The following is a 57,671-nucleotide window of genomic DNA, read 5'->3' as shown; positions in this document are numbered from 1 at the left end:
CCAGTTAAAGAAACCTAGTGAAGCACCTGTCATTTCTTGGTTTACTTTTGATGCACCAAAAATACCAAGGTTCACACCTGTCGTGGTTTGCGTCTCAGACATACCAACAACTGCAAGGTCGACACCTTTAAGGTCATTGACTTGCCCGTGAAGCAGAGCCAGACGTACACCGCCAACCGCATCTGAATCCGGAGCGTTGAAACCATTGATCGTTGAAAACATAACAGGCGAAGAAGCAAATGCTGCCGGTGCCATTACCGCTGCAGATACAGCAAGTACTGAAAGTAATTTTTTCATTGGGGAGTCTCCACTGACTTATTGTTGACTTGATTAATCTATATTAAATCAAGTATTTATTGTCCTTCACTCAACAGCTATCCATGTTAAATCAATGTCATAACTGTACCATTGAATATAAGACCCTAAATCATAAAGAGCAATATTGAGCAGAGGATATCATGAGAGGCAAGAGTAAACATCGGCAGTCAGGTTTCTATAACTAGACGATAAAGATTCCCTATCACGCTCGTGCCTCGCTGTCGGGAGTGACGATTTCAAAGCATAAAAAAACGGAGACCGAAGTCTCCGTTTTCTAAAGCTTATGTATGACTTTCTCTATTACGAGAAAGGGGGATGATTACATCATGCCACCCATACCGCCCATGCCACCCATATCAGGCATTGCAGGGCCAGAATCTTGAGGCTTGTCAGTGATCATCGCTTCTGTTGTGATCATAAGACCAGCAACGGATGCTGCGAACTGAAGTGCAGAACGAGTTACCTTAGTTGGATCTAGGATACCCATTGCAATCATGTCGCCGTATTCGCCAGTAGCCGCGTTGTAACCGTAGTTACCTTCGCCAGCACGAACATTGTTAGCAACGACAGACTCTTCATCACCTGCGTTCTTAGTGATTTGACGAATAGGCGCTTCCATTGCACGTAGTGCAACACGGATACCTACGTTTTGCTCTTCGTTGTCGCCTTCAAGGCCAGCAACTTTAGATGCAGCGCGGATAAGTGCAACACCACCACCAGCAACCACACCTTCTTCAACAGCAGCGCGAGTTGCGTGAAGTGCATCTTCTACGCGGTCTTTCTTCTCTTTCATCTCAACTTCAGTTGCAGCGCCTACTTTGATTACTGCAACACCGCCAGCTAGCTTAGCTACGCGCTCTTGAAGTTTTTCTTTATCGTAGTCAGACGTTGCATCTTCGATTTGTTGACGAATTTGAGAAACGCGACCTTTGATCATCACTTCATCGCCCGCACCATCAATGATGGTTGAGTTTTCTTTAGTGATCGTAATGCGCTTAGCTTGACCTAGGTCTTCTAGCGTTACTTTTTCAAGGTCTAGGCCGATCTCTTCAGAGATAACCGTGCCGCCCGTTAGGATAGCGATGTCTTGCAGCATAGATTTACGACGGTCGCCGAAACCAGGTGCTTTAACCGCAGCCACTTTAACGATGCCACGCATGTTGTTCACAACAAGAGTTGCTAGCGCTTCGCCTTCGACATCTTCAGCTATGATAAGAAGTGGACGAGATGCCTTAGCAACTGCTTCTAGAGTCGGAAGAAGTTCACGGATGTTCGAAACTTTCTTGTCGATTAGAAGAATAAATGGGCTTTCTAGATCAACTGAACCGGCTTCTTGGTTATTGATGAAGTAAGGAGATAGGTAACCGCGGTCGAACTGCATGCCTTCAACTACGTCTAGCTCATCTTGCAGAGCCTGACCTTCTTCAACCGTGATAACACCATCACGACCTACTTTTTCCATCGCTTCAGCAATGATGTTACCCACTGTCGAATCAGAGTTCGCAGAGATAGTACCTACTTGAGCGATAGCTTTAGTGTCTGAACAAGGAACAGAAAGGTTCTTCAGCTCTTCAACAGCCGCGATAACCGCTTTGTCGATACCGCGCTTAAGATCCATTGGGTTCATGCCCGCAGCAACCGCTTTTAGGCCTTCAGCGATAATAGACTGAGCCAATACTGTTGCTGTCGTTGTTCCGTCGCCTGCCGCGTCATTCGCTTGCGAAGCCACTTCTTTAACCATTTGTGCGCCCATGTTTTGGAACTTGTCTTCAAGTTCGATTTCACGTGCAACTGAAACACCATCTTTAGTGATCGTTGGTGCGCCAAATGATTTGTCTAGAACAACGTTACGGCCCTTAGGGCCCAGCGTTACTTTTACTGCGTCAGCCAGAACGTTTACACCTTCTAGCATTTTAATACGTGCGTCGTTACCAAATTTAACGTCTTTAGCAGCCATCTTAATTTCCTTTAAAATTCTTTATTTAGTCAGTTCAGTTTGATGGGTCGGATTACTCAACGATCGCCATGATGTCGTTTTCAGACATGATCAGAACTTCTTTGCCGTCGATCTTTTCAGTTTTAGTGCCGTAGCCTTCAGAGAAGATAACGGTATCGCCAACTTTAACGTCCAATGGTTGTACTGAACCATTTTCTAAAATGCGGCCTTTGCCAACAGCTAGAATAGTACCGCGCGTTGATTTTTCAGCGGCAGAACCAGTTAGAACGATGCCACCAGCAGATTTAGATTCAACTTCTTGGCGCTCAACGATAACTCGGTCGTGTAGAGGACGGATATTCATCGGTCGTATCTCCTGATAATTTCCATTTAATTTGATAGTTGCCACGATTGGCATGGGGTTACCCAATATGTTGGGGCGAAGTGAAAGATCCCAAGGGGGGAAATAAAAAATTGTGATCGAAAGAGCAGATTCTCACCCCTCATCTTTCCTTGCTTTTCGTTTACTCGTATCCCACATCTGTTTATCCTACGGTTTTAGTTCCAACGGCGTTTTACATGCAAGATAAGCATGGGCTTCTCACGGCCCCGATAGCACAGACTCTACGCACCATGACCATACCGACTATCTTCGGCATGGTGGCGATCTTGATGTTTAACCTTGTCGATACTTTCTTTATCTCATTGCTCGGCACACAAGCACTCGCAGCGGTGAGCTTTACCTTCCCAGTCACCTTCGCCATAAACTGCATTACCATGGGCATAGGCATTGGCTTGTCGACATGTATTGGAAGATTACTTGGCCAAGGTTGCGCGCAAAATGCAGCTCGCTTTACTTGTCACGGTTTATTACTTGCGGTGCTTCTTGTTGGTTTTGCATCAACTCTGGGGCTTGTAACACTTGAACCCATGTTTGCCTTATTGGGGGCAGAACCCGAGTTACTGCCACTGATATCCGAGTACATGTCGGTTTGGTATTTAGCGATACCGCTGCTTGTTATTCCTATGGCAGGCAACAGCGCAATACGAGCCAGTGGCGACACCAAAACACCCGCCAAGATTATGATGCTGGCCGGCCTTATTAACGGCATTCTCGACCCGCTGCTGATCTTCGGTTACGGTCCTTTCCCAGAGCTAGGGATTCAGGGCGCAGCCATTGCCAGTGGCTTCAGTTGGTTTGGTGCGTTATGTGGTTCACTGTATGTGTTAACCATACGAGCAAAACTGCTTGCTCCGCCCAAACTAAAAAGCATCATCGATGACTGGAAACAGATCTTAACCATCGGCACACCCGCTGCTCTTTCTAATGCTCTGAACCCACTTGCTGGCGCCATAATCATGATGATGTTAGCCAAACAAGGAACAGAAGCAGTGGCAGCTTACGGAGCTGCCCAGCGTATTGAATCAATTTTGATCATCGTGTTGATGTCTTTAACTTCTGCCCTCACGCCTTTCATGGCACAGAACTTTGGCGCTGATAATCCACAGCGTAGTTTCAAAGCTCTGTTCTTAAGCATGCGCTTTGCGGTGATGTTCCAAGGTTTGATTTTCTTAATGATGGTGCCATTGAGCATCCCTTTAGCCGCCCTCTTTTCTCAAGAAGAGTCTGTGCGAGGCATCTTGTGGCATTACTTGTTAGTTGTCCCCTTTAGCTATGGATTCCAAGGCATTGTAATGATGCTGATCAGCGCGATGAATGCCATGCATCAACCACTCAAAGCCTTTCAATGGAGCTTCATGCGCCTGTTCGTATTTACATTGCCGTTTGCTTGGATAGGCAGCCAAATTGATGGCGTCGAAGGGTTGTTTATCGGCTTAGCATTAGGGAACATCATGGGGGGCATTTCAGGGTATTTGTTTGCGCTTCGTGTGAGAGCTCAAGCTAGCAAATAACTCTCTGTTATTGCCTACAGCGAGGGACGAGCGTGATAGGGAATCTCTCTTTATGTATGACAAGCTATACTAAACATAAGATTCCAGATATTTCGTTCCTCAATTCTGGAATGACGGGATAAGAAGGTAACGAGTAAACGATAATCTATTCCTCAAACTCCAGATACAAAAAAACGGCTACACTCACGCGCAGCCGTTCTAGTATTCAATGAAAGTTAAAACTATTTATCTAAAACAGTAACTACTTAACGATCACGTCACCTGACATTTCAACTGGGATATCAATACCAGACAGAGAAAGCATCGTTGGTGCAAGATCAGACAGTTTACCGCCTTCTTTGAACTCAACGTCTTTACTACCTACGTAGATAAGTGGCACTGGTAGGTTAGTGTGTGCAGTGTGGATGCCGCCCGTTTCTGGGTTTACCATCATTTCCGCGTTACCGTGGTCAGCGGTGATAAGCAGTTGGCCATCGGCTTCTTTGATTGCTTCAACCACTTTGCCAAGACATTCGTCTAGCGACTCTACCGCTTTAACCGCTGCATCGTAAACGCCAGTGTGGCCAACCATGTCACAGTTAGGGAAGTTACACACGATAGCGTCGTATTTGCCGCCTTTGATTGCTGCAACTAGCTTTTCAGTTAGCTCTGGCGCGCTCATTTCTGGTTGCAGGTTGTACGTTGCTACTTTTGGAGAAGCAACAAGCTGACGCTCTTCGCCTTCAAACTCGTCTTCTTTGCCGCCGTTGAAGAAGAACGTCACGTGCGCGTATTTCTCTGTTTCAGAGATACGTAGCTGCGTTTTGCCTTCTTTCGATAGCCATTCACCGTAGGTGTTCTCTAGAGAAGCCGGTGGGAATGCACATAGAAGAGGAATATCTGCTGCGTATTGAGTTAGCATCACGAAATCGATCGCTGGGAATACGTTACGAGCAAAACCATCGAAATCAGGAACGAATGCACGTGTGATTTCACGAGCACGGTCAGCACGGTAGTTCATGAAGATAACCGCATCGCCATCAACGATAGCGGCAGACTCTTCGCCTTCCGCTTTAATTTCAGTCGCTTTCACGAACTCATCGTTTTCGTCACGAGCGTAAGCCGCTTCTAGGCCAGCTACTGCAGTGTCGAATGTGAACTCTGCTTTTGCTTGAGTCAGCAGGTCGTAAGATTCTTGAACGCGATCCCAGTTGTTATCACGGTCCATTGCGTAGTAACGACCAATAAGCGAAGCAACACGACCTTTACCTAGCTTAGCGAATAGCTCTTGGAAACGTGCAAGTGTGTTTTCTGCGCTACGTGGCGGTGTATCACGACCGTCTAGGAATGCGTGTAGGTAAATTTTCTCTGCGCCACGCTCAGCTGCCATTTCAACAGCTGCATAGATGTGATCTTCATGAGAGTGAACGCCACCTGGAGACATAAGGCCCATGATGTGCACTGCTTTATCAGCTTTCACCGCTTTATCAACCGCATTCACTAGCGCTTCAGTTTGGCCGAACTCTCCATCTGAAATTGACTTAGTAATACGAGTAAGATCTTGATATACCACACGACCCGCACCGATGTTGGTGTGACCCACTTCAGAGTTACCCATTTGGCCATCAGGTAGGCCTACATCTAAGCCAGAAGCCGAGATTAGCGTGTTAGGTTGGTTAGCAATAAGACCGTCTAATACAGGTGTATTAGCGTTCGCGATAGCGTTGTCTTGGTTGTCTTCACGGTAACCGTAACCGTCAAGGATCACTAGAGCCATTGGCTTCTTAGCTGACATAGGACTGACCTCGTTCAATTCAAAATAAATCGGTATAAAAACAAATTAGCGTAATTTTACTACAGTTTACAGTCAAAACTGTAGCGGAAGATCAAGAAACGTCGCAGGTAGGATGATCGGATATGAAAAAAAGCGTCACTTAATGAATAAAGTCAGCGACATGATATCGCTGATAACTTACAGGTGCAGTGCAATTAAGGCACGAATCTAGATTACTAATAGGTTGAAATCACACCACAAGTGATACGTCACACCCTATCTCCGCACCTTTGCCTAAGAACATAATGACCAAGTACTGTGCGATACTGCAGCCTGATGAGGTTAGATCTCTGCACACCCCCACTCTGGGAAGTGCTTGCGCACGTAGGTATTCAAGTCTTTTTCTGATGAAGAGTAGACACGGCCTTCTTCTTTTTCATCCGATACCGATTCAACCATACCCGCACCTACTGTCACATTATTATGACGGTCAATCACAATGAATGACCCAGTTTGTGGCAGTGTTTGGTAAGTATCAACAGCAATTTTGTCCGTCAATACAATCTCAGACAAAGCAATCTCGTTAAGGTCTAACGTTTCACTCTCTTTGGCGTGCTGTTTTAATGTATTGACATCAATTTTATGAGGGATGCCAGTCACTTTACCAACACAAGATTTGGTCGCAAACTTAAAGATGTACTCTTTATGCGTACGCATTGGGTTCTCACCCATCCATACGATATGAGCATTGACCTTATTGGTGACTTTTGGCTCATGACCGTTGTGCACCAGCATATCACCCCGTGACACATCAATCTCATCTTCAAGAATTAACGTGATCGCTTGACCAGGACGTGCGGTATCCAGATCACCATCAAAGGTATAAATCGACTTTACTCGAGAGCTCTTACCTGATGGCAGCGCTGTCACTTCATCGCCCACTTGCACCAAACCAGACGCAAGCGTGCCACAGAAACCACGGAAGTTTAGATTAGGGCGATTCACGTATTGCACTGGAAAGCGCATATGTTCGAGGTCTTTATCTTGGTCAATTTTGACGGTTTCAAGCAGCTTCATCAGCGTTGCACCTGGATACCAATCCATCACCTCACTTGATTTCACCACGTTGTCTCCGTTCAGGGCTGAAATCGGCACAAAACGGATATCATCGATGTTGAAGTTCTTTGCCATTTCACGGTAATCAGCCTTGATCTTCTGATACACCTCTTGACTATAGTCCATCAAGTCCATTTTATTGACAGCGACAATGATGTGCTTAATACCCAACAAGCTACAGATATAGCTGTGACGGCGGGTTTGTGTCTGAATACCGTAACGAGCATCAACCATTACAATCGCTAACTCACAAGTAGAAGCGCCCGTCACCATATTACGCGTGTACTGCTCGTGTCCTGGAGTATCAGCGATGATGAACTTGCGCTTATCCGTTGAAAAGTAGCGGTATGCTACATCAATCGTAATACCTTGCTCTCGTTCTGACTGCAGACCATCCACCAAAAGCGCCAGATCAAAATCACCATCGGTGGTGTTAAATTTCTGAGAGTCTTTCTCAATCGCTGCCATTTGGTCTTCGTAAATCAACTTTGAATCATAAAGCAGACGACCAATCAATGTCGACTTACCATCATCAACGTTACCGCAAGTGAGGAAGCGCAATAAATCTTTGTTTTCATGAACTTTCAGATATGCTTCGATATCCGTTGCGATAAGCTCTGAGCTGTGAGACATATCGTTCTCCTAATCTTCTTTTCAGGCTTCAATGCCCTGTATAATTGGGTTGTCTACTCGAATGCTTTGCACTCTAGAGTATGGGAGCCTTAGCTCCACATCGCAGAAAGTGACTGTGTACCTTCTGCAATTACATTTCATTTAATGAGCGTAATACGCTGACAACGTGTTGATGAAATTTTGCTTGTCATCGAGCGTTAACGCGTTAATGCCTGCGGCTGCTTTACGGCCACCACCTGTGGCAAACGACGAGCAGATATCATCGGCCCCAACACGGTGGTTTAATGGTGCACGTACGCTCACCGTGTAATCTTGCTCGCTCGCGTTTAGCGTTAATACTGCATGCGCTAAGTCAGGGCTTTGATTTGCAAGCTCGTTTCCAAACACACCACTAATGCGCCTTGCCCAAGCTTCACACGGTAGCTCAAACACTTTACATTGGGTATCCGAGTAAGTTGGCGTGATGCTCAACACTTGGTTACGGTCTAGCTCGTAGCCTTTCTTCAGTGTGTGATACGGCGAGTTATCGTCATCGAGTAGCGATAGCGGATCGACGTAGCCAATGAGTTGCAAATAGAGCGCTGCTGGCTCTATGTGTAAATCGCTCAGCGTTGCACCATAACCGTTATAGTTAATCAAAGTACCTAACTCTTTTAAGAACTCGATCTCTGATTCGCTCAGGCCAATCTCTTGTGCCAACTTCTGGGCAGAAGAAAATAGGTTATCACCAAATGCCGCAGCCACAGCCCACTTAGCGTGTTTACCGCCTAGCCGTTGGTTAATCAATAAACTGGTGCAGATTTCCGCATCAAGATTGATTAATACGTCAAGGTTTTCAGATTTTGGGATATCGCCACTACGGTGATGGTCGCAGTAGAAAACTTTGACGTTGTTGCGTAGCAGTGCTGCAAGATCTGGTAAATTCTTCTCCATGGATATATCCAGCACCGTCACTGATCTGGCGTTGTCGATATCCACTTGTTTTAACAATTTGATGTCGCGCTTCACACCGGTAGTCAAAGTGGACTCTTTTGGCTCAGCGAATCGCAATTGCAGTAGTGCAATGATTCCATCTGCATCACCATTAAATACGTCATAATGCATTAATACTGCCCTCCTAGCTGCAAGTAACCTTTTTTCTCAAGTTCAGCTACGACAAAATCCGCGCAAGCTTCAATAGATAGCTCTGCAGTATGCAGATGGATTTCAGGATTCACCGGTGCTTGGTATTCTGAGTCGATGCCTGTGAAGTGTTTAATCTCACCGGCACGTGCTTTCTTGTAGAGCCCTTTAGGGTCGCGTGCTTCACACACCTCTAGCGGGGTATCGACAAACACTTCAAGAAATTCACCTTCAGTTACCAATTCACGCACTTGTTGGCGATCAGAAATAAACGGTGAGATAAACGCAGTTAACACAATATTGCCCGCATCAACAAACAGCTTAGCTACCTCACCGATGCGGCGGATATTTTCAATGCGGTCTGTATCTGAAAAACCTAAATCTTGATTGAGGCCATGACGCACATTATCGCCATCAAGCAGATAACTGTGCTTGCCCATTTGCAGCAGTTTACTTTCAACGGCATTTGCGACGGTGGATTTACCAGAACCACTTAAACCTGTGAACCAAAGTATGACTGGATTTTGCCCTTTTTGAGCCACACGATCTTGATGGGTCACTGTTGAGTTATGCCACACGACATCGTCACTCACCGAGTCATTATTTTCACGTTGGTATGGAGTCGTCATAACAGTTTAAAAATACCCTTCGCGTTTCTTCTTCTCCATTGAGCCAGAAGAATCATGATCAATAGCACGGCCTTGGCGTTCAGACGTTGTGGTGAGTAGCATCTCTTGGATAATTTCTGGCAGCGTTGCGGCTTCAGACTCTACCGCACCCGTCAACGGGTAACAGCCAAGTGTGCGGAAACGAACCATCTTTTCTTCAATCACCTCACCTTCTTTGAGCTCCATCCGCTCATCGTCTTTCATTATGAGCATACCGTCACGCTTAATCACTGGACGTTTTGCCGCTAGGTATAATCCTGGGATTTCAATATTCTCAAGGTAGATGTATTGCCAGATATCCAGCTCAGTCCAGTTTGATAAAGGGAACACACGAATGCTCTCGCCTTTATTTACTTTACCGTTATACACATTCCATAGCTCAGGACGTTGATTTTTCGGGTCCCAGCGGTGATGTTCATCGCGGAAAGAATATACACGCTCTTTGGCGCGAGATTTTTCTTCATCACGCCGTGCGCCTCCAAATGCAGCATCAAAACCATGCTTGTCCAGAGCTTGCTTCAAGCCTTGGGTTTTCATGATATCAGTATGTACAGAGCTGCCATGGACAAATGGGCTGATGTCCATCTCTACCCCTTCAGGGTTTTGATGCACAATCAACTTCATACCCACTTTTTCCGCCATATAGTCACGAAACTGAATCATTTCTTTAAACTTCCACGTGGTATCTACGTGCATTAACGGGAACGGAGGCGTCGCTGGCGCAAATGCTTTTTGTGCTAGGTGGAGCATCACCGAAGAATCTTTACCGACAGAATATAGCATTACCGGGTTATCAAACTCAGCGGCAACCTCACGCATGATATGAATAGACTCAGCTTCTAATTGCTTTAGATGAGTCATACGCTCTGAAGAAATATTCATTTCAAAGAAGTCCTTAAATTACAATCCAATAAAGGCAGGTATTGCGATTAACACAATCAAGCCATAAAGCAGGCACATCGGTACGCCTACTTTCACAAAATCTTGCAGCTTATACTGTCCCGCATTAAACACCATCAAGTTAGTTTGGTAACCATATGGGCTAATAAAACTGGCGCTAGCACCAAACGCGACTGCAAGTATATACGCTTGAGGGTTTGCAGATAAACTCGAAGCCAATTCGATTCCAATAGGAAGTACGAGTGCAGCCGCCGCATTGTTAGTGACCAACTCTGTCATTAACCACGCCAACAAATAAACAACAATCAAGCCCGTCAGTGGAGTAAACAAATAATCATATGAATGAACCATTGTTTCTAGCCCACCCAAAGCACCACTATTTGTTAAAGCCTGAGACAAGAGCAGGGCGGAGGATATAATTAACCAAACATTTTTAGGTAAACGCTGCAGAACCTCATTAGCCGTTAAACACCCAGACAACAAAAGTGCACCTAATAATATCAACATCACTTTAAAAAGAGACACAACACCTAACGCCGCCAACAAGATAGAACCGAGAAACCCAACAACAGTCAGCTTTTCTCTCCACCCACTTAAGCACTGATCCGTTTCAACTTCGCTCAATAAATAAAAATTCTTACGGATATTATTTCTTGAATAGTGATCGTTTCCCACTGCAAGCACTAAGTAGTCACCAGCCTCAAGCGTCACTTCACCAAGCTTACCCGACAACGCCACCCCATCGCGTTTAATCGCAACGACAGCAGCATCAAACAAAGCACGAAAGCCTGAATGTTTAAGTGTTTTTCCGACCAAGTTACTTTCCGGTTTAATAACCACTTCGGAGAGATTATCAAGGGGTAAGCCACTATTACTCGCAAACAAAGAAAGCCCATTGAATTCCCTTAGTATCGTGATCTTCTTAACGTCACCACTAAACAACAAGCGATCATTGGGTGCAATAACCTCTTGAGGAGTCACAGGCGATATCAAGCGCCCCTCTCTCAATATTTCGACCAAAAATAACGACTCTAAATGTCGAAGACCATTTTGCTCTACAGACTTTCCGATTAGCTCTGAATCTGAAGCGACTTCAGTATCGATAATATAATCACGGATCTGAACTTGGTTCTTGTCGTACTCTGGCAATAATGGGCTTAATGCAAACAAAAGCACCCCACAACCCACAACCAAACATAAGCCCACCACGGTAAAGTCGAAAAACCTCAAACTGGGCAAACCTGAGTCGATAACCAAACTATTGACGATTAAGTTAGTGGACGTTCCAACTAAGGTTAAGGTTCCACCCAGTATGGCAGCATAAGAAAGAGGGATAAGTAGTTTACTGGCTTTGTGATGCGGGTTGTTGCGGATCGGTGCCAACATAGTGGAAACGACCGCAGTATTGTTCAATATCGCTGAAGAAAAAGTGGTTAAGCTGAATAACCTGAGCAAGGTGAAACGATAGTTAGGTCCAATAACATAGTTGGTAACTACTCTTAGTAGCTTCGTTTTCTCTAATGCTACAGAGCAAATAACCAACAGCATCAAAGTTAATAAACCCATATTTGAAAAGCTTTGGATAACCTGTTCTGTCGTAACAAGAGAGCTGGTAAAAAGCACTAACAACAATACACCAAACACTCTATCAGACTGAGATTGAAAGCGTATCAAGCCGCAAATTGTTGCAACGAATAAGCCAAGTACCTGAACAGCAGGATTAATTAACCAATCAAGCAAAACCAATGCTCCAAATAAACGAATTAAGGTATGAGAATACAAACACCAAAGAGAACAGCCTATCATGGTGACGTTATAGGCTTAAGTATAGTGACACCATAAAACAGGGAAATACAAGTGTCAGTTCATGGCTCTCGTCAACACTAAAATTCACTAACGAACACTGACTTCGCTACTTAAAGTTGTGCTTATCATTCAATAACCTACGATCTAAACAGCCACATTCACTACAGGTTTAGCCCCTTGCCTAAGCCTCTTACAATACAAGACTGATTCTAAAAAACGTCAAAGATACGTAAGAAAGCAAGAGAAAAATTAAACGCGGTCGCCCGAGCCTTTACCTAATACTGTTTGAATAATGTATTGGAAGTAAAACTTAGTATTCAACGTGTTAATCATGCGTTGATCCCACTCCGCTAATTTTTTCGGTGTCGACATGTCGATATCATTGATTTGAGCCAATCCCGTCACACCAGGCCTAACCGACAATACTCCTCTCGACTCTCTCTCATCAATCAACTCTTGTTGGTTAAACAGACATGGTCTTGGGCCAACTAAACTCATTTCACCTTTAAGCACGTTGTATAGCTGAGGCAGTTCATCAAGCTTGGTTTTACGCAGGAATCCACCGAGCTTGGTCACTGAACTCGCTCCAACTAAATGAGTCGCGACAGATTTTGTTTCGACAGGCATTGTGCGGAATTTAACCAAGGTGAAAGGTTTTTTGTTACGACCTACACGCGTTTGAAAAAAGACAGGCGACCTTGTATCAAAGTAACCAAGGATACAAATAAGGAGAAATACTGGCCACAGGAACAACAGACCAAAGAGAGCAAAAAAGAAATCCAATAAACGAATCAAAATATAAGTCCTATTAAATTTGAATTAAAAACTGGGGCGATATAAGTACTACTAATTAATCAAAAACACCTGAAGAACTTATGGATAAGAAAGTAACAAGCTATCTAAAACACATCAATGCGACTTCAAGTACGCTTCTACTGTTCTTTTGATTCCTTGCTTAAAGGTCACGGGAGGTGTCCACCCCAGAATTTCCTTCGTCAAACAAATATCAACTTGGAGGTTGCCACATACTCTTTGTGCGACTTGTTGTTTTTTTAACACTGAAGCACTCAGCTCTATCCAAGACATAGGAACGGGTATAAGCCTCGGTGTTTTTCCCATAGATAGAGCAATTGTTCGCATTAATTGAGTTGTCGATACATCATGGTCATCAGAAGCCAAAAATGTATGCCCTGGAGCCAAAGGGTGTTCACAGCACACCAGTATCAAACTGGATAGATTATCCAGATACACCAAGCTTCGACGGTTCTTTATGGCACCAAACGGTAATGGAATACCCTTGTCAATCAAACGCATCATAGATAAGAAATTCGCTTTTACGCCAGGTCCATAAACTAATGGCGGCCTGATAATAACCACTTCTAACCCTGTATCTTTTGAGAGCTTAGCCACCTCAACTTCAGCTTCATACTTACTCAAACTGTAAGGGTCTTGAGGAGTATTATTTAAATTCGGCCCAAAGGGTAAATTGGGCTCGCTAAACTCACCGTTTACTTTGATCGAACTAACAAAGACAAATCTCTTAACGCCCGCATCAGCTGCCTGCTTCGCTAAGTTCAATGTACCCAGTGTATTAATATCTCGATAGGCTATCACTGCATCTTGCTCGACCTCATTCATTTGATGAACACGAGCTGCACAGTGAACAACACAATCGACACCTTCGAATGAACCCGACCAATCAGTAGATGCGCCAATAGAAGGAACAACCAAGCTATTAGTTAGTGGACCTATTTGCTTACGCACAACCGGAGTGACTGCCCAGTCACGCTCTCTAGCCAACTCAACAACTCTAGAGCCGACAAAACCAGTGCTGCCTGTGACTACAATTCTCATAATGCAAAAAGCCTAAAAGTAGAACAAATAACAAACAATATTAACAGTAAACGTACCGAGTGACACATAACAATCAATTACAACTAGCTTACCGCACTCAACGACATTAAAATACATTCTAAAAACTATAACTATCAAACTTAAGAAGCTCAGTGGCTCGCTAAGGAACACCATGATCAGACCAATACATATATTGCTTAATGCCAAACGTAAGAACAAGCGTTTCATCAGTATTGGCTATGATATTTTCGCTATCGTGATTTCACTCTATTTAGCCATTGCCTTAAGGCTTGGAAATGCATTTTTTTCAGTCGAAATAGAGGAGCTAATAACTCTTTTTATTACTGTTTCAATCACAATTTATAGCTTCGTTAAATTAGGAATGTACCGAGCGGTTCTACGCTATATGATGCTACCAGCCGTTGGCAACATCTTCTTTGGGGTTATAATATCGACCCTAGCTTTAATAATGAGCGGATTTTTTTTCCAGTCGTTCATCCCTAGAAGTGTCCCATTTATATATGCTGGCTTAGCTACCCTGACGCTAGGTGGCCCCAGAATACTTATCCGTTCAATTTATTATCACTGGTTTAAGCGCCAAAAGCCCAATGTGTTTATTTATGGCGCAGGGGCTACGGGCCGTGACTTAACATATGCTCTGATTCAGGGTGATGAGTACAACCCAGTAGTTTTACTTGATGATGACCTAACAAAATCAGGTCAAATTTTGTTTGGGCTAAAGGTCCACCATCCAAGTGAATTTGAACATCTTCAATCACTTTACCAACCCGTAAAGCTCCTGTTAGCAATTAATGGCATTAATAAAGGTGAGCGTTTAAGGTTGGTTGAAAAGTTGTCACACTGGCCAATCGCAGTGCAATCTGTACCATCCGTGGAAGATATAGCAGCGGGTAAAGCAACTGCAACTGACGTGAAAGATCTTGATGTTGCAGATCTACTTGGAAGAGCAGCTGTTGACCCGGACAAAGAACTTTTAGCACAAAACATTTTTAATAAGAATGTGATGGTTACTGGCGCCGGAGGGTCTATCGGTTCTGAGCTATGTCGTCAGATAATGTCACAGAAACCAAAAACACTTGTGTTGTTTGAGCTAAATGAATACAACCTCTATAAAATCGACCAAGAACTAAATTTGACAAAAACAAACTTAAAAAGCGAGACTCGAATCGTCGCAGCTCTTGGCTCAGTTCAGAGACAAAACCGCTTAGAAAAACTTATGGCAGCACATGGAATTGAATCCGTTTATCATGCTGCAGCTTATAAGCATGTCCCTTTAGTTGAAGACAATATTGTTGAAGGCGTACGTAACAATGTGTTTGGCACACTGGCTTGCGCAGAAGCCTCAATCCAAACAGGGGTAAAAAACTTCACTCTCATCTCAACAGATAAAGCAGTAAGACCAACTAACGTGATGGGCGCAACCAAGCGCATGGCTGAGCTGGTTCTTCAAGCATTGGCCGATAAGCAAAACACCACCAATTTCACAATGGTACGCTTTGGCAATGTCCTAGGATCCTCAGGTTCGGTTGTTCCATTATTTAAAAAGCAAATTAAATGTGGCGGTCCTGTAACAGTCACTCACCCTGACATCATTCGGTACTTCATGTTGATACCAGAAGCGGCACAATTAGTTATCCAAGCGGGAGCTATGGGGCACAATGGCCAAGTTTTTGTGCTTGATATGGGGGAGCCAGTCAAAATACTTGACCTAGCAAAACGCATGATTCATTTGATGGGTATGCAAGAGAATGTAGAAGGCGACTCTCAAGAAGGCGATATCTCTATAAAATTCACAGGTTTACGCCCAGGAGAAAAGCTCTATGAAGAGCTTTTGATTGGGGATAATGTGGAAGGCAGCGGCCATCAAAAAATAATGACAGCCAGAGAACTAATGTTGAATTGGAGTGAAATGCAGCCACTTTTGGAACAACTCGATGGATGTTGCCATAACTTTGATGAAGAATGCATTATGAGGATTCTATTGGATGCACCAACTGGGTATAAACCCAATACTAACGAATAACACCAAGTTCATCGTAAACTCTTAGAGTTTTTTCAAATACCATTTCTTGAGAAAACTCTGTTTCAACTTTCTGACGCCCCTTAATGCCAAATTCAAGAATTTTTTCATCACTCTCAAGCAATGCCCGTAAACAGTTAGCAAGTGAAATTGCATCTTCAGGTTGCGCCAGTAAACCGTTAACATTATGAGATACGATTTCACGACAACCAACGACATCGGTTGTGATTATCGCTCTTTGGCAAGAGGCCGCCTCGATTAAGATTCGAGGGACACCTTCACCATATGTAGTAGGCAAACATACTATATCGTTTTCTTTTATTAGCTTAGGCATATTTTGCACGTTACCTAACCAATTAATATCACCAGAGCTTGCCCAAGCCTCTACCTGGTAAAGAGGAATAGCAGAAGCAACGTCGCTATCAATAATTCCCGCAACATTAAGCGTAAATTCAACACCTTGGTTTTCTAAAATCTGCTTTGCTTCGACTAAGCAGGCCAACCCTTTTTCGTTCAAAAGTCTAGCTCCGAATAATACATTCTTATTTAGAGGTGACATTGAAGGACAAAAGCGATCTAGATCAATTCCAGCACCTTTGATAACTCGACCATTTTCGAATTTTAACACACCAATTTCATCAAATAATTTATAATCTTCACCATTTTCAAAAATGAAACGTGATTTAGAAATAGATATACACTTATAGAGTGTAGTGATGATGTGTTTCAATAGATTAAATTTAATCGAGTTAGAACTAAAAACTGCACCTAACCCCGTCACACTATATATTATCGGTTTATGAAAAAATACTCTATTTAACAATCCCGTATATATGTTAGGCTTAATTGTTACACAATGTATTAATTCAGGTTGAATATCATCTAATATTTTCTTAAGATTATAAACGCTAAAAACCTCTCGAAAAAAATTAACACTTTTTCTTTTGACCGACAATTGATGGCAAATAAATCCCCTAGAAACCAATTCATGTTTAATATCGTCATTTGAAAAGTTGCTAACAATATGTATCTCAAACCCCAAAGATTTGAAGTACTCTGCACGTTCCAACCAATGGAGACGAAAATACCAATCAACATTTATTACGTAAACGATCTTTTTACTCATACTTGCCACTTCGATTAGTTAGACCGTGAAAAACCCCTTTTATAATACATCTAAATTGCATAAACCTAGGTTTGAGAAATACACAAAAAATGAGTGCTTGTAAGCTTGATCTTATAAGAGTGTAAACTTTCCAACTCAATGGTATGTATGCCCTTTGTAGCAAACGGCAAAAATTACGATAATAGTAATAATGACGTACTGGGGAATGAGTTGTAAGGCTTTGACCTAAAACTTTCAACGGAGCACCGCCAACCTTATGATACATTTTCGCATTAAATGCAGCGATACAAACATAATTTTTACTCTTCGCTCTAAATCCCCATTCAATATCAACACAATCAATGAATAGCCCCTCTTCCATATAACCAATATCATCAAGCGTAGCCTTTGAAATAAGGCAACCAGAAGCTATCAGAAAGTCACATGGAGAAAAGGTATTTTCACTTCTATCACTCGACAAGAACCTATTGACACTATACCTAGATGTACGAATAAACAAACATTCAGAAAATGTATCTTGATCTATATGAACAGGACCAACGGCTGCAACTCTTTGACCTTCAAATTGAGCTGCTTGTCGAGCTATAAACAACTCTTTTACCATTGATTCAGATGGAACACTGTCTTGATCAAACAAAATAAAGTCAATAAAACCCTCACTTAATGCCTTGTTAATACCAATATTTTGAGCATATGCAATCCCCATGTTGTCCGATAAAAATGTCACTTCGACTTGTTCAGAGTCATCTATATCTATTGGCACAGAGGAATTATTATCAATTATATAAATTTTCGAAACTTGTAGCTTCAATTTGTCGACTAATAACTTAAGTTCTTCTTGGACGGGATTGAACGTAATAATTATCGCAGAAACTTCTTTTTTGTTTTCAAGCATAAATTTATCATCATTTAATTTTAAACACTGATTATAACCACAACTAATAACAACCGAAAAATAAAATGACGACAATTTCTCAATTAAGGAGTGGGTTAAAAATTATATAATTCAACCCAACCAGATCATTTATTATTAAAGGTATGATTTGTATATTCCATCAAGATTATCTACTTGATCACTAAAATATGCGATTGAATCTTTAGGCAAGTCAATATCATCTCCAAGCTTCAGCTTCTCATAATGGGTGATAACATTATTTATTGCATTCTCTAACTTCTTTGAATCAGAAGAAAATGGAATAACATTCCCATTTTCTCCTTCAATAATACACTCTGTAACACCACCGGAATCAGTAGTAATAACCCAAACATTTCTAGCAATAGCCTCCCTGACGGTAAGACCAAAGCTTTCTTTACATCTTGAGGGGAATAACAACACATCGATAGATTCAAAAAAATCATCAATATTATTTTGGTTATACCCAGGAACTATAGTGCAGTTATTTATGCTAGATACAACATGATCCGGATAAGACTTATGTCCTAAATTTATCATATTATCAACTATTTTCAAAAAAGCTTTAGAATTATTAACATTAGAGAAAGCTTTTAATACCAAGTCGCTGCCTTTAATAGGAGTATTTCCGCCGACATAACCAAAAGTTATACTACCGTCAAATTTTTTAACTATTGATGCTTTAGGCATAAGAATACCATTTCTATCAACGGTTAAAGGCTTAGGGTGCATATTATTGAGATCATGAAGCTCTGCAGTATAACTACTCGGAGCTAAAACTTCACATGCATTTTTGAGATAGTGCCTGAGTTCAGCATCTCGAAGTGAAGGCGTTTTTTGATTATCTGTACAGTTCTTACACTTGCTTAAATCAATTTTATCTTGACCACAGAACTCACCTTTTGAATCGATCATAAACTGCTTATAACATAACCACCAAGCATCATGAACAGTAACAATATAGTTTATATTTTTATCAATGCAACTTTGAAGAGCACCGATTCCCAGTCCTTGCAAGCAATGTGCATGAGCCAGATCAGGCTTAACCACCTCTAATATTTTTGCTACTGGCTTTACAATTGATTTGTTATTGTAAAGTTCCATATCCTCATTTGGTACAGGTACACCGAATACAGTTACACCTTCTACCTCATAACGAACAGGCTCGTAAGCTCGTAAAGCATCATCAACAGGAAGAGTAGTAACCACATACACTTCATAGCCTTTATGTTTTTGTAAAAGCTTATTTATTTGCTCTGTGACAATCGTAGCACCACCAAAAGACCTCGGAGAATAAAAAACGTTGAATACAACTATTCTTGGTTTGGTCTTAATACAACTATAGTCTCTTACAATTGGCATTAGCTGAGTGTTTGCTATCGATTCTGTATTATAGCGGGCCAAGACTGTAGTATTTGCATTAATCGCCATGTCTTGTCGCGTTTGCTCACAACAAACAAGCTTTGTCAGCTTGTCAAACCACTCAACCTGATCACTAGCTATATAACCATTTACCCCATCGTCGATGACATCGATAAAGGCACTCAAAGGAGACGATACTGAAGGAAGTTTTACTATAGATGCTTCGATATATTTAATATTACTTTTAGCTTCATTAAATATATATTTCTCTAAGGGTGCAATACTGATATCGCACTCAGATAGCAAGCGTAAATACTCAGAGTAGCTACAAAGTTCAAAGCGTTCTACTTGAGCATCAAGGCCATCAAAGCTGGATGGTAGCTCCAGTAAACCTATGATTCTAAAAATTACCTGAGAGTTTTCTCTCAGTACTTTCGCAATAGACGAAGCGGCTTCTTCGAAATCAATATTATGAGTTGATGTGCCTGACCCATATACTATCCTAATCTTATTATCTATTTTCTGTTTCTTTTCCGAACTCTTTAATATCTCATTAGCTAGCTGAAGAGTTTCTGAATCTAAGCAATTTTCAAGTATGAAAACATTTTCAACTCCTTCAGCATTCATAGACTCAGCTAAACCAGAGGTCGAAGAAATTGCCATATCACACGCAAGAAGTGCTTGCTTATAAGAATTAGCGCCTTCCAAAACTTGAGTTCTAACTTCACTCGAGAGATCACTAACAGTTTTACTTTCTGCTAGTATAGCTTCGTTAAAGATAAGGTCATCGACTTCCCAAAAAGTTTTTACATTGAGGCGTTTACACTCTTCAATCAAAGCCAATACAGTATCAGTGCTCGGAACCCGATAAAAAATAACTACTGACGAATGGGATATACTCGTTCTCGACTGATAGTAATCAGTCCAAGAAACCACTTCGCACTTAAAACCTAGTAGCTCCAGCATTTCCTTTTTCTGTGTAACTCTGTATTTAGTACACTGTTGTATACTTAACTCAGCGATGATTGTTACTGAGTTTAGACAAACGCCATGAGCTAATACTGAAGGTTTGTTGATAAAGTCTCTCTCAGTCAAACTATGGACATGTCCTCTCGCTGAATTATTTAAAGCTGTGCGTACTAGAGTGCGTAACCCACCTGACTTAAATACTTGAAAAGCATAATTTAAGGTATTTCTGAGACCTTTCTGATGAATAATTCGAGGCAGATAAAGAACGAGCTCCTTCACTCTCTTTATTTTTGAAAGTACGGCTATAATTGGCTGTACAGCTCTCCAAGTGTTAGAGCTTTCAATAGCCCTTAAACGGTTAACCGTGCTATCAAGAGCATTGACTTGCTCTTCTAACAATTCAACTTTATGACTTAATGAGTTATTTTCATCTGTCAAAATACTTACTTCATCTAAAACTTTGCTTCTGAAGAAGTCAGATCTTGAGTATAAGTCAAAGAAGTTATGGTATTTGTCAGAAGGAAAATTTATGTCGACACCAATGCGAGTATAGAACTCGTCGAGTATTGCCTTAGCCGATGCAAATTTACCGATACTAATTAGGTAATCATGTAACTTATGATATTTAGAAGAATCAGAGCATTCAGAACGTACGACATATGACAAGAATTCTAGGTCAAAATCCAAAAAGTGACGTTCAACACGAAACTGTTCATACTCACTTCGGAAAAACTTTGAGTCGTTGATAGCCAAACTCAAATTCTCACCGTCTCCTCTCACCCGATACGCAGACAATTTATGGTTAAGTAATGTAATATCTTCAGTAGAAGATAACCTTAACCACATGTCATAGTCTTGAAGTTGAAGTAACCTTTCATCGAAATAACCATACTCCTCAAAGATGCCTCTATGTAACATCGCTGAAGTCGCACACAACATATTTCCACAATCAATGAAATGTTTTTTTATCTCTAAACTATTAAAATCCTTATTAAATATTTTAGATAATTCGTGACCACATATATTTTTTTCATCATCAATTGTGTCGACCCAAGTGAAAGAAAAACGAGCCCCACTCTCAAGCATCAACTTCAATTGCATTGCTAGTTTGTTATTGTAATAAAGGTCATCACCTGAAAGTAAAGTAATATAAACCCCCTTTGCAGATCTAATTGCCAAGTTAGATGCATGTGAAGGGAAGGTATTATTATCCAGAGCAATTAATTTAATTTTATTGCTTTCAGATTTATACTTGTTTACTACTTCAACTGTACCATCTGTAGAGTTATTATCGACAATAATTAGCTCAAAGTTTTTATAAGTTTGAGATAAACAACTTTCAATAGAATCTGAAATGTAATTTTCATGATTATAAGTAACCATGCATATTGAAATTAGAGGAAGGCTCGATTCGTTCATAATTAATTAGACCAGTTATTGATCAGGTTCACTACATGCTTTTGTTCTGACTCAGTCAAAATAGGGCTTATCGGTAGACTTAAAATATCATCACAAATAGCTCTAACTTCATTTTTATGATCTATTTCAGCGTATGCTACCTGTTCATTGACAAATTTAGGATAGTGTTTTTGAGTTTGAACACCATTTTCTAACAAGTATTCACTCAACTTTTCTCGTTCCGATGTCTTAATAACAAACAAATGAAAAACATGGCTTTCTTCATATTCCCATTCAGGGAGTTTTACTAAATCATTATTAATATTGTCAATGTAATAACGTGCAACCCTTTGACGATCTTCAATATCTTCATCAATGTACTTAAGCTTAACTCTTAAAATAGCCGCTTGTATTTCATCCAACCTACTGTTCACACCTTTGTAAATGTGCTCATATTTTATGTGAGAGCCATAGCTTCTTAATGCAGAAACTATTTCCTTTAGCTTCTCGTCACTTGTTGTAATTGCACCGGCATCACCTAGAGCCCCTAAGTTTTTCCCTGGATAGAAACTGAAGGCACCAGCATGACCCCAAGATCCCGCTTTTTTCCCATCAATCATAGCTCCATGTGCTTGTGCGCAATCTTCTAGCACCAACAAGTCATAATCTTCAGCTAGCTTACAAATTTCTTTCATTGGAGCTAATTGACCGTACAGATGTACCGGAAGTATGACTTTGGTCTTTGATGTGATTTTTTGAGCGATTTTGGAAACATCGATGTTAAAGTTATTTGGGTCTGCGTCAACTAATACAGGAGTCAAATTACACTCGGAAATAGCAAGCACCGATGCAATAAAAGTGTTAGAAGGGACAATAACTTCATCACCATCATCGATTAACCCCATAATTTTCCATGCTTTCAAAGTAAGCGTTAGAGCATCTAGCCCATTGCCGACACCAATACAAAACTTCGTTTGGCAATAAGTTGAAAACTCTCTTTCAAACTGCTCGAGCTCATTTCCCATGATATACCAACCAGAGTCAATAACCTTGTCAAAGGAAGCCTTAATTTCGTCTTTGTATCTTTCGTTAATTTTTTTTAAGTCTAAAAATGGAATCATCATAATTACTCTGGAATGTATATTTCTGCTTGGCCGGTTATAACTTTTTGCTTGCCCACTTTACAATACGTATCAAAATAAACGCGACGTTTATTTATATCAATTTCGCTTACAACTACAGTAGCAACAACCGTATCATCAATGTAAACGGGCTTCCTAAACTTCAAGGATTGAGATACATAGACACAGCCTTCACCTGGCAGCTTAGTTCCAAACAGCGCGGAAAAAAAACTAGAGCTAATCATGCCATGAGCGATTCTTTTCTTAAAACGAGAGTTTTCAGCATAAACTTCATCAAGATGAACTGGGTTTCTATCTCCAGAGAAGCCAGCAAATTGCTTTACATCAGCTTCAGAAATAGTTTGAGAGTATGATGCGGACATCCCAACTTCAATATCGTGAATATCATACATTTAGTTACTCTCCTTTACCCATTGCTGTACGACATCATCTGGATAGCCTCTATGGAAGTGATTAACCCAAGGGTAAGCTGGCTTGCGGCTACCATCTTTCAAGCGTATTCTTGCGGCAGGGCCGATTAATTTCGCTGGATTACCAGAATAAAGCATATCTTCTTGAGTGCTTTTAGCTACTGTTGAACTTGCTCCAACTAAACAACCTTTAGCGATCGTGACTCCCGGTAATATTACGGACATTGTAGCTATCACAGCATAGTCTTCAATAACAACGCCTTGCATTACGTTACTTGGCGGATGCGGGTCATTCGTAAGGACAACATAGGGAAATAGCCAGACGTAATCTCCGACTTTTGAAAGTTTTCCTACATGAACATTACTGTGCAGCCTCACATAATCACCAAATTCACAATCCCCTTGTATATCTGATAGGGTTCCAATTTGAAAGTTTTTACCAGCGACGGTTTTCTCTCGAACAGAAACTCGATGACCCGTAACTAAACCTTCATCAAAAGTCGAACCCTCATAAAACATACTGTATGAGCGAATATGTGAATTTTTACCAACAACTAACTTTCTATTACCTGATAAAGAAGTTTCTACACCTAGTTCACAGTTACTTTCGACAACCGTATTGTCTCCAATATCTACATTGTCATGAATTATACTAAAGGCTCCGATAGTTACATTTTTACCAATCGTTGCTTTTTTCGATACGATCGCACTTTTATGTATAGTCATTAGTTTACCAACCTTAAAAATTCTTCATAATCACGAATATAATCTGACTCATCGTAAATATTACTCGCGAGTACCAACAAAACACAATCCTTTGAAAAATCGTGCATTTCTCGCCATTTGTTATTATCAATATACAACCCTTGTTCTGGACTATCGAGTACAACGCTCTCTCTCGACTGACCATCATCTAAGACAATTCTACAGCTACCTTTCACACAAATCGCCATTTGCTCTAATTTTTTGTGAGCATGAAAGCCTCTAGATATTTGGCTCTTTGTATCAAAAATATAGTAAACACGCTTAATTTCAAAGGGAATGTTACCCAATTCTTCGAGAGAAACTAATGATCCTCTATCGTCACCAAGCACATTGAATTTAAATGTTTTAATCATCAAGTTTTTCCAATAGTTTTTCTAGTTCTTTGACATCTACGTTCGCATCACCGTGAACAGAGTTTGAGTTATCGTCAGGAGTAGTAAGGAAGTGAATCAAATGAACATTTGAAACATCAGCTAAGGGCTGAAATACATAATAGTTAGTGCTTTGTGCCGATGGGTATAGTGATATAGCTGTACTACCTGGTTTCATGAATAATAAATTGGTAAAGGCAGCACCAGAAGCACCAACTATAACTTCAGCTTGCGAAAATAAATTATACTGCTCAAAAAAATCAAGAGAGCCAGGATCAACAAAGTCGAATCCTTTCCTATACAGTAACCTCTCTAAATCTAGAACATTACTGAGCTTCCTTAGCTTGGTGTTTTCTCTTTGTAAGTATATTTTTTTATTTTTCAAAATATAATTGTTCGATAGTGTGTTTTTTGACAATTTATCTTTAACTTTTTTCAAACAATCAGAAGAAACAAAAAACTCCTTTTTCGGATTAGGCAAAGACCGAGTATTATCAAGAGAAGTCCATAAAGGAGTACAATAGATTAAACTTTCGCAATAAACTAACTGACCCTTTTTTACGTGACAGAGATGATATTCAGTATTTTTTAACTCAGACAAGAGAAGTTCGATAAGGGAAAGACTTTGTTGAGGGGTTCCCTCTTCAACTAAAATGGTTATTTTTTCATCTTTAGATTCAATATACTCCATCATATTAGCTAGCTTTGGTATAACTTCTGTAACCCAGTGATAATAATTAGTCGAATGTTCTTTTAATAAACTTACCACTAATCCATCTAGAGTTAACTTTTCACGAATAAACGAAATCTGAAAATCAAAACCTTCCAGTTCTTCATATTTCAAGAAAATATCTGGCCGCTTTAAATCATGAATATTTTCCATTAGGCTTAATTCATGATGGTACATATTTATTCCGGAAATTACAGCATCTGTAGAACCAATAACCTGAACTCCGCTTAAACGCACAACTTTAGTATCAGGTAGTCTACCTTCAAGCGATGAACGTTTACATTCCTGATTATCTACATACAAGAGTGGACCTTGTACACTTGCATAGCGTTCAGATACATGTTGGATAATTTCACATCCCCCCCCCAATAACTCTAAATCCCCGACTAGTCTTACATCGAAACGATTTTCTTCGGGTTTATTTTCCTTAGATTTAAATAAACTTATTAGCCTAAAAAAAACATGGCGGTAGAATATAATACTGTCAATATATTGGTGACGAATAAACCTAGGGAACAAATAATATAGACTTCTCAATAACATTTAAAATCCATTTGTAATTTTACAAACTAATAAAACAAAAATTTCAATTCAATATCGAACGATAATTATCATTTCAACAAACGAGCATACCCAAAGCCTGATCGGCCAAAACCATTACCGTTATAAAACATAAGATAACTCTCTTTTACTTTTATTACATGGGGATATGCTATCATTTCAGAATCCCAGCCCGAAGCGCTAATATCAATTCCTGCAAGGTCGTCATTTCGATTCCAAACAATGCCATCCTTCGACTCGGCATATCCAATACGATAGCTAGCTTTTGGATCAGTTCTATAGTTTGTGAAATTACGGTATGAAAACCACATTCGATATCTTCCGTTTTCTTTGACTACAGAAGCTTTTACGATACCTGCCTCTTCCTCATTTTTATAGTCTATAGCGACTTTTCCTTCTCTGACCCAATTGATCCCATCTTCAGACTCAGCATATTTGATATGGTAACGTGGTTCCGATTTACCATTGACAACCTTCCAACCAGTACAGGATAAGTACCAATTTTTCCAAACACCATCATCAAATAAAACGCAAGTAGACGCCGAAAAATAAGGTTCTTTCCAATCTCTATCCCACAACGGCCCTTCGGAGAACCTAACAAATTTATCATCGGAAGAAGAAGCGATTGCTAAACCTACACTGTTGTGATAGGAAATATTATCCCTTACATTCCACCCGATATAATATAACCATCGTTCATCACCTCGATTAACAACCCATGATGGCATTACACCTCTATCATCAAATGTACCTAAGCTTCCAAGGTCAAGTAGAGGGCTTTCATTAATATGAATAATTTCTAAAGGGTTATCTGCATTAAGATCGACAAATGTTGGTAGACTTAAACCATCAATATTTCTAGTGGAAAAGTATACACGTATAATATTCTTATCTTCAATATAATCAGCAACTGGAGCTTGGGCATGAGTAACACTCCAAGGTATAGTGTTGTTGGGTTTATATATCAGCCCCACCTTTTCCCATTTATAATGATTAAAATACGTCATAGCTAAAACGAGTCCCTTTTTTCTTTGCGGGATGACCGATATACACTCCCCACTCTTCTGTTTCTTTTAAAGTTAGACACGAAGACATTGATAAGAGTGTGCCTTTGGCTAGATTGGAACCATCTCTTATAGTCGAATTAACACCTAGAAAGCAATTCTCGCCAATTACACAGTGCCCTGACATTACGACATGTGAAGTAAAAAAAACATGGTCTTTAACTATACCATGGTGCCCAATATGGTTCCCACTCCACAACACTACATTATTCCCAATTACAGAAAATGGTTGAATAGTATTATTTTCCAATATAAAACAATTCTCTCCAATTACATTGTTAAAAACTGTAGCTTTTGAACTGACATACGAAATGAAGTCATACCCTTTTTCTTTACCTTCTAAGTATACTTTTTCTCTTAGAGTATTCATTCTCTTTGCCATCATTGGCGCAAACAAATCATATTGTTCTGGAGGGTATTTTTTTTCCAACTCTTCAAAAGGTATAACAGGAAGATTATTATATCTTTTACATTTCATGTATTTTTCATGGACTGTAAAAGCAACTACTTTGTAAGGTGAATCCGTAGTCAAATAGTAATACGCAAGTTCGGCAAAGTCTTCAACCCCAAATACAACAATTGGCTTCATCACTAGTCCCTACTTATAGACGTAAACTGTATATTCATATAAACCATAGTCATTCCGTATGATATATTTCCTTGAGACATTTTTTGACAAGAACTCTGTGAGCAAGTCCAGAGAAAGGTGAAATAAATCATCCCTCTCCCAATCTACATTTTTTGACATTACATTGAACGCCATACCTATATTTACCTTTGCAAAAACACGAGTAAGTACAGCTTTGAAAAAGGATAACATTTCTTCGAATGAGAGGTCACATTTTTCAGTAAATACTCCATTTAGAATAACGTAGTCAAACTGTGGTAATTCGGTATCGTTATTTAATATATCAACACAATAGTAGCTGTTGCCTGGAAATTTCTCCTTAGACAAGGTCACAAACTTCCTTGATATATCAAGGCCTGAATAATCTACATTATTAAGCTCTACATCTTTCAAGTATTCAAAAAAATGAGAAGCCCCACAGCCAAAGTCTAACAAGGAAATACGCGAGTTAAGATCTTCTTGTACAATTAAATCTTTCATAATTGCATATCGTAACCTCGCATCTTCTTTATTTGGCCAATCGACACCTAAATGAGTGTCACCATATAAATCTAAACATTTTTCGTAATGTTTCATTATCGTAAGATGTTGATTTTTCATAACTAGCCCTATGATTAAATCTTAGCAAAAACTGTTTTCAATCGCTAAGGTATTAAATTTGACTTAAAAGATCAGAAAAAAATAGCAAGGCAACGTTTATATATATTTATAAAAAGCCTTGATAGTTTATTTAAAAAAGTAGGTCTATCTAGACGTTCAAGTAATTGATTGTTTATAGCTTTCATTTCAATAACTTGGTCATTTATAGCTCTAATTTCATAATTTTTCACTTCTAATTTTTTTTGCATGACCTCAATGAAATCTTCCTTACCTTTTATTTTGCTTTTTAAAAGGTCTATTTCATCTTGCTGATAGCCGATTGACAACTGCAAACTCTGTATTACTTCAGAATTTTCATTAATCCTTTTCTCACTAGATTGATTATGTTCATAGAAATACTCAACTAACTTTAAAAGCTCGTTGTATTCAAAAACATTCAAATTTTCAATAATTTCTTGCTTATAATTCTTGTATTCACATAAGGAAGATCTAATGTATAACGGCATATAGTTTTGTTCATATCTTTGTCTAAAGCCACGATTATATCTAACGATCGATTCTAAGTTTTTCTTTAATTGAAATAGCTTACTTAAACGACTCCACTCGCCATTTTTGTGAATCCTATACGATGACATAGATTCATCAATATAGTGAATCGGACCAAGTTCCGACATCAATGTTAATAAGAGCCAGTCGCCAGGATTTTCCCTAAAGAAGTCAAAATCTATTTTTTTCATCATATTTATTCGATATAACATCGACGATGTATGAAAATATGCTAGTCCCTTTGTAAAATCGTCAATCGTAAAAGTATTTTTTATACTTTGATTAACAATATATTCGTTGTCGCTTTTGCTTTGGTTTTTAATAACTTTAGTATTGTGTGAACAACCGGCGTGATCAGGTAGTTTTTCCAACATTTCAAACTGTTTTTGTAGCTTATTTTCATCAGTCCAATAATCATCGCCTTCACAAAGAGCAATATATTTAGCACCACTATTAAGGCATCTAGGATAAAGATCATCAATAACAGATTTTCCCCCTGTATTTTTTTCAGGAAGAATCAACTCCAATTTAGAGCCATACCTACGTCGAAGATCAAAACACTTATCTCTCGTACCATCAATCGAACAATCATCTAAAAGAATCAATTTAAATGTAAATGTTGTCTTTTGACTCATGACTGATTCAACAGCTTGTTCAATATAATCTATATGGTTATAAGTACACATCCATACGATTACTAAAGGAGGATTATTCATTATAACTCCATGAAAAACAGTTATTATAGATACGTCTTCCCATTGAACATAAGAACGTCTATGATCGAAAGATTACTGACAAACTCATTAGAAAACTGGTCATAGACCAAAGATTTGTTCTCCATAAATCTTAGTTCAATATTGTTATTTAAGAATGCACCTCCAGCATAGAGATCCCTCCCACCGAGTGCATTTATATATACACTAGCACATTCCTTTTGGCATATGTCGATTATTCTATCTTGCCCTTTTAACTGGGAGTTATTGTAGCGAGACGAGCTTATAACGAACTCTGAATTAATATCTAAGTGTTTAGAAATATTAACTATGCTATTGGTTATAAAGTCAGATAAGCTCTCTGATTTATAACCAATGATTTTACTTACCAAAGCGTAAGTTTCTTCAAAATGAGGGGCTCTTTTATAATTTAACTCAATTGTTTTAAGAAATTTGCTCTTCCATAATGAGATTTGGGGAGATAGCAATATTTCATTTATACGCCTATTCTGGCTAGCATTAACCAGAGGCATTGTAAACATTTTTGGCTCTCCGGATATTAATATCCGATTCCTATTTACCCATCCTTTTTTTATATAGTTGACATCATCATAAATTATAAATTTGTCGACTGACTTAATTAGCTCAAAATAACCGAAGTATGGGAAAAAGTAGGGTTGCATTATTGCTACTTTCATCGTGAGGCCCTAATCACATCAATTACGTTACTTGCATCATCTATATTAAGGTCAGAGTATATTGGGAGGCATAAAACTCTAGCACTTATTTTTTTTGCAACGCTAAGACTACCTTGTCTAAAAATTTCTCGATTGTTTTTATAAACATCAAAATCAGATACTAGCGGATAAAAGTATTTTCTAGATAAAATATTGTTATCTTTTAATATTTCATAAAGCATATCACGATCAATACCAAATTCACGTTCATTAACTACTATTGGAAAGTATGAGTAATTATATTTTACGTTATCAGATTCCTTCAGAACTTCGATACCAGGCACGTCAGATAGCTTTTCACGGTACAAATCAGAAATGCTCTTGCAATGAGTGATTTGCTCCTCAACATACTTTAACTGAGCTAAGCCAAAAGCAGCCTGTACTTCATTCATTTTGCCATTAATCCCAATATCAACCACCGATTCTTCTCCAGCAAAGCCAAAGTTTTTCAAGAAATCGATCTTTTTCTTCATATCAGGACAGTTTGTTATTAGAGCTCCACCTTCAATCGTATTGAATACCTTTGTTGCATGAAAACTCATCATTGATAAGTCACCGAAATTTAAAATAGACTCACCGTCAACTTCAACACCAAAGGAATGAGCTGCATCATAGAAAACTTTCAAATCATATTTATCAGCAATAGATTTTAGAGCTTTTACATCACATGGGGTTCCATAAACATGAACTGGCATTATAGCTTGCGTTTTTTCAGAGATTAAGCTCTCTATCTTAGAGGGATCCAAATTATAGCTATCGGGATCTATATCACAAAACACAGGGGTACAACCATTCCATTCAATTGCATGAGAAGTTGCTACAAACGTAAAAGGAGTGGTGATAACTTCTCCAGTTATCCCTAAAGCTTTGAGACCAGTCAATAAAGCAATAGTACCATTACAAAATAAAGAAACGTACTTAACTCCAAGATGGTTGGCTAAAGCTCTTTCTAGTTCTTGGTGATAATGCCCCCCATTAGTAAGCCATTTCCTATCCCAGATATCCTCTAGCATTTGGTTAAATTCACTAAGAGGCGGAAATGAGGGCTGTGTTACTTTAATTTTCATGTCTTATTCTCCCAAGGAAAAGAGCCATCGCTCTCAACACGAACCCCTACAAAATCCGCAAGCTTTTGATAAGAGTTTGTCTCCGCAACATTTAAAACCAATAAATTTTCTGGCTTATCTTTAAAGAATTCTTTTACGTCCTTCTCGTGCTTTTCGTATAAATCCATGTAATGCTTCTTATCATAAAGCGGTACGTTTGGATAACCATACATAACTTTCATTGCATCCAAACTATACCCCTTATAGCGATACATAGAGTTATCTAGATCATGTTTAGAGGGTAAGCTATTCTTATCAGTTGAAAAGACTTTGGAATGAAACCGAGTAAGAGACTCATACCACTGCTCTGAAGAATCTCTCAACGTCAAAATAAACTTGGCATTTGGGTATTGTTCAAAGATTTTTATATATGTTCCAGGTAGAGAAAAAGGAATATCTTGAAAAGCGTCAGCCATTTCACAAAATCTGAGTATTTTTTCAAATTGATTATTATTCCAATCAAATATTAGCATTTCCGCTGTTGCTTGGTCCCCTAAAGTAAAACCAAATAATCGAAATGCATTTTCTAATGAAGTTGTACCTGTTTTATTGAACCCTATACAGAAATACTTTGTGTTATTGTTAATTGCACTCATTTATATATCAACCATTATATATCACTCTAGAATTACAGTAGCCTCTGATTTTTTCTAAATCTCTTTCACTGTTAACTTAGGAAACACATGAACTTTGGACCATAATGTTATTTCCGGTCTAACTTTAACTTTAAACAAGTAGGCATTAGGTATTGCATCTATAAAATTATAGGACACATTTTCCACTAGTGTTGACGTAATTGTAGCTTGGATTGAGTAATGGTTATATTGTAATGGAAGTCTAAAGTCATAATCGACAATATGACGACTTCCTTTCTTTATATCAATTAACTCCCCCTCAGAAAGAAGGCAACCTCCTGATATAATATTAATTTTCTTGTCATCAAAAACCTGAAAATTAACGCTCACTTTGTCTTCTATATCACTTTCGATATGTATTCTTAGTCTAACTTCTTCATTAAAGTCAGCCTCATGCACTAATTCGCCATTCTTGTCTAAAAGTTCAACTAAAGTTATGTTTGCGCCGCCTGAACCGTATCGAAATTCTGCAACACGCGTCTTAAACACTTTTAAGCTCTTTAGATCTCTTGTCTCTTTGAGCTCAGCACGTGGTAATATATTGGAATTCAGTTCGGGTTTATCAACCACAGCAAGGTCTTTAGAAATACGATCGCTTTGTGCCTCTCGCATCTCTCTCATATATAATTCAGCGACTTCTCCAGCGTGACCTTCAGCATGAAGAACTCCATTTTTTATGTAGATTGCCCTCTCACACAAACTCTTCACACTACTGATATCATGACTAACGAAAAGAATAGTAGTGCCATTCTCTTGAATTCTTTTCATTGCTGTCATACATTTAGCTTGAAAGTTCATGTCACCGACGGCTAATGCCTCATCCACAATTAGTATGTCGGGATCAATACTGATAGCTATAGAAAATGCTAATCGTGCAAACATCCCCGAAGAATAACCACGCACAGGTTGATTAATGTGATCACCTATGTCTGCAAATGCAATGATCTGATCTAGTTTTTTGTCGACACTTTCTTTAGACACTCCCATCAAAGAACTGTTAACATAAATATTTTCAATTCCAGTCAGTTCATTATTGAATCCGGTTCCTAGCTCCAATATAGATGATACAACGCCGTTTACTTGAGAAGCTCCTGATGTAGGAGTTAGAACTCCAGTGATAATCTTGAGAAGTGTTGACTTACCTGCACCATTTTGACCAATTATTCCAACAGTTTCACCTTTGTGGATATCGAAGCTTACATCTCGAAGTGCATAGAAGTCTTCATGGTAGACTTTTCTAAATGGGTGAAGAGCCTCTTTAAAGCGGTCCTTTGGATTATGGTACATTGGATAAGTCTTGGTTACGCCTTTGCAACTTATGGCAAGTTCATTCATAATTTAAACCTTCTATAATACATCCGCAAAGTGCGGCTTTAATCTTTTGAAACAAACAACACCAAATAATAAAGTAACAAAAGTCACAAACCAGAAGTATGCGGTCCAACTCATAGACTCCCAAAACCAAAGATCCGTTGTTAATGTGTTTCTATAGCCTTCAGTAATATAGAATACTGGGTTTAATTTAAATACCCACTGATATTGTTGGGGCACCATTGCGATATCCCAAAAAATCGGAGTGCCCCAAAAACCTAATTGTATTAGAACTGCGATAAACTGACCGATATCACGGAAGAAAATAACTATAGACGAGGTAATCCAAGACACTCCAATCATCAAAAGTAGTGAGCATATTAAGTAGTATGGTATTTGAAGCCAATTTAAACTTGGGTAATAACCATAAGCAAACGCAATTGAAAAAAGAATGGCTATAAAGAATAAGTGAATAATTAGTGCTGATATCAGTTTTACTATCGGTAGTAAACTAACCCTAAAAACAATTTTCTTTACAATATTTGCTTGTTCTACAATTGAATTAGTCGCATTTGACAACATTTCTGCTATGAAGAACCAAGGAATCATAGCTGAGACAAGCCAAAGTGTAAATGGAACTCCATTGGATGTAGGCTGCGCCTTAAAGCCAACTTGGAAAACGAACCATATAACCATAATCGTAACAAGTGGTTGAATAAATGCCCAAACACCACCAAATAGAGAGCCTAGGTATCTATTTTGGATATCTCGCTTGGCCATAGTAATTAATAACTCACGACTACTATAAATGCCCTTAATGAACTTTAATGGTATTTTATACATTTCCCTACCTTAAAATTTAATATAATAGCTTCTTAAGTTTAAGCTATTTAATCACGAATTATCAAACTATAGTGGAATGATTTCGTTAATTCTTTTTCCTATACTATCTTTTTCTGACAGAGTTGGTGGACTCTCAATTGGCCATTTAATATTTACGGTTTCATCTTTCCAGAATAAACAGTGCTCAGCTTCAGGGTTATAATAGTCCGTACATTTATAAACGAACTCTGCTTCTTCACTAGTCACATAAAATCCATGAGCAAAACCTTCCGGAACCCACAATTGACGTTTATTTTCAGCAGATAATAATTCCCCCACCCATTGTCCAAAAGTCGGTGAGTCTTTTCTAATATCAACAGCCACATCAAATACCTCACCGGACACAACTCGAACTAGCTTTCCTTGGGTATTTTTGGTTTGGTAATGTAAGCCACGTAAAATACCTTTTTTAGATTTGGAGTGGTTATCTTGAACAAATGACGTTGCTTTACCGGTTACGAGCTTTTCAAATTTATCTTGGCTCCAAGTCTCCATAAAGAAACCACGCTCATCACCAAACACACTCGGCTCTATAATTTTTACATCGCGAATAATTGTATTAATTACTTTCATTTTATTCTACCAATGATTTATAATAAACTGTTACTGCGTCACTGTTAATAATACTACCCTTATATTCTTTGTATCCAACCTTAAATTTATTATCATTAGTGTCATCAATAACAAAATCATAATCATCATTTAAGTTAAAGTTAGCTTTCTTGCACTGATAGTATCCATCCTCATTGGATTCATGCCACACATAACAACCTGACCTTGAATATAATGTGAATTTATTGTCTATTTTTGTTCTTATATATAAATTCATTACTGAAGAGGAATAGTCCAAATAATTACCCTCTTTCAAGTTGTAGTAAATATTCAAATCCTTATTTCCTTCCACCTCGTTCAAATAACTTGAAATAACCCCTAGCCGAACCTGCTTTGCTTTCGAACTTGAAAGTTGGGTGACACTAATAACACATGTTTGATACGTAAAAAACACAAAAGTAACTATAAACATAGCTCTCGCTGATCTATTCTTCCACTTTAACATCTCAGAATTTTCAAACATATCAGCGAATACATAACAGCATGAAAGAAAGATTAATAGGTTTGCAGCACTAAAATAGTAAAAACCTGAGGGCATTTTCAATGCAAATATTCCAAATGCATATGCATTTGCGCCTAGAAACAAGACAAACGCTCTCTGCAAATATCCACTACTTAATCCATTAATAATAAAAACAATAGATATAGCCAATGATAATAATAAGAATGGATAGTGGTATAACCCTTGAATACTGAAAGTGTATTCTAAGTATTGGATTAAGTCTCCTCCTTGCGTATATAATTCCCCCTTTGTTTGTAGTGATTGAATAATAATATACGAAATAAAGAACAGTACACTCATTACTAGCAAATACAATTCAAACGATAACTTTTTATACCAAAATTTCAAGTCAAGAATATCTTTATAGCTAATGATATTTTTTGATATCTTCAGGATAATCATTGCAGCTGAAAAAGCCAAATATATGACTAACGTAGGTTCTTTATAGTAAAGAGAAATACTTGCAAAAAGCAGACCTAATTTAATTCTACGTGTATCAGTTGATTCAAATGTAAAATAAAGGAACAGTAACAAAAAAAACAGTTGGTTTCGTTCCGGTATGATCAGGTTTGAAAATGATACTGATAGTGAGGAAATAAATATAGGGATTATCAATAATAACTTTAAATTATTACTTCTAAGTGGGATTAATTTATACAAGCAGAAAATTGAAATCAATGATTGTATAAAAGGGAGAGAAAACAAGCCTAAGAATCCAAACTTTTCTAATGTCAAAAAGTTGAATTCTTGGTGACCCAATGGAAAAAATCTCCCACTGTATAAAACAGGCCGTATGAGTGAATTTAAATAACCTACAGAGTCAGAGTGACGATATTCCAACGGTAAGAATAAGTTTAGCGCATAGATTGAAACCCCACCAATGAAAATAGCCACAACAATTACACTGAAAAAAGTTTTCTCTTTTAAGATTTTAACTTCAATATTATCTTTAAACATACCACAGACAATCGACTTCGGCTTGATGAAAATTAATATGGGGATTATCACTCCAAGAAAAACTAGAGAGAAGCAAATTTGGTCCAAACTCATGTCTAAAAACCTTATTATTCTATTTAATAGATAGTAATACTATACCAAATATAGTTAATACAACCCCTGATATTTGCAATCCACTTAAATACTCAGAGAATATAAAAACACCACTGAGGGTGATGCATAAAATAGTCAAGCCAGCCATAACAGGCGAAACTATCGATAATGGATACATAGAGTATATTTTTAGTGTAATAAGAAAACTACCGCCATAAAAAAATAGTGCCAATAACACACCATAGAGAAAACCATTACTTATAGATAATGGAAACACACGCCCACTACAGTATTTAAGTAATACCTGTGCAGAAACATTTAGTGAAATAGCAATAGCTATATATAAGATCCCTCCCATAATTATATCCTATTATTATTTTCTGTAACTCTGTCGATAATATACGTAGGTGCTTTATTCACTTCTATGAAAACCCTTCCTATATATTCACCAATAACGCTTAAGCCGATTAATTGAATACCACCTAGAAAATATATTGGCAGTGTAATTGACGCCCAACCAGGAACAGTTCCACCAAATATAATTGACATTGATAAAATATATAGCGACATTAAAATGCAAGTGAGAACAATAAGACCACCAAGTGCTGCAAACAATCTAAGAGGGACTATTGAAAAGGAAATAATTCCGCTTAACGCAAGATTCATCATTTTTTCAAACGTATATTTACTTTCACCATGTTCTCTATCGTAAACATCAAACTCAACAATTGAAGATCGTAAACCTAATGTTGGAATGATCCCACGTAAGAAAGGGTTTTTCCCATCATGTGACGACAAGATATCTAGGGCTTTATTTGACAAGCCTCGATAATCAGCATGACCCGGAACTAGGTCAATGCCTAGTTTTTTTGCTAATCTATAGAAACATTTTGCTAACGTTTTTTTTAATAATCCATCTGTATTTCTATCTTTCCTGACACCATAAACCACATCATTCCCATTCTTAAAGTCCAAAATGAAATCTTCTATTACAGAAGGGTCTTGTTGCAAATCCGCATCTAGGGAAATAGAGAAATCACACTTGTCTACCGAACAATCCAAGCCTGATTTCAGTGCGACTTGGTGCCCTTTATTAATGGAAAGCTTGATTCCTTTTATTTTATCATTATTTTCGGCTAGTGCTTCAATTCGAGACCATGTATCATCTTTTGAACCATCATCCACAAACAATATATCACTGGATATGTCAATCACCGCTCTATCAATGAGGTTTTCATATATAACTAATAGCTTCTCTGCACACTTATTAATATTAACTCCTTCATTGTAAGAAGGAATTATAAGTCTTAGTTTATTCATATCTTTTTATACCTAATTTTAGTCTACTCACCCAATCGCTTGCATTTATCCCAAACGTATTACGTATTAGTGTTGTATTGAGCTTAGAATTTTCTGGACGCTTAGCGAGAGTTGGGTACTCTTCAGTCGTTATTGAGTTAACTGCTGGTGAACACTTCAGGACACCTTGTTCAACCGCTTCATCAAAAATAGCTTGCGCAAACTGGCTCCAGCTTACATGTGGTAATCCAGAGAAGTGGTAAATACCAAACCTATCAGTTTCTCCATTACAAATAGCCTTAGCGATAGTTACTAACGCAGATGCGATATCACCGGCATAAGTCGGCCCACCAAACTGATCTCCCACAATACTTAGAGATTCATAGCTATTTGCTAAACGCAACATGGTCTTAACAAAGTTATTGCCATTCTCACCAAACACCCACGCAGTACGAAGGATAATATGTTTTTTACACTCTTGTGCTACGGCGATTTCACCTGCTAGTTTACTTTTACCGTAAACACCTTGAGGGTTTGTAGCATCCGTTTCTGCATATTCGCCTACTTTATCTCCATCAAAAACATAATCCGTAGAGATATGCAGCATTGCAGCACCAACGCTCTGCGCTGCTTGTGCGAGGTATTTTGGACCATCACGGTTTATCGCATAAGAAAGGTCAAGCTCCTCTTCAGCCTTATCAACCGCTGTATGTGCCGCTGCATTAATAATGATGCTAGGCTCAAATTCAGCCACAATAGCATTAACGGCCTCTTGACTAGTAATATCAAGATGCTCTCTATCAAGAGCTAATACTGCTATATTTTCATTATTGGCTAATTGTTTAGTTAGACAAGAGCCCACTTGACCATGACAACCGGTAATTAATACACGCATTAAGCATCAGCCCTCTTTTGAGATTCACTAACTAGGCGCGTTAAGTACTGACCATATTCATTTTTCATCATTGGTTTAGCTAGAGTCAGAACTTGTTCATCACTCAACCAACCGTTACGCCAAGCGATTTCTTCTAAACACGCGACTTTCAAACCTTGGACATTTTCAATCGTTTGGACGAAAGAAGAGGCTTCGTGTAGGCTTTCATGCGTACCGGTATCTAGCCACGCAAAACCGCGACCTAATAATTCCACATTCAGTGAACCATCGTTTAAGTACATTTCATTTAGCGTGGTAATTTCTAACTCACCACGATGAGAGGGCTTCACTTGCTTGGCCATTTCCACCACGCGATTATCGTAGAAATACAAACCCGTTACCGCGTAATTGGATTTTGGTGTTGCCGGCTTTTCTTCAATCGAAATCGCTTTCATCTCTTCATCAAATTCGACCACACCAAAACGCTCTGGGTCTTTGACTTGGTAGCCAAAAACTGTCGCACCACTTTCACGGCTGGCAGCATTTTTTAAAGTGTCACTAAATGATTGCCCATAGAAGATATTGTCGCCGAGTACTAAACAAACAGAATCATCACCAATAAAATCTTCACCTATAATGAAAGCTTGTGCTAAACCATCTGGGCTTGGTTGAATAGCATACTCAAGACTAATACCAAAATCAGAACCATCACCAAGCAAGCGCTTAAAACCTGCATTATCTTCTGGAGTCGTGATAATCAAGATGTCTTTGATTCCAGCTAACATCAATGTAGAAATCGGGTAAAACACCATTGGTTTGTCGTAGATCGGCAAGAGTTGCTTTGATACACCACGAGTCAATGGGTACAAACGAGTGCCTGAACCACCAGCTAGAACAATACCTTTCATTATTTACTTCCCTTTGATTCAGTTTTTTCTACACCTAAACGCTCACGTTGGTAACTACCATCTTGTACATTTTGACACCACGCTGAATTGTCTAGATACCATTGCACCGTTTTACGAAGACCTGTTTCAAACGTCTCCTCGGGTGTCCAACCTAACTCACGCTGCATTTTAGATGAGTCAATGGCGTAACGGCGGTCATGACCAGGGCGGTCTTGAACATAGGTAATTTGTTCTGCATACGCTGACTCTTTCGGTACTAAAGTATCTAAGATGTCACAAATAGTGTTTACGACTTCGAGGTTTTTCTTCTCGTTGTGGCCACCAATATTGTATGTCTCCCCGACTTTACCTTCAGACACTACTTTGTAGAGTGCCCGTGCATGATCTTCAACAAACAACCAGTCACGAATTTGGTCGCCTTTACCATAGATAGGAAGGTCTTTTCCTTCTAAAGCATTCAAAATGACTAATGGGATCAATTTTTCAGGAAAATGGTAAGGACCATAGTTGTTAGAGCAATTGGTTACGATAGTAGGGAGACCGTAAGTACGTAACCATGCGCGTACTAAGTGATCACTTGATGCTTTTGAAGCAGAGTATGGACTTGATGGTTCATACGAGGTTGTTTCCAAGAACATTGGCAGCTCAGTCCCTTCTGGAACTTCATCCGGATGCGGAAGGTCGCCATACACTTCATCAGTAGAGATATGGTGAAAACGAAATTCTGCTTTTGCACCCTCTTCAAGCTTATTCCAATATTCACGTGTCGCTTCTAGCAAGGTATAAGTGCCGACAATATTGGTTTCGATAAACGCTGCAGGGCCGGTAATAGAGCGATCAACATGTGACTCAGCAGCTAGATGCATGACAGCATCCGGTTTGTGCTCAGAGAACACTCGGTCAAGCTCTGAACGATTACAGATATCCACTTGCTCGAACGCGTAACGTCCATTCGAATCTACTTCTATAAGAGATTCTAGATTACCTGCATAAGTGAGTTTATCAACGTTTACCACACTGTCCGTTGTCTTATTTATAATGTGACGTATAACTGCTGAGCCAATAAAACCAGCACCACCGGTGACTAATATCTTCACAAAAACTCCTAAAATAAACCTTGATAATCAACAGACCAACACGCAGTAGCACTACTATCAGGCACGCTACCGCCCTTTGGTCAATAAGCGAAAACCACACTGCGCATTTAAAACTAAAAATGTAAATACAGCTATTATCTATGTAACGGGAAATATAATCAAAAAAAATCGTTAAACTTTGCTCCTGAGAGTGTTCAAAGTTTGATAATCCTATGTACACCAAACTCCAAATCTCGCTATACTCTTGGCCTATAGTTTTTCGCCCAATAACGAATAAGAGTTCAAGGTATGCAAGAGTTAGTTCCATTTGTTCAAGATAATATGATTTTAGCCATCGTATGGATCGGCTTGGTTGTTGCCATCATTGCGAACGTTATCAAGACATCAAACGCAGCTTACAAAGAGATCACGGCAGCGCAAACCACACACATGATTAATCGTGAAAACGGTGTTGTGGTTGATATTCGTACTAAGGATGAGTTCAAAAAGGGCCATATTACTGACGCAGTTCACATTTTGCCGTCAGATATCAAAGCAAATAGCTTTGGTAGCCTTGAAAGCCACAAAGCCGACCCAATCATCGTAGTATGTAAGACAGGTCAAACAGCTCAAGAAAGCGCTAACCTACTGGTTAAAGCTGGTTTCGAAAACGTAAGCGTGCTGAAAAGCGGCTTAGTGGCTTGGAGCGAAGCTAACCTACCTTTGGTGAAAGGTAAAAAGTAGTTAAAGGTAAGCTGACCTAACTAAACGAATATGACTTTAAGGTTTTGTTCAACAGAGATGGCGAACGAAGCCTAATTATAAATTTTTAAGGATAAGAAAATGGCTGAAGCAGCACAACAAGACGCACAACAGAACTTCGCAATCCAACGTATCTTCCTAAAAGACGTATCTTTCGAAGCGCCAAACTCTCCAGACATGTTTCAAAAAGAGTGGAACCCAGATGTAAAACTGGACCTAGACACTCAAAGCCGTGAACTTGGCGAAGGCGTGTACGAAGTAATCCTACGTCTAACGGTTACAGTTAAGAATGCAGAAGACACTGCATTCCTTTGTGAAGTTCAACAAGGCGGCATCTTCTCTGCAAGCGAAATGGAAGCTGGCCAACTAGCTCATTGCCTAGGTGCATTTTGCCCGAACATCCTGTTCCCATACGCTCGAGAAACAATTTCTAGCCTAGTGGTTAAAGGTACGTTCCCACAACTGAACCTAGCACCAGTTAACTTTGATGCTTTGTTCATGAACTACCTACAAAACCAAGCTCAGCAAGCTGAAGGCGAACAGGCTTAAGTCTCAAAGTAGAACTTAACTCCAACGATTCAAGCGCTAGTTAGCTTTTAAATGCACATCGCAACTTCTGCGATGTGCATTTTTTCTTTACACTGTACTAAAATTGAAAGCTCCTCTGATTTTAGTGGAAAGCTTTTCCAGAACTCTTCGATTTCCCTCATTATTTTTAGGTGGAAGCATGACAGAAACAATTCGCCCGACAATCTCGACAAACGCTTACGGCAAAGAGATCGCCATGACAGTAATTGGCGCAGGTTCTTACGGAACCTCTTTAGCTATCTCTCTAGCGCGTAACGGTGCAAACGTTGTTCTGTGGGGGCATGATCCTGTTCACATGGCTCGTCTCGAATCCGAGCGCGCAAATAATGAATTTCTACCAAATATCGACTTCCCAGAAAGCCTAATCATCGAGTCAGACCTTGAGAAGGCAGTAACAGCAAGTCGTGATCTTCTTGTTGTCGTCCCTAGCCACGTATTTGATATCGTTTTAAATAGCCTTAAGCCTCACTTAACAGATTGTTCTCGTATCTGCTGGGCTACTAAAGGTTTAGAACCGGAAACTGGTCGCCTGCTAAAAGATGTCGCTCACGATGTGCTTGGTAATGGGTACTCGTTAGCAGTTCTATCAGGACCTACCTTCGCCAAAGAGCTTGCGATGGGTATGCCAACGGCAATCTCTGTGGCTTCCCCTGATGCAGAATTCCTTGAGCAACTTCAAGAAAAGATTCACTGTGGCAAAACGTTCCGTGTGTACGCAAATTCAGATTTTATTGGCATGCAGCTTGGTGGCGCGGTTAAAAACGTTATCGCCATTGGTGCTGGCATGTCGGATGGTATTGGTTTTGGTGCCAATGCACGTACTGCACTTATCACTCGCGGTCTAGCTGAGATGAGTCGACTAGGCGCAGCTCTTGGTGCGCAACCAGAAACCTTCATGGGCATGGCTGGATTGGGTGACCTAGTGCTAACCTGTACTGATAACCAATCACGTAACCGTCGCTTTGGTTTGGCACTTGGCGCAGGTAAAGATGTAGATACAGCACAAGACGAAATTGGCCAAGTAGTGGAAGGTTATCGCAACACCAAAGAAGTTTGGTTACTATCAGAACGTATGGGCGTTGAAATGCCCATTGTTGAACAGATTTATCAAGTGTTGTATCAAGGGAAAGATGCACACCTAGCAGCACAAGATCTGCTTGCTAGAGACAAAAAGTCAGAAAGATAGTAAGAGCAGATACGAAATTAGAGTAAGCGAGATACGAAGAGAGTTAGAGGTACGGGTAATCAAGATGCGAATAGCATAAAGTAAATGACCCGAACAAAGTTCTCCAACTCGCTCGTACCTCACTCTTGAAGATGACGTTAGTATAATGCTCGTCATTGAAGAATGAAGTATCTGGAATCTCATTTACGCTAATTGGCTTTTCTAAGCTCTTCATATCTCTCATCTCGCTACGCGTATCTGGTTTAAAGGAATGGATGGAAAAATGAAACACTGTGAACAGCAAAAAGTTTGGCAATGCATAGTGAAGGAAGCTCGACAGCAGTCAGAGCAAGAACCTATGCTTGCGAGTTTTTATCATGCCACGATCATCAACCATGAAAGTTTAGGCGCAGCCCTTAGCTACATCCTAGCAAACAAGCTAAAGACGGCTTCAATGCCAGCAATGGCAGTACGTGAAGTGGTTGAACAAGCATTTAAGCAGGATCAATCGATTATTGATGCGGCAGCTTGTGATATTTGCGCGACGGTAAATCGAGATCCTGCGGTCGAGATGTACTCGATGCCTCTACTTTATCTGAAAGGCTACCACGCTCTGCAAGGTTACCGAGTAGCTAACTGGTTGTGGAAACAAGGGCGTATCGCACTTGCTACTTACCTACAAAACCAAATTTCAGTTGCTTGCCAAGTTGATATTCACCCAGCGGCTCGTATCGGTAAAGCTATCATGCTCGACCACGCCACTGGTATCGTGATTGGTGAAACTGCTGTCGTCGAAAATGATGTATCGATCCTTCAAGACGTTACCCTTGGTGGTACTGGTAAAGAAGGCGGCGACCGTCACCCCAAAATCCGCGAAGGCGTAATGATTGGGGCCGGAGCTAAAATACTCGGCAACATTGAAGTAGGTGAAGGCGCGAAGATTGGTTCATGCTCTGTGGTACTACAAGCCGTGCCACCTCATACAACAGTCGCAGGCGTTCCTGCAAAAATTGTCGGAAAACCGAAAACAGATAAACCATCTTTAGATATGGACCAAGGCTTCAATGGTCGCTCGCAAAATTTCATTCATGGTGATGGAATATAAGAGCTGATTCTAGGTTCGATGAGCCGAGATACGAAAGACTTAAGAGCAGATGCTGAAAACTAATAAGAGCAACATGACGATAATGATGAAACCAGTCCAAGTAATTAGCACTGTTCTTTTGATATCTTCCAGCCTTTGCGCTGTTCTTTTCTCTGCATCGCCACTTGCCGCATCGAAAGGGGAGCTGAAAGGTGTGTCGAGTGAGATATCTCGTCAACAAAAAACACTATCCTCACAACAGAAGAAGCTCGACAATTTACAGGCAAACCTCAAGCAACAAGAGCTCTCTATCTCCTTGCTTGAAAAAGCCATTAAAACAAGTAAAAAACAACTCAATACCGCCAATGCTAATGTTGCTAGCTTAGATAATAAGATTAAAGCGCTTACAGCACAGAAAAAAGCCCATACCGACAAGTTAGAGCAGCTGATTCAGACTTACTACATGACCAGCAGAGCCAAAGCCTCTTCTCACATCTTAAATACTGGCGTTGAAGAGGACCGCATTAGTCACTATTACCAACACCTCGCCAAAGCGCGATCTGCAACAATCAAAACGATCGAACAAACTCAACTTGAATTAGAAGAAAGCCATAAGCAACGCCAACTTGAGCAAGAACAAATAGCAACGCTGTTAAATCAACAGGTAGCAAAGCGCAACAAACTATCGCAGACCCAAACACAGCGTAAAAAGACTGTCGGCAGTATTAAGAAAAACATCTCTGGCGACAAAAATTACTTAGCCGAACTTCAACGTAATGAAACTCGCCTAAAAGCCGAAATAGCGAAAGCAGAAAAAGCCGCACGAGAGAGACGCAATGCTGTCCCTATGGATGGCTTAGCCAAACGTAAAGGTAAACTGCCTTGGCCAATCAAAGATAAAGTTCTGCATAACTACGGCTCACGCCAAACTGGCCAAGTAAATTGGAAAGGCATGGTGATCAAAGCGAAATACGGTCAGCAGGTAAAATCTGTTTACTCAGGCACCGTCGTATTCGCAGAGTATTTACGTGGGTATGGCTTAGTGGTGCTGCTTGATCACGGTAAAGGCGACATGACACTGTATGGCTTTAACCAAGCGCTTTTAAAGAAAGAAGGTGACAAGGTTAAAGCGGGTGAGGCGATAGCTCTCGCCGGTGACACTGGTGGACAAACCCGACCATCGCTGTACTTTGAAATTCGTAGAAACAGCCAAGCTCAAAACCCGAAAAGATGGTTGGTTAGGTAAAAACAGATACGAGATATAAGTAACCGAGATGCGAAGAACAAGCCCAAAGAGCTGAAAATTTCCGAATTCGCATTAATCAAACTCAGTCATTCCAGAATTGAGGGACGAAATATCTGGAATCTCGCTTGAGATTGCTACCCTCGAGGATAAAGAGAGATTCCCTATCACGCTCGTTCCTCGCTGTAGGGAATGACGTCACGATTTATATCCCACCACTCGAATCTGCGCTTTTCCGCTCTCGTTACCCGAATCCGACTTACCGCTTACCCACATCTTCGCTTTTATTTGCTGTTCAGCGCTCTTACACCATCTTCTAACAATGTCAGTTGCTCAAAGCCTTGAGTCGTTGCAATCGGTTTAACGGTTGCGATCATCTGCAGCATTCCTTGGTGAACAACTTGCTCCGTAATTTGAGATTTTGGAGACATCGCCGACTGATACGCCAACCAACCCGATGCGATCAAGTGGAGAGATGTGACCATCGACTTCATTTCTGTATCTGTTGCTTTTAGCAAGTTCAACTCAACAAAAGCTCTCATAATATCCACAAGATTCGTTTGCAGCTTTTCTTGAACGGCCATGTAATCAAGATGCAGCTTTTCATCACGAGACAATATTTCAGGCAGGTTCGCATAGAAGAATCGGTACTTCCACATCAATGTGAAGATTGAATCTAAGTAGCTTTTTAGTAGCGTCAGGCTTTCTTGCTGCCCTTGAATCGGAGTAAACCTTTCAAGTAACTCAGTCGAGTAGAGAGTAAAGATATCACGTACAATTTCTTGTTTGTTGCGGAAGTGGTAGTAGAGGTTACCTGGGCTGATTTCGATGTGCTCAGCAATATGATTGGTCGTAATACTACGCTCGCCGTGCTCATTAAAAAGCTCTAGAGCTGCGTAAACAATCTTGTCACGTGTTTTCATTAGTAATTAGATCCCTATCCGTTTAGTGGTTCAGTATATCGCCACTAAACAGATAGATCGACCTGTTCACATCTGGTCGAATTAGCTCTGACGAAAATGGATAGAATATCTCAATTAACATCACTACATTACACTAGAATTAAAGAATTATTCCGCTAGCTCGCTTCGTTTGTTCCTTGCTATACTCGTGTGAGTTTGTATTCAAAAAAGTAGGAAGAAATATGATTATCGTAACTGGTGGTGCAGGCATGATTGGCAGCAATATTGTTAAGGCGCTCAATGAAGCAGGCCACAACGATATTCTAGTTGTCGACAACTTAAAAGATGGCAAAAAATTTAAGAACCTGGTTGACCTAGATATCACCGATTACATGGATCGTGATGACTTTCTAACTCAAGTTATGGCTGGCGATGATTTCGGTCACATTGAGGCTGTTTTCCATGAAGGTGCATGCTCAGCAACCACAGAGTGGGATGGCAAATACATGATGCTAAACAACTACGAATACTCGAAAGAGTTGCTGCATTACTGTATCGAGCGCGAGATTCCGTTCTTGTATGCTTCTTCTGCTGCCACTTATGGTGAAACCGATACCTTTATTGAAGAGCCGCAGTACGAAGGCGCGCTAAACGTATACGGCTATTCAAAACAGCAATTTGATAACTATGTGCGTCGCTTAACTGCAGATGCAACCGCACACAACGAAACGCTTTCTCAAATCACTGGGTTTCGATACTTCAATGTCTACGGTCCACGTGAACAGCACAAAGGCAGCATGGCTTCTGTCGCTTTCCACCTAAACAATCAAATGAACGCTGGTGAAAACCCGAAATTATTCGCAGGAAGCGAAACCTTCAAGCGTGATTTTGTGTATGTTGGTGATGTTGCGGCCGTAAACCTGTGGTTCTTAAAAAATGGCGTATCAGGTATCTTCAACCTAGGTACAGGTAATGCCGAATCATTTGAAGAAGTCGCAAAAGCGGTGATTAAGCATCACGGTAAGGGAGAGATTGAAACTATCCCATTCCCTGAGCATTTGAAAGGTGCTTACCAAGAGTTTACTCAAGCTGATTTAACTAAGTTGCGTAATGCCGGTTGCGATGTTCAATTTAAATCGGTTGCTGAAGGCGTCAGCGAGTACATGCAGTCAGTTAATCGCTAGATTACACTCTCCCGAAAACAAGCTAACGGTATACTGTTAGCTTGTTCAATATATATCGCCAGTTAAAGGTTTACAGTGACAACTCAACGCGACGACTACGATCCTAAAGCATACAACCCCAAATTCATCAGTGCGTTTTTATCACCAAAACACTGGGGAACTTGGCTCGGGCTATGCCTATGTCTACCCATTTCTTTGCTGCCAAACTCGATTCGAGTAGCCATAGCAAAATTCGTGGCGACAAAAATGGCGAAGAAGCAACGTGGCTCAGTACAAAAGGCACGTATAAACCTCGCGCTTTGTTTTCCAGAAAAGTCTGTTCAAGAGCGTGAAACCATTCTAACCAATTGCCTAACAACTGCTGGCGCCTTTTTACTTGGTTTTCCTGCCATATCATTACGCAGTAAACGTTGGCTTGAAAAACACTCAGAAATCATTGGATTAGAACACTTACAACAGCTACAAAAAGACAATCAAAGTGCTATTTTGCTCGTACCTCACTCTTGGTGCATCGACATTCCGGCTATCCTTTTAGCTTCAAGAGGCTTGCCCGTTTCTGCGATGGCAAATAGCCAGAAAAACCCTCTGACCGATTGGCTCATGCACAAGCAAAGAGTTCAGTATGGCGGACGAGTTTATGATCGCAGTGGAGGCATTAAGCCTTTTATCAAATCAGTCAAAGATGGCTACTTGGGATATTACCTGCCAGATCAAGACCATGGCCCAGAGCAAAGTGTATTCTCAGATTTCTTTGCGACTGAAAAAGCAACCTTGCCCGGACTAGGAAAACTAGCAAAAGTAAGCCGAGCGAAGATCGTTCCAACCTTTGCCAGCTATAATATTGAGACGGGTAAATACGAAATTGAAATCAAAGCACCCATTGAGTTATCCGGCGATGAACATCAAGACGCTAGGGCAATGAATGAAGTCGTTGAAGGTTTTGTTAATCCGAAACCTGAGCAGTACATGTGGATTTTAAAGTTATTAAAAACACGTAGGAACGGACAAGACCCATATGTGGGTTATTAACCTACATATGGGTATAAACCTACACGTAGGCATATAGACTCGATTGATTAGTTAGAAATTTCTAACTAATCAATAACTTAAAATCTTTGATGTTAATAAAGGCACCTTGATGCTCTTTGATTTTTTCAAGTGGCCATTCCCACCACTGTTCCATTAAAAGAGCTTCCCTTTCCTCTTCAGTAAAGCGCTTCTTAATCTCTTTCGCTGGAACACCGCCCACAATACTGAATGCTTCTACATCTTTGGTCACAATAGAACCTGTTGCAATCACTGCACCATGCCCGATAGCCACTCCTGGGAATATTTTCACGTCTTCACCAATCCAAACATCGGATCCAACAACAACTTGATAATGCTCCTCAACATACTTAGTATGCGAGTAAATAGTACCTTTGTTAAAATCCAATCCTTGTTTCTGCATCAATCGATGATCTGCTCGATGAAAGCAAGGGTGAGTCGACACATAATCATTGATCGGGTGGTTATTTAGGACAATTTTCACATTATTAGCAATCGAGCAAAAACGACCTATTTTGACATTGTTCATATTACAATGAGTATCAATATAAGTACCGAAGCCAATATATGAAGCATTCACATCACAATCGCTTGCTACAGAGTTACAGCCTTCAAATTGAGTGTCTGTAAAGTTTGATTTTCGAGAAAGGAAGTTCTTCTGTTTTTTTTGATCACGAATGAATATTAGCTTCTTAATCTTGCGTATGATTTTTTTCATAATGAGTCTATTCGCCATTACCAGATAGGAGTTTGTGATAAAAACCATCAACAGTGTAATCTTCAAGCTTAATCAAAACTGATTCGTCAAACTCGCTAGAAATAAAGTATTCCATACTACCAGTAAGTTCATTTAGAGAGTCAAATATAAGAAAGTTATCTTTTGAGTATAAAGGATGATTATAAAGACTCGTATTATTCGTGATTACTTTTTTTCGAGCATACAATGCTTCTTTAACCCTCATAGTATCAGACGTCTGTCCATCAAGAACCATTTCCAATACACATTTGGTATTGAGCATCACGGTTAGGTATTCAACATAGGAATAAGACGGTTTCTTGTCAAAAACAATAAAATTGCACTTAAAACCATCTAATGCACCTTTTATTTTCTGAACCTTTTCTTTCCTTCCTTTATCCACGCCGACAAAAGAAACATCGAAATCAGATGTTCTTTCTATCTCATCGATGATTTTTAGTTGAGGCATAGGTAGGTAAATATGCTTAAAGTCATACTTTGCTGCATCACCTTCATCAAAAGTATATGTTTCAAAACCTTTTAGGTGATGGTTCAGGCTTCCATCTGTGACATTTCTAAAAACAATCACCTTCCTCCCATCAATCTTTGATATCGACTTTATATCTCTCAGAGAATCGGTGGTGAATATGACATCGAAGCCATTTAGTGCCTTTATTTTTCGTCTCATGATCGCTCCATAAGCCTCATGATAATGTTTTTTACTATAGAAAAATAAAAAGGAAATTAATTTAACTAGCCACTTACTTAGGAATATATGATGCTTTTCATAATCAGACGATAGGACGTCAATTTCTAGTTTTTCATACTGTTGCTTATAGCCTACAAAAACCAGTTTCGGTTTCAATTTATCGTTCATAAGGCAACCTTTTAAAAGACTCGACAATACTTCCTAATGCACTATTGGCTTTACTACCTTCAACTACCTTCTCGTAATAACTAACATACGCTGCAGCCATGACATCGGCATTGAATTGATCTCTCGCGTATTCATTGCAACGAGCTGAATCATAGGTGTCAGAATTTAAGATCCCTTCTACGAGATCTTGTTCACAGCTCGATAAAAGACCTACCTCACCAGAAACTAATTCCGGCAGTGAGCCATAGGGTGTACCAAACACTGGACAACCAAAATACAAACTCTCTGTAATCGCTAAGCCAAACGGTTCATGCCAAGTCACGGGGAATATCAGACCTTTTGACTGAGTCATGATCTGAGATTTCGTTGTATCGTCCACCATCCCTAAAAAACGAACATGACGATCTAGCGTTAACCTAAAACCCATTTTTAGGTTCAATCGATGGCCGCCCAAGACATCAAGCTGCTGGCCAGCTTTCTTGGTAATATCAATGGCACCTTGAACATTTTTAACTCGCCACGCCGCTTTCCCAAGAAAATGAAAACGCTCTCGTTTCAAGTTAAAGTTAGGCTTTTGGTAGTTGTCCCAATTCAAGCCATTGTAAACATAAGCCTGTGCACCATGATTTTTTGCATGCTGGGATGAAACAAAGACGGTATTAGGATCAATAGGGCCGTCTGAATTACCATGCTGCGTTAAAATGTAGGGATGAGAGATAGGCTCTAGATCAGAGTGGAAATGCACAACATCAATATCATTTGGAAGCTGACTTTGCAGTGGTACATTCGGTTGATACTCTATGACTCTCGCCCAATCACACTTTGTGCCTTTGCCAGCGAGCAGCGTCACTCGGTGCCCGGCAAGATGCAAAGCATAAACTAAATCCCAAATGACTCGTTCCGTTCCACCGTAATTCACCACAGGTAACGTGGCTCTTGTATACATTAAAATATTCATAATCACTTAATTTTTAAAAGCTTTTACTTTAGCGACAACTGCTTGATGAACACACTCTGGAACAAATTGCTCTATGTCTCCACCATGAATAGCGACTTCACGAACCAATGTTGATGATAAAAAAGCAAACTCTTCTGAAGGTGTCAAAAACAGGCTCTCTAGTTCTGGTTTTAACCGACGATACATTGTCGTCAAACCAAACTCATACTCAAAGTCCATTGTCGTTCTTAAGCCACGCACCAAAATTGAGGCATTTTGCTCGGTCGCGAAATCAACCAGCAAACCGCTAAAACCTTCAACGGAAACATTAGGTAATTCATGGCAAGTTTCTCGCAATAAGGCCACACGCTCATCTAAGCTAAATAAGGTGGCTTTACTTGGGCTCTCTGCGACACCAATGACAAGCTTTTCAAACATACATGCGGCACGTTTAATTAAGTCATAGTGACCGTTAGTCACTGGATCAAAAGTACCTGGGTATATTGCTATTTTCATGACATTCCTTTATTCACTGGATGTTTTCTTGTTTTTCAATCGGCCTAATACACGCTCTAGCTGCTCAATCACCGATTCTGTAGAAATAAGGGCCATAAGATCTTTTCCTTTTACTCGGGTTCCCCATGGAAGATCGCTAACCGCTTTGCCGTGTTGCTCTTCAGCAATCTGTTCATAGACAGAAACCACACTGTCTAAACTATGATAAGGCCCTGTTCGCATTGGGTTACTGTGCGCATACAAACCAATCACGGGGACACCTTGAGTCGTCGCAATGTGTGCAGGCCCTGAATCAGGAGCGATCACAACACTGGATTTACCAATCACTGCGGTAAGCTGCTTTAACGAGGTTGAGCCTACTAAGTTAATACAAGGTGATGTCATGTGCTGAGAGATATTGTCGGTTAAATTGCGCTCTCTATCCGTTGGAGCACCACAAAAAACCACTTTAAGGCCTAACTGATAAGCGTGATCGGCGACAGCGGCATAGCGCTCAACTAACCAGTTTCTCTCATCTTTACTCGCGGCAGGGCTAATAACAATATACGGCTCATGCGCAAGCTCCATCGATAGTCTTTGGTCTTCATCAGACAAAGCAAGATCCCATGTCGGCATCTGCTTGGGACATCCCAAAAAGTAAGCAAATTCAGAGAAATTATCTAACACATGAGATGCGTCCGTTTTTGGCAACTTACGATTGGTAAAGAGCCATTGCCCCTCTTTGGCACGTGTCCAACTAAAACCAAGTTTTACTTTAGCTTTGATTCCTAGAGTTAACAGGCTAGCTCTCAGTGCAACTTGCATATGCAATAAATAATCAAATCGAGTTGGACGCAGGGCTCTCCATACTTCTTTCATACCTTTTAGGCCGCGTTTTTTATCAAACACGACAACTTGAATTCCAGGTATATCTCCAAGCAATTGAGCTTCGATTTTTCCCATCACCCACGTGATCTGACATTCTGGATAGGTAGCTTGAATAAGTTGCACGACAGAAAGGGCATGACAAACGTCACCAATGGCAGATAAACGCAGAATACAAATAGATTTTGGAGCAGAAAGAGCGTTATTCATTGATCGATTCCAATGGCATCATTTCTAGAACAGCAGAAACAACGTTATCTGGCTTGATATCTTGAAGGCATGGCGAATAGACATCATCGCTAATCTGACATCTGTTTTTATAGCAAGGGACGCAGTTACGTTCAGATTGCACAAGTCTAATATTGGCGACTCTTTGGGAGCTAACACCATTGCTGTATAAATTGTTCGTTACATCAATTGGCTCTTCATATGGCCAAGGTGACCACATGCTTGCTGGTGCCACGCTAATAATAGATACAATTGGGATAGAGTAACCTGATGCGAGGTGACCCGGGCCACTATCAGGTCCAACAAAACCATCACTGTGTTTTATTAATACCGAAGTTTGAGCTAATGATAATTCCCCTAAAACACTGACCAGTTGGTTCGACTCAGGGACTTGACTCATGATTTGTTCAACAATGGTCTCATCGCGTTCTAATTTAGCGCCAGATAAGACAATGTTATAGCCTGCAGAGATCAAACGATTGATGACTTCAACCCAATACGAGACTGGCCACTGCTTAATTTCGTTGGAGGATGGCGCATGCACAACAATGTAGTTTGATGGCAATCTCTTTTGAACCACTGAAGGTAATAACTCTTCGGGAGAGACTAGCCGTGCAATACAATTAACATCTATGGTATCCAGCATACGAGCAACGCGACTCATTTTATGCTCAAAGCGATGCTGTTCTTTAATGTAATGAGTATAAATTAACTTTTTAACCCAGGCGCCAGAAAGCGATTCATCAATTGCACCAAGTCTTTTCTTACCAAAGATAAAACTATAGATAGCTGTTCTATCATTAAGCATTTCATTGACGACTAAATCATATCGACCATGCGTTTTTAAAATCCGGTAATAGTCCTTAACGGATGCTCTTGGCGGAATTTCAACTAAAGAGTCAACGTCTGGATTGGTACCAAAAACCATCTCCCCTCTAGCATTAACTAAAACATCTATTGTTGCGGTCGGAAACGCTTTTCTCAGACTATGGGTAAAAGCAGAGATCAACAAACTATCACCAATGCAATGAGTGGCAACAACTAATATTTTTTGGTAACTACATGAATCGTTCATTAATCTGTTCGGCGTTTGATATACTGTTCTACCAAGTATGCCATAAACTCCCCAATACGAGACAGTGATTCATGTTTACAACAAAGCAAATCCATAAAACAACGTACTGGTATAATCCTAAATTACTCACCGAAGACGTTGAATTGGCTTTTTCTGTGGATTATTGGAAGGCGAATCAAGCAATACTGGGGCACGCTCAAGGTAGAGGAACAACATGGTTTGTTAAGGGAGAAAAAAGCAATTTCGCTCTTCGACATTATCATCGCGGCGGCTTGTTTGGAAAGCTAGTTAGAGACAGCTATTTATTTACTGGATTAGAGAACTCACGAGCATACCAAGAGCTAATGTTACTTGAGCTTCTAGCCACACATAAAGTTAATGTCCCGACACCCGTTGCTGCGAAAGTTTCGCAAGAAGGGCTCGTTTACAAAGCCGATATTTTAATTGAAAAGATTTCCGACGCAGAAGACTTAGTAAAGATACTATCAAACAAAAAACTATCCGATTCCCATTTCAACGATATTGGTCATCAAATTCGAAAAATGCACGATGCCGGGGTCAATCATACCGACCTCAATATCCATAACATTCTCGTTGATAAAGCAGGCAAGGTTTGGATTATCGATTTTGATAAATGCCTAACGCAAACAGGTAATAGCTGGAAAGAGAGTAATTTAAAGCGACTTAAGCGCTCATTCGAAAAAGAAGTTCGATTAGGAAGGATTGATGCTCAGCACTTTGATTTTTCACAAATAGAACAAGGGTACAAAGTGAGTACCCTTGAGAGTCTATGATTTATTCTTCTTTCAAACCAAATAACTTACGAAGTTTCTTTTTCTTTTTATAGATATGCCCTCGAATCACTTCAGCAAGAGGGCGCTTGAAGGACACTTCTTTAGCTAAGCGTATTTGCTCTTCAAATGGTTTATCTCCGTGTTCTTCAAAGAACTGTTCCAACACCGTTCTCGCCCAGTCTTTTCGTCCACTCGTTGAATAATGATTGAGCCAAGCTTTCGCTGGTTCAATATTCACCTGTGTAGAGAGCGCTTCAGATAACGCAAACTGTTCTAGAGTGTGTGCCTCACACCCTTCTTGACGTAACGCTTGAATCAACACATCGGCATAATCAAAAGCTGATGTGTGTTTCCCGGTGATACCGATGACTGCCGACGCCCACATAACTGAGTCTGGATTGGTGCGGTAGACACTGCCATCCATAAGCTTTATATCTCTATCTCTGATATGTGCGTATTCATTGGTGCTTGGCAAAGTATTGATGTTCACTTCTGAGCAAAACAGTAACGCGTTTTTATCCGATATAGAGTCGAAATAAACGTTTGTTGGCACGTTAAAGTACGTATCTGTATCTAAAAAAAGCAGTTTATCTTCAGGACTCAACTCTAAATTATCACAAAGATATTTTAAGCCGCGGTTCTTGATTCTGAAGTGATAAGTATTGCCTAGACTCCATTCAGCCTTTTGAGCTGGCGATATCGGAAACACTTTAATTGGCATATTAGCGAAGTGCTCAGGCTCTTCTGCTAGAACAGAAATTTCAGGCCTAGTTCCATTTGCCTCAACCCAATTGGCTAAAAAAGACAAAATGCAAAATCTTGCGCCTTGATAGTAAGTTCTATCATTGCCATAAATGACAAATGTTAAGTGTTTTCTAGCCAATTCTGATTTCATAATTTAGTACTTCGTAATATTTTTAAAAAGTGCTTTGTGCTTGCTGCTGACATGGCTTCGAACATGAGTTCGGTATCCCTCTTTAAACCAACTTCTAACCGTCGCATAAAGTCCTGAGGTTCTACCACTCAACTCACTATCAAATGCACCGGTTTTACTACCCTGACGAACCAAAGGTGGGTGTGTCCAAAAAATATTGTACTCTAATGTCGTTCGCTCATTACCAATATAACCATCAATAGGTGCGTCAGTTATATTGCTTTCCATATGCTCTACCATTGCACGAGCAAAACTAAGGTCATAAAGCAAACCACCAGTAAGCTTGTTCGTTTTACACAAGTACAGATGTTGATTTGGTACTCTTACTGATGTGGGTACTAAACTCGACGCCTCTTCAATATTTACAAGATACTTTTCTTCACCAGCAAGCTCGCTTTGGAAAGCTTCTAGTTGCTCAATAAAATCGCTATTTAAAAAAGCATCATCTTCTAACACTAATACTTGTGGAATTTGTTCTTCTACGACTTTTTTCATCACTAAGTAGTGCTTATAAAAGCAAGACTTCTCAGGGAGCCTCAGTGAGTCGTCAAAAAAACCATTTCTAACGTCATCAGATAGATCATCGATATCACCAGCTAACATATATTCGTAATCAGTGATGCCCACTTCTGGCAGGTGCTTATCTATATGTTTTCTACGTTCTTCGTAGCCTTTGCTTACATGAATAACAAAAGTTTTGATCATGGTGATGTCTCAATATTGGTTGACTGATTATTGGTGGCTGAATGATGTATCAATTGGAGTGTTTTATGTAACGCACCTTGATTCTGTTGAACTATACCATAGCCTATTCGCCCTTTTTCAATTAACTCTTTAGGCTTGTATAATGCACTGATCATTTGTAAAGCAAGCTCATTCTCATCGGCTACAACAGACAGTGCGCTCGAGTCGATCAATTGATTCGCCAGGTCTGCAAAATTGAAATAGCTCGGCCCTGTTAAGCAGTATTTTTGAAGCAGCGCAGGTTCGATGAAGTTATGCCCTCCTACTTTCTTTCCAAGTAGGCTTCCTCCCATAAAGACGAGATCGCTCGCAGAAAGCATAACCATAAGCTCTCCCATCGTATCCCCTAGGTAAACATCGACATCGAGCGGTAACTCGTCAACAACTTCGGTTCGACGCACTAACAGTAAATCTTGGTTTTTGGCCAATTCTGCAACTGAATTAAACCGTTCAGGGTGACGAGGTACTATCACTAAGAGTAATTTTGGCAGTTCTCTTTTGGCTTGCTGGTAAGCTCTAAATATTTGTTCATCTTCACCCTCATGAGTGCTCGCGGCGACGAAAATCTGCCTACCCTGTCCAAAAATACTTCTAAGATGTTCACCTTGTGCGATTATATTATTATCAATCGACACATCGTACTTGATTGAGCCTGTGACAATGACTTTTTCGCTCGGCGCACCTAGCAACTCAAATCGAGATTTATCATCAGAGTGTACCGTCAATATTAAATTTAACTTAGAGATAGTCGGATAAATTAACGAACTCATTTTTTGATAATTACTGGCTGATTTTTCGGATAATCGTCCATTAACTAATATCATCGGAATATCATTTTTAGCAACGGTGTTAATGGTGTTTGGCCATAATTCCGTTTCAATAATGAGCATGTTATCTGGCTGAACGCGGTTGATAAAACGTTGAACACACCAACTAAAATCAATAGGCATATAACGATGGCTAATCGAACCGCTCATCTTTTCGACCTGCTCAGCGCCTGTACTCGTTGTTGTAGTGATCAGTATTCTTTTATCTGGGTTTTGTATCGCCAGTTGCTCGACTAACTTTTTACTCGCCAGCACTTCCCCTACTGAAACGGCATGAATCCAAATCACACCCGATTGTCTATTCTTAATAGGCGGTGTAAATCCGAAATGCTCTTTCCAGCGATGACCAAAAGGCGGTTTGTTTGCTTTGGAGCGATATAAGCCCCAAAGCAGAATAGGGCTAACAAGGAAAAGTAGCGCGGTATAGGCCCAACGAACGACGATGCTCATATAACGACCTTATTTATATTTTGCCTTGGGAAATAACATCAAACTGCTCAATAGCACTAATGACTCTACTCGGCATTAACTCAGTGAGGCACTTTAGGTGCTGCTTGGGACAAGTTCGTTCAAAGCAAGGTCGGCACTCAATATCGGTATTGATGATCGCCAGTTTGTTCGTTAGCGGAGGCGTATATTTAGGTGAACTAGAGCCATAAACAGCCACGACATTACAGCCCACCGCGGCGGCCACATGCATCAACCCAGAATCATTGCTAACGACAGTACGACAAGCCCCGATCAAGTCTACAGCCTGAATTAAGCTCGTATCTCCAGCTAAATTGAAGCAATGCTGCTGCATATTAACAGGGA

At 39.8% G+C, this 57,671-nt stretch carries 56 protein-coding genes (2 of these 56 cut by a window edge); 10 read left to right on the top strand and 46 right to left on the bottom strand.

Features of this window, described 5'->3' with window-relative positions:
• The 3 genes from ACED60_RS07960 to ACED60_RS07950 form a co-directional block, all read right to left on the bottom strand.
• Nucleotides 1-297: the 5' portion of a VC2662 family protein gene (locus tag ACED60_RS07960; RefSeq protein ID WP_371727275.1), read on the bottom strand. It extends 261 nt beyond the left edge of the window; the window shows 297 of its 558 coding nt (coding positions 1-297); it begins with the start codon at nt 295-297; its stop codon lies beyond the left edge, outside the window.
• 340 nt (nt 298-637) lie between these two features.
• Nucleotides 638-2,275, bottom strand: a complete 1,638-nt coding sequence (gene groL / locus ACED60_RS07955) for a chaperonin GroEL (protein ID WP_371727273.1) — start codon at nt 2,273-2,275, stop codon at nt 638-640.
• Between the two features lie 52 nt (nt 2,276-2,327).
• Entirely contained in the window at nt 2,328-2,618 is a 291-nt protein-coding gene (locus tag ACED60_RS07950; protein ID WP_004733324.1) for a co-chaperone GroES, read from the bottom strand.
• A 215-nt stretch (nt 2,619-2,833) separates the two neighbouring features.
• On the opposite strand from ACED60_RS07950, the gene ACED60_RS07945 reads away from it, so the two are divergent.
• Nucleotides 2,834-4,168 carry an MATE family efflux transporter gene (locus tag ACED60_RS07945; RefSeq protein WP_371727271.1) on the top strand — a complete coding sequence of 445 codons (1,335 nt, stop codon included), beginning with the start codon at nt 2,834-2,836 and terminating at the stop codon, nt 4,166-4,168.
• Between the two features lie 241 nt (nt 4,169-4,409).
• Here ACED60_RS07945 and gpmM read toward each other — a convergent pair whose 3' ends face one another.
• The 8 genes from gpmM to ACED60_RS07905 form a co-directional block, all read right to left on the bottom strand.
• Nucleotides 4,410-5,942, bottom strand: coding sequence for a 2,3-bisphosphoglycerate-independent phosphoglycerate mutase (gene gpmM / locus ACED60_RS07940; RefSeq protein ID WP_371727270.1), 1,533 nt, complete (start codon nt 5,940-5,942; stop codon nt 4,410-4,412).
• A 321-nt stretch (nt 5,943-6,263) separates the two neighbouring features.
• Nucleotides 6,264-7,670, bottom strand: a complete 1,407-nt coding sequence (gene cysN, locus ACED60_RS07935) for a sulfate adenylyltransferase subunit CysN (RefSeq protein WP_009847927.1) — start codon at nt 7,668-7,670, stop codon at nt 6,264-6,266.
• 141 nt (nt 7,671-7,811) lie between these two features.
• A complete protein-coding gene (locus ACED60_RS07930) occupies nt 7,812-8,774 on the bottom strand; it encodes a hypothetical protein (RefSeq protein WP_009847928.1) in 963 nt (320 codons plus the stop codon).
• A complete protein-coding gene (gene cysC, locus ACED60_RS07925; protein ID WP_371727269.1) occupies nt 8,774-9,421 on the bottom strand; it encodes an adenylyl-sulfate kinase in 648 nt (215 codons plus the stop codon). The genes ACED60_RS07930 and cysC overlap by 1 nt, the downstream gene beginning before the upstream one ends.
• Nucleotides 9,422-9,427: 6 nt before the next feature.
• A complete protein-coding gene (gene cysD, locus ACED60_RS07920) occupies nt 9,428-10,342 on the bottom strand; it encodes a sulfate adenylyltransferase subunit CysD (protein WP_009847930.1) in 915 nt (304 codons plus the stop codon).
• Nucleotides 10,343-10,360: 18 nt separating this feature from the next.
• On the bottom strand, nt 10,361-12,100 hold the full coding sequence (locus tag ACED60_RS07915; protein ID WP_009847931.1) for an SLC13 family permease: 1,740 nt from the start codon (nt 12,098-12,100) through the stop codon (nt 10,361-10,363).
• A 315-nt stretch (nt 12,101-12,415) separates the two neighbouring features.
• Complete coding sequence (locus ACED60_RS07910) at nt 12,416-12,964, bottom strand: sugar transferase (RefSeq protein ID WP_086027548.1); 549 nt, start codon at nt 12,962-12,964, stop codon at nt 12,416-12,418.
• A gap of 111 nt (nt 12,965-13,075) precedes the next feature.
• On the bottom strand, nt 13,076-14,020 hold the full coding sequence (locus tag ACED60_RS07905) for an SDR family oxidoreductase (protein ID WP_009847933.1): 945 nt from the start codon (nt 14,018-14,020) through the stop codon (nt 13,076-13,078).
• Between the two features lie 172 nt (nt 14,021-14,192).
• Between ACED60_RS07905 and ACED60_RS07900 the strand changes: the two genes are divergently transcribed.
• Complete coding sequence (locus tag ACED60_RS07900; protein WP_371727268.1) at nt 14,193-16,064, top strand: polysaccharide biosynthesis protein; 1,872 nt, start codon at nt 14,193-14,195, stop codon at nt 16,062-16,064.
• Here ACED60_RS07900 and ACED60_RS07895 read toward each other — a convergent pair.
• From ACED60_RS07895 to rfbB, 24 genes are all read right to left on the bottom strand, one after another.
• Entirely contained in the window at nt 16,054-17,187 is a 1,134-nt protein-coding gene (locus tag ACED60_RS07895; RefSeq protein ID WP_371727267.1) for a glycosyltransferase family 4 protein, read from the bottom strand. The two genes, ACED60_RS07900 and ACED60_RS07895, sit on opposite strands and share 11 nt — an antisense overlap.
• Nucleotides 17,180-18,082: a glycosyltransferase family 2 protein gene (locus ACED60_RS07890; protein ID WP_371727266.1), complete on the bottom strand. Its 903-nt coding sequence runs from the start codon at nt 18,080-18,082 to the stop codon at nt 17,180-17,182. The genes ACED60_RS07895 and ACED60_RS07890 overlap by 8 nt, the downstream gene beginning before the upstream one ends.
• A 135-nt stretch (nt 18,083-18,217) precedes the next feature.
• Nucleotides 18,218-21,850, bottom strand: coding sequence for a glycosyltransferase (locus ACED60_RS07885; protein ID WP_371727265.1), 3,633 nt, complete (start codon nt 21,848-21,850; stop codon nt 18,218-18,220).
• Between the two features lie 2 nt (nt 21,851-21,852).
• Complete coding sequence (locus tag ACED60_RS07880; RefSeq protein ID WP_371727281.1) at nt 21,853-22,950, bottom strand: DegT/DnrJ/EryC1/StrS family aminotransferase; 1,098 nt, start codon at nt 22,948-22,950, stop codon at nt 21,853-21,855.
• Between the two features lie 5 nt (nt 22,951-22,955).
• A complete protein-coding gene (locus ACED60_RS07875) occupies nt 22,956-23,363 on the bottom strand; it encodes a MaoC family dehydratase (RefSeq protein WP_009847939.1) in 408 nt (135 codons plus the stop codon).
• Nucleotides 23,364-24,107, bottom strand: coding sequence for an acyltransferase (locus ACED60_RS07870; protein ID WP_009847940.1), 744 nt, complete (start codon nt 24,105-24,107; stop codon nt 23,364-23,366).
• Nucleotides 24,107-24,499 (bottom strand): FdtA/QdtA family cupin domain-containing protein, encoded by a 393-nt coding sequence (locus ACED60_RS07865; protein WP_009847941.1) that lies wholly within the window; start codon nt 24,497-24,499, stop codon nt 24,107-24,109. Before ACED60_RS07865 ends, ACED60_RS07870 begins: the two co-directional genes overlap by 1 nt.
• Nucleotides 24,492-25,790, bottom strand: coding sequence for a DUF563 domain-containing protein (locus ACED60_RS07860; protein ID WP_009847942.1), 1,299 nt, complete (start codon nt 25,788-25,790; stop codon nt 24,492-24,494). The genes ACED60_RS07865 and ACED60_RS07860 overlap by 8 nt, the downstream gene beginning before the upstream one ends.
• Before the next feature lie 68 nt (nt 25,791-25,858).
• Entirely contained in the window at nt 25,859-26,815 is a 957-nt protein-coding gene (locus tag ACED60_RS07855; RefSeq protein ID WP_009847943.1) for a hypothetical protein, read from the bottom strand.
• A complete protein-coding gene (locus ACED60_RS07850; protein WP_009847944.1) occupies nt 26,802-27,461 on the bottom strand; it encodes an acetyltransferase in 660 nt (219 codons plus the stop codon). The genes ACED60_RS07855 and ACED60_RS07850 overlap by 14 nt, the downstream gene beginning before the upstream one ends.
• 9 nt (nt 27,462-27,470) lie before the next feature.
• Complete coding sequence (locus ACED60_RS07845; RefSeq protein WP_371727264.1) at nt 27,471-28,100, bottom strand: class I SAM-dependent methyltransferase; 630 nt, start codon at nt 28,098-28,100, stop codon at nt 27,471-27,473.
• Between the two features lie 71 nt (nt 28,101-28,171).
• Nucleotides 28,172-29,362, bottom strand: coding sequence for a glycosyltransferase (locus tag ACED60_RS07840; protein WP_371727262.1), 1,191 nt, complete (start codon nt 29,360-29,362; stop codon nt 28,172-28,174).
• Nucleotides 29,363-29,385: 23 nt separating this feature from the next.
• A complete protein-coding gene (locus ACED60_RS07835; RefSeq protein WP_009847947.1) occupies nt 29,386-30,057 on the bottom strand; it encodes a WbqC family protein in 672 nt (223 codons plus the stop codon).
• Nucleotides 30,054-31,163 (bottom strand): DegT/DnrJ/EryC1/StrS aminotransferase family protein, encoded by a 1,110-nt coding sequence (locus ACED60_RS07830; protein WP_009847948.1) that lies wholly within the window; start codon nt 31,161-31,163, stop codon nt 30,054-30,056. The genes ACED60_RS07835 and ACED60_RS07830 overlap by 4 nt, the downstream gene beginning before the upstream one ends.
• Nucleotides 31,160-31,798, bottom strand: a complete 639-nt coding sequence (locus ACED60_RS07825) for a sulfotransferase (RefSeq protein ID WP_009847949.1) — start codon at nt 31,796-31,798, stop codon at nt 31,160-31,162. Before ACED60_RS07825 ends, ACED60_RS07830 begins: the two co-directional genes overlap by 4 nt.
• 54 nt (nt 31,799-31,852) lie before the next feature.
• The gene (locus tag ACED60_RS07820; RefSeq protein WP_009847950.1) at nt 31,853-33,172 is read right to left on the bottom strand and encodes an ABC transporter ATP-binding protein; all 1,320 of its coding nucleotides are present in this window, start codon (nt 33,170-33,172) and stop codon (nt 31,853-31,855) included.
• 12 nt (nt 33,173-33,184) lie between these two features.
• On the bottom strand, nt 33,185-33,991 hold the full coding sequence (locus tag ACED60_RS07815) for an ABC transporter permease (protein ID WP_009847951.1): 807 nt from the start codon (nt 33,989-33,991) through the stop codon (nt 33,185-33,187).
• Between the two features lie 66 nt (nt 33,992-34,057).
• The gene (gene rfbC / locus ACED60_RS07810; RefSeq protein WP_371727261.1) at nt 34,058-34,603 is read right to left on the bottom strand and encodes a dTDP-4-dehydrorhamnose 3,5-epimerase; all 546 of its coding nucleotides are present in this window, start codon (nt 34,601-34,603) and stop codon (nt 34,058-34,060) included.
• A gap of 1 nt (nt 34,604) precedes the next feature.
• On the bottom strand, nt 34,605-36,101 hold the full coding sequence (locus tag ACED60_RS07805; RefSeq protein ID WP_371727260.1) for a hypothetical protein: 1,497 nt from the start codon (nt 36,099-36,101) through the stop codon (nt 34,605-34,607).
• Between the two features lie 112 nt (nt 36,102-36,213).
• Nucleotides 36,214-36,552, bottom strand: coding sequence for a hypothetical protein (locus tag ACED60_RS07800; RefSeq protein WP_032555297.1), 339 nt, complete (start codon nt 36,550-36,552; stop codon nt 36,214-36,216).
• Between the two features lie 2 nt (nt 36,553-36,554).
• Entirely contained in the window at nt 36,555-37,514 is a 960-nt protein-coding gene (locus ACED60_RS07795) for a glycosyltransferase family 2 protein (RefSeq protein ID WP_009847954.1), read from the bottom strand.
• Nucleotides 37,507-38,388, bottom strand: a complete 882-nt coding sequence (gene rfbD / locus ACED60_RS07790) for a dTDP-4-dehydrorhamnose reductase (RefSeq protein WP_009847955.1) — start codon at nt 38,386-38,388, stop codon at nt 37,507-37,509. The genes ACED60_RS07795 and rfbD overlap by 8 nt, the downstream gene beginning before the upstream one ends.
• Nucleotides 38,388-39,275 carry a glucose-1-phosphate thymidylyltransferase RfbA gene (gene rfbA / locus ACED60_RS07785; protein WP_009847956.1) on the bottom strand — a complete coding sequence of 296 codons (888 nt, stop codon included), beginning with the start codon at nt 39,273-39,275 and terminating at the stop codon, nt 38,388-38,390. The genes rfbD and rfbA overlap by 1 nt, the downstream gene beginning before the upstream one ends.
• Nucleotides 39,275-40,372, bottom strand: a complete 1,098-nt coding sequence (gene rfbB / locus ACED60_RS07780; protein WP_102257561.1) for a dTDP-glucose 4,6-dehydratase — start codon at nt 40,370-40,372, stop codon at nt 39,275-39,277. Before rfbB ends, rfbA begins: the two co-directional genes overlap by 1 nt.
• Nucleotides 40,373-40,660: 288 nt before the next feature.
• Here rfbB and ACED60_RS07775 point away from each other — a divergent pair, with 288 nt between their 5' ends.
• From ACED60_RS07775 to ACED60_RS07755, 5 genes are all read left to right on the top strand, one after another.
• Nucleotides 40,661-41,095, top strand: a complete 435-nt coding sequence (locus ACED60_RS07775; protein ID WP_009847958.1) for a rhodanese-like domain-containing protein — start codon at nt 40,661-40,663, stop codon at nt 41,093-41,095.
• 99 nt (nt 41,096-41,194) lie between these two features.
• Nucleotides 41,195-41,662, top strand: a complete 468-nt coding sequence (gene secB, locus ACED60_RS07770) for a protein-export chaperone SecB (protein ID WP_009847959.1) — start codon at nt 41,195-41,197, stop codon at nt 41,660-41,662.
• Between the two features lie 178 nt (nt 41,663-41,840).
• Nucleotides 41,841-42,887, top strand: a complete 1,047-nt coding sequence (gene gpsA, locus ACED60_RS07765; protein WP_009847960.1) for an NAD(P)H-dependent glycerol-3-phosphate dehydrogenase — start codon at nt 41,841-41,843, stop codon at nt 42,885-42,887.
• A 262-nt stretch (nt 42,888-43,149) separates the two neighbouring features.
• Nucleotides 43,150-43,971, top strand: a complete 822-nt coding sequence (gene cysE / locus ACED60_RS07760) for a serine O-acetyltransferase (protein ID WP_009847961.1) — start codon at nt 43,150-43,152, stop codon at nt 43,969-43,971.
• Nucleotides 43,972-44,044: 73 nt separating this feature from the next.
• On the top strand, nt 44,045-45,196 hold the full coding sequence (locus tag ACED60_RS07755; RefSeq protein WP_261879032.1) for a murein hydrolase activator EnvC: 1,152 nt from the start codon (nt 44,045-44,047) through the stop codon (nt 45,194-45,196).
• Nucleotides 45,197-45,477: 281 nt separating this feature from the next.
• Here ACED60_RS07755 and ACED60_RS07750 read toward each other — a convergent pair whose 3' ends face one another.
• The gene (locus ACED60_RS07750; protein WP_009847963.1) at nt 45,478-46,116 is read right to left on the bottom strand and encodes a TetR/AcrR family transcriptional regulator; all 639 of its coding nucleotides are present in this window, start codon (nt 46,114-46,116) and stop codon (nt 45,478-45,480) included.
• A 221-nt stretch (nt 46,117-46,337) separates the two neighbouring features.
• Between ACED60_RS07750 and rfaD the strand changes: the two genes are divergently transcribed.
• Both rfaD and lpxM read left to right on the top strand, forming a co-directional pair.
• Nucleotides 46,338-47,279 (top strand): ADP-glyceromanno-heptose 6-epimerase, encoded by a 942-nt coding sequence (gene rfaD, locus ACED60_RS07745; RefSeq protein WP_029222819.1) that lies wholly within the window; start codon nt 46,338-46,340, stop codon nt 47,277-47,279.
• 75 nt (nt 47,280-47,354) lie between these two features.
• Complete coding sequence (gene lpxM, locus ACED60_RS07740; RefSeq protein ID WP_012603053.1) at nt 47,355-48,308, top strand: lauroyl-Kdo(2)-lipid IV(A) myristoyltransferase; 954 nt, start codon at nt 47,355-47,357, stop codon at nt 48,306-48,308.
• Nucleotides 48,309-48,369: 61 nt separating this feature from the next.
• On the opposite strand, the gene ACED60_RS07735 is transcribed toward lpxM, so the two are convergent.
• From ACED60_RS07735 to ACED60_RS07710, 6 genes are read right to left on the bottom strand one after another with little or no spacing between them, the layout of a single operon-like run.
• A complete protein-coding gene (locus ACED60_RS07735) occupies nt 48,370-49,044 on the bottom strand; it encodes a CatB-related O-acetyltransferase (protein WP_009847966.1) in 675 nt (224 codons plus the stop codon).
• Nucleotides 49,045-49,051: 7 nt separating this feature from the next.
• Nucleotides 49,052-49,939 carry a lipopolysaccharide biosynthesis protein gene (locus tag ACED60_RS07730; RefSeq protein WP_371727259.1) on the bottom strand — a complete coding sequence of 296 codons (888 nt, stop codon included), beginning with the start codon at nt 49,937-49,939 and terminating at the stop codon, nt 49,052-49,054.
• Entirely contained in the window at nt 49,929-50,885 is a 957-nt protein-coding gene (locus tag ACED60_RS07725; protein ID WP_371727258.1) for a glycosyltransferase, read from the bottom strand. The genes ACED60_RS07730 and ACED60_RS07725 overlap by 11 nt, the downstream gene beginning before the upstream one ends.
• Before the next feature lie 18 nt (nt 50,886-50,903).
• On the bottom strand, nt 50,904-51,392 hold the full coding sequence (gene coaD, locus ACED60_RS07720; protein ID WP_017097381.1) for a pantetheine-phosphate adenylyltransferase: 489 nt from the start codon (nt 51,390-51,392) through the stop codon (nt 50,904-50,906).
• A gap of 9 nt (nt 51,393-51,401) precedes the next feature.
• Nucleotides 51,402-52,466: a glycosyltransferase family 9 protein gene (locus tag ACED60_RS07715; RefSeq protein ID WP_371727257.1), complete on the bottom strand. Its 1,065-nt coding sequence runs from the start codon at nt 52,464-52,466 to the stop codon at nt 51,402-51,404.
• Complete coding sequence (locus tag ACED60_RS07710) at nt 52,459-53,559, bottom strand: glycosyltransferase family 9 protein (protein WP_371727256.1); 1,101 nt, start codon at nt 53,557-53,559, stop codon at nt 52,459-52,461. Before ACED60_RS07710 ends, ACED60_RS07715 begins: the two co-directional genes overlap by 8 nt.
• Before the next feature lie 71 nt (nt 53,560-53,630).
• Between ACED60_RS07710 and ACED60_RS07705 the strand changes: the two genes are divergently transcribed.
• Nucleotides 53,631-54,353 carry a 3-deoxy-D-manno-octulosonic acid kinase gene (locus ACED60_RS07705; protein WP_009847972.1) on the top strand — a complete coding sequence of 241 codons (723 nt, stop codon included), beginning with the start codon at nt 53,631-53,633 and terminating at the stop codon, nt 54,351-54,353.
• Nucleotide 54,354: 1 nt separating this feature from the next.
• Here ACED60_RS07705 and ACED60_RS07700 read toward each other — a convergent pair whose 3' ends face one another.
• The 4 genes in view from ACED60_RS07700 to waaF are tightly spaced (at most 13 nt apart) and all read right to left on the bottom strand, a layout consistent with a single transcriptional unit that may run on beyond the window.
• Nucleotides 54,355-55,248 carry a hypothetical protein gene (locus ACED60_RS07700; protein WP_009847973.1) on the bottom strand — a complete coding sequence of 298 codons (894 nt, stop codon included), beginning with the start codon at nt 55,246-55,248 and terminating at the stop codon, nt 54,355-54,357.
• A gap of 3 nt (nt 55,249-55,251) precedes the next feature.
• Nucleotides 55,252-55,992, bottom strand: a complete 741-nt coding sequence (locus ACED60_RS07695) for a glycosyltransferase family 25 protein (RefSeq protein ID WP_012603044.1) — start codon at nt 55,990-55,992, stop codon at nt 55,252-55,254.
• A complete protein-coding gene (gene waaA / locus ACED60_RS07690; protein ID WP_371727255.1) occupies nt 55,989-57,308 on the bottom strand; it encodes a lipid IV(A) 3-deoxy-D-manno-octulosonic acid transferase in 1,320 nt (439 codons plus the stop codon). The genes ACED60_RS07695 and waaA overlap by 4 nt, the downstream gene beginning before the upstream one ends.
• 13 nt (nt 57,309-57,321) lie before the next feature.
• Nucleotides 57,322-57,671: the 3' end of a lipopolysaccharide heptosyltransferase II gene (gene waaF, locus ACED60_RS07685; RefSeq protein ID WP_371727254.1), read on the bottom strand. 706 nt of this gene lie beyond the right edge of the window; 350 of the gene's 1,056 nt are visible here — the last part of the coding sequence; the start codon falls outside the window, past its right edge — the gene reads right to left on this strand; it ends in the stop codon at nt 57,322-57,324.

Source organism: Vibrio sp. 1F279 (assembly GCF_041439815.1).
Lineage (GTDB): Bacteria > Pseudomonadota > Gammaproteobacteria > Enterobacterales > Vibrionaceae > Vibrio > Vibrio tasmaniensis_A.
Note: the sequence above shows the minus strand (reverse complement) of the source record. Positions and strands in the feature narration are given on the sequence as shown.

Excerpts from the sequence above, each read along its gene's own strand:
- groL (WP_371727273.1), bottom strand. The coding sequence starts at position 2,275 with ATGGCTGCTAAAGACGTTAAATTTGGTAACGACGCACGTATTAAAATG.
- ACED60_RS07950 (WP_004733324.1), bottom strand. The coding sequence starts at position 2,618 with ATGAATATCCGTCCTCTACACGACCGAGTTATCGTTGAGCGCCAAGAA.
- ACED60_RS07945 (WP_371727271.1), top strand. The coding sequence starts at position 2,834 with ATGCAAGATAAGCATGGGCTTCTCACGGCCCCGATAGCACAGACTCTA.
- gpmM (WP_371727270.1), bottom strand. The coding sequence starts at position 5,942 with ATGTCAGCTAAGAAGCCAATGGCTCTAGTGATCCTTGACGGTTACGGT.
- cysN (WP_009847927.1), bottom strand. The coding sequence starts at position 7,670 with ATGTCTCACAGCTCAGAGCTTATCGCAACGGATATCGAAGCATATCTG.
- ACED60_RS07930 (WP_009847928.1), bottom strand. The coding sequence starts at position 8,774 with ATGCATTATGACGTATTTAATGGTGATGCAGATGGAATCATTGCACTA.
- cysC (WP_371727269.1), bottom strand. The coding sequence starts at position 9,421 with ATGACGACTCCATACCAACGTGAAAATAATGACTCGGTGAGTGACGAT.
- cysD (WP_009847930.1), bottom strand. The coding sequence starts at position 10,342 with ATGAATATTTCTTCAGAGCGTATGACTCATCTAAAGCAATTAGAAGCT.
- ACED60_RS07905 (WP_009847933.1), bottom strand. The coding sequence starts at position 14,020 with ATGAGAATTGTAGTCACAGGCAGCACTGGTTTTGTCGGCTCTAGAGTT.
- ACED60_RS07900 (WP_371727268.1), top strand. The coding sequence starts at position 14,193 with ATGATCAGACCAATACATATATTGCTTAATGCCAAACGTAAGAACAAG.
- ACED60_RS07895 (WP_371727267.1), bottom strand. The coding sequence starts at position 17,187 with ATGAGTAAAAAGATCGTTTACGTAATAAATGTTGATTGGTATTTTCGT.
- ACED60_RS07890 (WP_371727266.1), bottom strand. The coding sequence starts at position 18,082 with ATGCTTGAAAACAAAAAAGAAGTTTCTGCGATAATTATTACGTTCAAT.
- ACED60_RS07885 (WP_371727265.1), bottom strand. The coding sequence starts at position 21,850 with ATGAACGAATCGAGCCTTCCTCTAATTTCAATATGCATGGTTACTTAT.
- ACED60_RS07880 (WP_371727281.1), bottom strand. The coding sequence starts at position 22,950 with ATGATTCCATTTTTAGACTTAAAAAAAATTAACGAAAGATACAAAGAC.
- ACED60_RS07875 (WP_009847939.1), bottom strand. The coding sequence starts at position 23,363 with ATGTATGATATTCACGATATTGAAGTTGGGATGTCCGCATCATACTCT.
- ACED60_RS07870 (WP_009847940.1), bottom strand. The coding sequence starts at position 24,107 with ATGACTATACATAAAAGTGCGATCGTATCGAAAAAAGCAACGATTGGT.
- ACED60_RS07865 (WP_009847941.1), bottom strand. The coding sequence starts at position 24,499 with ATGATTAAAACATTTAAATTCAATGTGCTTGGTGACGATAGAGGATCA.
- ACED60_RS07860 (WP_009847942.1), bottom strand. The coding sequence starts at position 25,790 with ATGTTATTGAGAAGTCTATATTATTTGTTCCCTAGGTTTATTCGTCAC.
- ACED60_RS07855 (WP_009847943.1), bottom strand. The coding sequence starts at position 26,815 with ATGACGTATTTTAATCATTATAAATGGGAAAAGGTGGGGCTGATATAT.
- ACED60_RS07850 (WP_009847944.1), bottom strand. The coding sequence starts at position 27,461 with ATGAAGCCAATTGTTGTATTTGGGGTTGAAGACTTTGCCGAACTTGCG.
- ACED60_RS07845 (WP_371727264.1), bottom strand. The coding sequence starts at position 28,100 with ATGAAAAATCAACATCTTACGATAATGAAACATTACGAAAAATGTTTA.
- ACED60_RS07840 (WP_371727262.1), bottom strand. The coding sequence starts at position 29,362 with ATGAATAATCCTCCTTTAGTAATCGTATGGATGTGTACTTATAACCAT.
- ACED60_RS07835 (WP_009847947.1), bottom strand. The coding sequence starts at position 30,057 with ATGAAAGTAGCAATAATGCAACCCTACTTTTTCCCATACTTCGGTTAT.
- ACED60_RS07830 (WP_009847948.1), bottom strand. The coding sequence starts at position 31,163 with ATGAAAATTAAAGTAACACAGCCCTCATTTCCGCCTCTTAGTGAATTT.
- ACED60_RS07825 (WP_009847949.1), bottom strand. The coding sequence starts at position 31,798 with ATGAGTGCAATTAACAATAACACAAAGTATTTCTGTATAGGGTTCAAT.
- ACED60_RS07820 (WP_009847950.1), bottom strand. The coding sequence starts at position 33,172 with ATGAATGAACTTGCCATAAGTTGCAAAGGCGTAACCAAGACTTATCCA.
- ACED60_RS07815 (WP_009847951.1), bottom strand. The coding sequence starts at position 33,991 with ATGTATAAAATACCATTAAAGTTCATTAAGGGCATTTATAGTAGTCGT.
- rfbC (WP_371727261.1), bottom strand. The coding sequence starts at position 34,603 with ATGAAAGTAATTAATACAATTATTCGCGATGTAAAAATTATAGAGCCG.
- ACED60_RS07805 (WP_371727260.1), bottom strand. The coding sequence starts at position 36,101 with ATGTTTAAAGATAATATTGAAGTTAAAATCTTAAAAGAGAAAACTTTT.
- ACED60_RS07800 (WP_032555297.1), bottom strand. The coding sequence starts at position 36,552 with ATGGGAGGGATCTTATATATAGCTATTGCTATTTCACTAAATGTTTCT.
- ACED60_RS07795 (WP_009847954.1), bottom strand. The coding sequence starts at position 37,514 with ATGAATAAACTAAGACTTATAATTCCTTCTTACAATGAAGGAGTTAAT.
- rfbD (WP_009847955.1), bottom strand. The coding sequence starts at position 38,388 with ATGCGTGTATTAATTACCGGTTGTCATGGTCAAGTGGGCTCTTGTCTA.
- rfbA (WP_009847956.1), bottom strand. The coding sequence starts at position 39,275 with ATGAAAGGTATTGTTCTAGCTGGTGGTTCAGGCACTCGTTTGTACCCA.
- ACED60_RS07775 (WP_009847958.1), top strand. The coding sequence starts at position 40,661 with ATGCAAGAGTTAGTTCCATTTGTTCAAGATAATATGATTTTAGCCATC.
- secB (WP_009847959.1), top strand. The coding sequence starts at position 41,195 with ATGGCTGAAGCAGCACAACAAGACGCACAACAGAACTTCGCAATCCAA.
- gpsA (WP_009847960.1), top strand. The coding sequence starts at position 41,841 with ATGACAGAAACAATTCGCCCGACAATCTCGACAAACGCTTACGGCAAA.
- cysE (WP_009847961.1), top strand. The coding sequence starts at position 43,150 with ATGAAACACTGTGAACAGCAAAAAGTTTGGCAATGCATAGTGAAGGAA.
- ACED60_RS07755 (WP_261879032.1), top strand. The coding sequence starts at position 44,045 with ATGACGATAATGATGAAACCAGTCCAAGTAATTAGCACTGTTCTTTTG.
- ACED60_RS07750 (WP_009847963.1), bottom strand. The coding sequence starts at position 46,116 with ATGAAAACACGTGACAAGATTGTTTACGCAGCTCTAGAGCTTTTTAAT.
- rfaD (WP_029222819.1), top strand. The coding sequence starts at position 46,338 with ATGATTATCGTAACTGGTGGTGCAGGCATGATTGGCAGCAATATTGTT.
- ACED60_RS07735 (WP_009847966.1), bottom strand. The coding sequence starts at position 49,044 with ATGAAAAAAATCATACGCAAGATTAAGAAGCTAATATTCATTCGTGAT.
- ACED60_RS07730 (WP_371727259.1), bottom strand. The coding sequence starts at position 49,939 with ATGAACGATAAATTGAAACCGAAACTGGTTTTTGTAGGCTATAAGCAA.
- ACED60_RS07725 (WP_371727258.1), bottom strand. The coding sequence starts at position 50,885 with ATGTATACAAGAGCCACGTTACCTGTGGTGAATTACGGTGGAACGGAA.
- coaD (WP_017097381.1), bottom strand. The coding sequence starts at position 51,392 with ATGAAAATAGCAATATACCCAGGTACTTTTGATCCAGTGACTAACGGT.
- ACED60_RS07715 (WP_371727257.1), bottom strand. The coding sequence starts at position 52,466 with ATGAATAACGCTCTTTCTGCTCCAAAATCTATTTGTATTCTGCGTTTA.
- ACED60_RS07710 (WP_371727256.1), bottom strand. The coding sequence starts at position 53,559 with ATGAACGATTCATGTAGTTACCAAAAAATATTAGTTGTTGCCACTCAT.
- ACED60_RS07705 (WP_009847972.1), top strand. The coding sequence starts at position 53,631 with ATGTTTACAACAAAGCAAATCCATAAAACAACGTACTGGTATAATCCT.
- ACED60_RS07700 (WP_009847973.1), bottom strand. The coding sequence starts at position 55,248 with ATGAAATCAGAATTGGCTAGAAAACACTTAACATTTGTCATTTATGGC.
- ACED60_RS07695 (WP_012603044.1), bottom strand. The coding sequence starts at position 55,992 with ATGATCAAAACTTTTGTTATTCATGTAAGCAAAGGCTACGAAGAACGT.
- waaA (WP_371727255.1), bottom strand. The coding sequence starts at position 57,308 with ATGAGCATCGTCGTTCGTTGGGCCTATACCGCGCTACTTTTCCTTGTT.